We start from the raw sequence: 54,648 nt of genomic DNA on the forward strand, positions 1-54,648 counted from the left end.
CGGCCAACCTCGATCCGGCGGTCATCAACCAGGTGCTCAACACCTGGGGCGCGATCACCCAGGCCGGCCGGATCCTCGCCGTGCTGGACGTGTCGGGCTCGATGAAGACGGCGGTACCCACGGCCGGCGGCAAGACCCGGGAGCAGGTGACGGTGCAAGCGGCGGACGGCGGCCTGAGCCTGTTCGGCGACGACTGGGACGCCGGGCTGTGGACGTTCTCCACCAAGCTCGACGGCGACAAGCCCTATCGCCAGCTGGTGCCCATCGGTCCGGTGTCCAGCCAGCGGTCCAAGCTGGACACCGCGCTCAACAAGGTCACCCCCACCAGCGGCGACACCGGCCTGTACGACACGATCCTGGCCGCGTACAAGGCGGTGCAGACCAACTGGGATCCCAAGAAGGTCAACTCGATTGTCCTGATGACCGACGGTCAGAACGACAATCCGGGTGGCCTCACGCTGAACCAGCTGCTCACCCAGCTCAGGAGCATCGTCGACCCGCAGCGCAAGGTCGAGGTGATAGCGATCGGCATCGGCGAGGCGAGCCAGTCCGAGTTGTCGCAGATCACCGCGGTGACCTCGGGGCAGGTGTTCATCGCGTCCGACCCGTCGAAGATCAACGAGATCTTCCTGCAGGCGATCGCCCTGCGCCCGGGCTCAGGTAGCTGAACCGGCCGGCCCGGCCAACCCCCGCCGCGGTCCGGCCGCGCCGCTCGCGGTTTTTGGGCCGGCCGATGGCGGCGGGGTGCCGATGGCGGCGCGGTCAGGGCAGCCGGATCGACTGGGTAGGCGCCTCCGCCATCACCGAGCCGGTCTGGGCGCCGGCCACCGGGCCCGCGGCCCGGTCGGCGCGGCCGAGCTCGACGCCCTCGTACAGCTCGACCGTGTCCCACTCGGTCAGCGGGGCGACCTCGCCCCGGTTGAGCTGCGCCCGGCGGGGCTGATCGGCCGGGCCGGTACGCAGCAGGAGCGTGCTGCCGTTGGTGCTGGTGTCGACGACCTGAAGGGAGTGCCCGCGCAGCTCGAAGCGCAGGTGGCTGCGGCTGACCCAGCGCAGCCCGCGGTCGTCCAGGGCCAGCCCCAGCCCGACCCCGTTGGCCTCCTCGGGGGCCCGGCCGACCGGTACCGGCTCGGCCTCGGTGACCTGGAAGCGGTGCCACACCATGCCGTCCACCCGGGCCGCGAGGGTCACCGCGCGCGGGCGGGGACCGAGGTCCTTCAGCGGCGTACCGTGCCGGGGGCAGTGCGGCCTTCCGTTCATGAGCTGGGGCGGCGGCGGGCCCTCCGGTTCGGTGGTCTCCGGCGGCGGACCGAACGGGTCGGCGTTGCGCGTCCCGGGCGGGCCGAAGCTGGCGCAGCCCGGCTCCGGGCAGCGCCACTGCCGGCCCAGCGCGGGTGCCGGAGCGGCCGGGCCGGGCCCGATCATCTGCGGAATCAGGGCGGCGCCGTTCGGCGTCGGAGCCGGCGCGTAGGACAGGCCCGGGTACCCGGTGGAGTTGCGGGTCAGCAGGGGCAGCCCGGTCAGCGCGGCCACCTCGCGGGCGCGCAGCGCGGCGGTCGGCCCCCCGGCGCGGACCACCTCGACCTTCCCGTCGTCGGACCAGCGCCGGATCACCATGCGCTCGTTGGCGGTGAGGTCGGTGTCGGACAGCAGGGTGCGGTCGGCCACGGCGTACACGGCGACGCGCGGGTCCGACAGGTGCCGGCTGAGGGCGTCGATGACCAGACCGAGGCGCAGCAGGTGTGCGGGCCGCCCGCCGTCCAGGTCGGTACGGCGCACCACCTCGCCGAGATCGGTCACGCCTCCGGCAGCGAGCGGATCCGTACTGACTCGTCGCTCGATCGAGTCGAGCACGTGACTGATGCCAAAACGCACGATTCGTCCCCCTGCAGAGTTGATCCTCCGCCCTATCATGCCGCCCGTCGGATCGATGTCCAGGGGCCGGGTCGGATCGGGACGGTACCCGCAGCGATCCACTGTGGACTATCGATGGCGGCCGGGCAGGTGCCGGCCGAGCCTGAGAGCCGCTCGTGCGGACGGCGCCCGCCGGCCCATACCCGCCTCGCCGCCCCATACCCGGCCACGCCGCCCCGCGCCGGCCACGCCGCCTCGCGGCACCGTGTCCCCGGGCTGCCGTGCCCCTGGCCCGCCGTGCGGCGGCGCGGCGTGCCCGCCACGTGCGTCACCCCCTGGGTCGTCGAGGGGCGCCGCGGCCCCGGCGCCGGTAGGGTCGACGGATGCCGACAGTGCGTGATCAGGCCGAAGAGGTGCTCCGGGCGCTGGCCGGTGACCACGCGCGGCTGCGGGACGACCAGTGGACCGCCATCGAGGCGCTGGTGGTGGACCGCCGCCGGGTGCTCTGCGTGCAGCGCACCGGTTGGGGCAAGTCCGCCGTGTACTTCATCGCGACCGCGCTGCTGCGACGCCAGCAGGCCGGCCCGACGGTCATCATCTCCCCGCTGCTCGCGTTGATGCGCAACCAGGTCGAGGCGGCCTCCCGGGCGGGAATCAGGGCGTACACCATCAACTCGGCAAACCTGCAGGAATGGGAAGACATCACCGCGGCGGTGCACGCCGGCGCCGTGGACGTGCTGCTGATCAGCCCGGAACGGCTCAACAATCCCGACTTCCGCGATTCCGTGCTGCCCAAGCTGGCCGGTACCACCGGACTGCTCGTGGTCGACGAGGCACACTGCGTATCCGACTGGGGTCACGACTTCCGGCCGGACTACCGGCGGCTGCGCACCTTCCTCGCCGAGCTGGCGCCGGACACGCCGGTCCTGGCGACCACCGCCACCGCCAACGCCCGCGTCATCACCGACGTCGCCGAGCAGCTGAACACCACCGCGACCGCCCCCGCCGAAGGCGCGCGGGAGGAGGGCCCGGCAAGCGAGGGCCCGGGAAGTGACGGCCCGGCAAGCGAGGGCGGGGCGGCCGGGCGGCGCGCCGCCGACCCGCTGGTCCTGCGCGGACCGCTGGATCGCGAGTCGCTGCGGCTGGCCGTGCTCGACCTGCCCAGCCCCGCGCACCGGCTGGGCTGGCTCGCCGACCACCTGGCGGAGCTGCCCGGCTCCGGCATCGTGTACACGCTCACCGTCGCGGCGGCCCGGGAGACCGCCGAGTTCCTGCGCGCCCGGGGCTTTGCGGTCGCCGAGTACACCGGGCAGAGCGAGGACGCCGACCGCCGGGCGGCCGAGGCGGACCTGCTGGACAACCGGGTCAAGGCGCTGATCGCCACGTCCGCGCTGGGCATGGGCTTCGACAAGCCCGATCTGGGCTTCGTCGTGCACCAGGGCGCGCCGCCCTCACCGATCGCGTACTACCAGCAGGTCGGCCGGGCCGGTCGCGCGGTGCGGCACGCCGAGGTGCTGCTGCTGCCGGGCGCGGAGGATGCCGCGATCTGGCGCTACTTCGCCTCGCTCGCGTTTCCGCCCGAGGATCAGGTGCGCGCCACGCTCGCCGCGCTGCAGCCCGACCGGGCGCAGTCCACCGCTGTGCTGGAGACCCGGGTCGAGCTGCGCCGGGCCCGGCTGGAGCTGATGCTCAAGGTACTGGACGTGGACGGTGCGGTACGCCGGGTCAAGGGCGGCTGGGTGACCACCGGCGAGCCGTGGCGCTACGACTCCGCCCGGCTGGCCCGGGTCGCCGCCGCCCGGGACGACGAGCAGCGGGCCATGATCGAGTACGCGGCGACCGGCGACTGCCGGATGGACTACCTGCGCCGGTGCCTGGACGATCCCGAGTCCGTCCCCTGTGGACGGTGTGACAACTGCGCGGGCGCGCCGTTCTCCGCGTCGGTGTCGGCGGACGCGCTGGCCGCCGCCACGGCGTTCCTCGGCCGGGCCGGCATCGAGATCCCGCCGCGCAAGCTGTGGCCGACCGGGCTGGCGGCGGTCGGGGTACCGCTGTCCGGGAAGATCGCCCCCGGTGAGCAGGCCGAGCCGGGACGGGCGGTGGGGCGCCTGTCCGACCTGGGTTGGGGTGCCCGGTTGCGGGCCGCGCTGGACGGCGGCGGCGAGCCGTCGGATCAGCTCGTGGACGCCGTGGTGGCGGTGCTCAAACAGTGGTCCGGTTCCTGGGCCGCTCGGCCGGTGGCGGTGGTCGGCATCGATTCGGCGACCAGGCCGGAGCTGGTCCGCGGTCTGGCCGAGCGGATCTCCACGATCGGCCGGCTGCCCCTGTTGGGCGCGCTCTCGTCCGCCCCCGGCGGCTACGCGGCGGTGAACAGCGCCGCGCGGGTGCGGGACGTGCACGCCCGCCTCGCCGTGCCCGCGCCGCTGGCGGCCCGGCTGCCGGATCTCGGCGGGCCGGTGCTGCTGGTCGATGATCTGGTCGACTCCGGCTGGACGATGGCGCTGGCGGCGCGGCTGCTGCGACTGGCCGGCGCGCCCGCGGTGCTGCCACTGGCGCTGGCGACCACCACCTGACCGGAGAATCGCCTGATCCGCGCCGACCTGTGGTTGTATCGGGGCATGACGGAGTTCGCCGAGTTGATCGCGGTACGGCACGGCGAGAGCACCTCCAACGCCGAGTTCGCCGCCGCCGAGGAAGCCGCACGCCTGCCGGTCGGCATCCGGGGGCCCGACGCGGACATCCCGCTCAGCGAGCTGGGTCACCGGCAGGCGGCCGCACTCGGGCGCCGGCTGGCCGCCCTGCCGCCGGAGCGTGTGCCGGAGCTGGTGCTGTGCTCGCCGTACCTGCGCGCCCGGCAGACCTATGAGGTGGCCGCCGCCGCTGCCGGCCCGAACGCCCAGGCGTGGACGTTGCGCCTGGACCGGCGGCTGGGCGATCGCGTGATGGGCGAGCTCCAGTTGATGACCAAGCAACAGATAGCCGAGCGCTATCCGGAAGAGGCGGCGCGCCGGTCGGCCGACGGCGAGTTCGTCTACCGGCCGCCCGGCGGGGAATCGTTCGGCGACATCGCGGACCGGTTGGCGGACCTGCTCGACGAGGTGCGCGGCGCGCACGGTGGGCGGCGGGCGATGGTGGTCGCCCACGACGCGGTGGTGTTGATGCTGCGCCGCATCGTCGAGGGGCTGTCCTGGAACGAGATCGAGGACATCGCCCGCGATGGCCTGGCGGCCAACGCCTCCGTCACCCGATGGGTCAATGTGGACGGACGGCTCGTGCTGGCCGAGTACAACTCGACCGCCCACCTGCGCGACCTACCGCCGGTCGCGCCCTCGGCCGATCCCTGGGTTACACCACGCGAGCCGCGATCGCCGCAGCCGCCTCGATGACGGCCCGGCCGACCTCGTCGGGCGACTCCGGCCGGGTCAGCATCACCACGCCCGTGCAGTAGTTCGAGTACAGGGGATGGGGCAGCGGCGCCGCGATCCCGATCGCGCCCTGGGAATCCTCGCTGTACGCCCAGCCACGCGTCCGGGCCAGCGCGACGCCCGGTTGCTCGACCTCATCGACCGGCCGGGCGCAGAGGATCGCGATGCCGGAGGCGTAGCGCCACAACGGATTCCTCGTGCCCACGCGGTAGGCCACGTGGAACGGCGCGGTGGTTGGCTCGACCACGATCAGGCCCACCGCCTCATCGCCGTCGGCCATCGTGAGGTGTGCCGTCGCGCTGATGCGCTCGGCGAGTACCCGCAGGATGGGCAGCGCCGCCGCGCGTACCTGCGGCTGCACGAAGCGGGCGAGTTCGAGCAGCCGGCCACCGAGGCGGTACTGGCCGAACTGGTCGCGTATCACGTAGTCGCGCCGGGCCAGCGTCTTGAGCAGCCGGGTCACGATGGTCCGATGCGTGCCGGTGGCCGCCGCGAGTTCGGTGACGCTGATGCCTTCCGGGCTCTGGCCGATCAGCTCCATCAGCATGAGCCCCCGGTCCAGGCTCTGCGATGTCGACCGGTCGGCACCCGTGCCGCGCAATCCCTCCGTCGCGCCCTGCGGCTCATCTTCCTCACCAGCAACGGATCGGGTTGCCACTGGCGTACTCCTGACTGTGGGGGCCGGCTTAGCCGTGCGGGCCGACCGTCGTCACGGGCTGGGTGTTGCTCGCTGACACGCCCTGTCATGGCTGGATCAGATCACTCCATGCAGCGATACAAGATACCCCCGACTCGCCGCGCCCGGGGGTTGCGCGCCACCGCTTCCGGGCCGGCCGGCCGGCCCGCCGGCGGGGTGCGGAAACCGCTTGTGGTCAGCGATGAACCGCGATGCCTGACGGGGGTCCCAGGCCGGGATTATCGGCAGGTAAAAGACTTGCCGGCGCGGTAGCTGCCGCCGCAGACCGATTAACGGGTACCAGCGCCGCCATGCCGTACCATCGATCGGCGAACCGCTGGCCCAACCTCGGCGCGCACCATCGACCGGGGGTACGAAGGAGCGCGCATGAGCAGCTGGATACCCGGCGCCGACGGATCGGCGTTCCCGTTGGAGAACCTGCCGTACGGGGTGTTCCGGGTGGCCGGTGGGCCCGACGAGCGCCCGCGCGTGGGCACCGCCATCGGTGACTTCGTCGTGGACCTGGGCGCGTTGGCCGCGGCCGGGGGGCATCGGCACGCCCCGCTGCTGACCGGCATGACGCTCGACGGGTTGCTCGCCGCCGGCCCCGCCGCCTGGCGGGAGGTGCGCGGCTGGCTGACCGACCTGCTCGGCGACCGGCGGTGGGAGTCCGGGGTGCGCCCGCACCTGGTGGCGCGGGACTCCGTGGAGCTGCTGCTGCCGTTCACCGTCGCCGACTACGTGGACTTCTACTCCTCCGAGCACCACGCCAGCAACGTCGGCCGGCTGTTCCGCCCGAACGCCGCCGCCTTGCCGGCGAACTGGAAGCACCTGCCGATCGGGTACCACGGCCGGGCGGGCACCGTGGCGGTGTCCGGTAGCCCGGTGGTCCGGCCCAACGGGCAGCGCAGGGACCCGGCGTCGGCCGGTCCCTCCTTCGGCCCGTCCGAGCGTCTGGACCTGGAGGTGGAGGTCGGGTTCGTGGTCGGCGTGCCGTCGCCGGGCCCGGTCCGGGTCGCCGACTTCGCCGACCACGTCTTCGGCGTGTGCCTGCTCAACGACTGGTCGGCCCGCGACGTGCAGTCCTGGGAGACGGTGCCGCTGGGCCCGTTCCTCGGCAAATCGTTCCTGACCTCCGTGTCCCCGTGGATAGTGCCGCTGGACGCGCTGCGGCACGCCCGGGTCGCCCCGCCGCCGCGCGACCCCGAACCGCTGCCGTACCTGCGGGACGTGCCCGGGGATCCGTGGGGCCTCGACATCTCGCTGGAGCTGGAGATCAACGGTACGGTGCTGTCCCGGCCGCCGTTCCGCTCCATGTACTGGACCCCGGCCCAGCAGTTGGCGCACCTGACCTGCAACGGCGCGACGCTGCGCACCGGGGACCTGTTCGCCTCCGGGACGGTGAGCGGACCAGAGCCCGACCAGCGCGGCTGCCTGCTGGAGCTGTCCTGGGGCGGGGCCGAGCCGTTCCGGCTGGCCGACGGTTCGCAGCGGACCTTCCTGGAGGACGGCGACGAGGCGGTCATCCGGGCGTGGGCGCCCGGCCCCGGCGGAGTGCGCCTCGGCCTGGGCGAGGTGCGCGGCCGGGTGGCCCCGGCTTCCTGAGCCGACCTTCCGAGCCGACCCCAGGGGCTCACCAGGGGGATCCCTGGGAAGCCCGACCGCGGGCATGCGAGGCTGGGCACATGGATGACAAGCAGATCTTTCACCAGATCAACGCGCTGGTCGACGAGGAGCACCAGCTGCGTACCCGGGTACAGCAGGGCAAGCTCGACACCGCGGACGAGCACTCCCGGCTGCGCGAGGTCGAAGAGGCCCTGGACCAGTGCTGGGACCTGCTGCGGCAGCGCCGGGCGGCGCGCGAGACCGGCGGCGACCCCGAGCAGTCGCACGCCCGGCCGACCGGTGAGGTGGAGGGCTACCTTCAGTAGCCCAGCAGCCCGGCCAGCGCCGGCGTGATCTGCCAGGCGCCGGTCAGGCTCGCGTATTCGGCGCGCTGTTCCTCGGTGGGTGGCGCGCCGGTGCGCGTGGCCCGCAGCAGCACGTTGCGTGGCGTGTGCCGGGACTCCACGAACTCGACCACGTCGACCCGGTAGCCGGAGAGCCTCAGCAGGGCGGCCCGCAGCGCGTCGGTGAGGACGTCCGCGAAACGCTCCCGCAGGATCGCCTGCCGGGTGATCATCTGGTACCCGTCGGCCGCCGGCCCCCGGCGCAGCTGCGCGGCGATGTCGTGGTGGCAGCACGGCGCGGCGAGTACGAACCGGGCATCCCAGCGCACCGCGCGGGCCAGGGCGTCGTCCGTTGCCGTGTCGCAGGCGTGCAGCGCCAGCACCACGTCCGCCCCGCCCACCGGGGCGTCGGCGATCGAACCGGCGATGAACCGCACCCGGTCCGCGCAGCCCAGCTGCTCGGCGAGCGCGGTGTTGCGGGCCCGTTGGTCCTCGCGCACGTCCACGCCGATGACCTCAACGTCCTCGCCGCGTCCCGCGAAGTACCGGTACGCGGCGAAGGTGAGGTACGCGTTCCCGCAGCCCAGGTCGACCACGCGCCGCACCGGTTCGTCCACAGTGGACGCCAGCGCGCGCAGGAAGGCGTCCACCTGGCGGCGCTTGGCCGCGTTGCCACCGATGGCGGCGTACAGCGGGTCACCGGGGTCGAGCAGGTATTCCTTCTCGCGGTCGTGCCCGGTCGGCTGGGCGGGCGCCACCACCGCGGACCGGTGCAACTGCGCGTCGCCCTTCTTCGTGACCCGCAACTGCAGGGTGCCGCTCGCGGTCTCCACGTGCCAGTTGCCGAACGGCTGGGCCAGCAGCCCGTCCACCGCGGCCTCGGCATCCTCGCCCCAGGCGAGGTTGCGGGTGGCCGGCCGATTGCCGTCCGAGGTGACCAGCTGGAGTTCGTCGCCGCGCTTGAGTGCCACCGGCCGCAGTTCCGCCCTTACCCACTGGGGGCTGGTACCGCGCCGCCGCCCGGCGGCCACAGCGCGCCGGAGCCCGTCCCGATCCAGCAGTGCGCCCCTGATCTCGGCCAGCGCCTCGTCCAATGGTTGCCGCATGCCTGAGCCATTTCTGTCCACGAGGGACGCAGGGCCCGCCGCCTGAGGACCATCGGCCCGGGTCGGCGGGCGAAGTCGCTACTCCGCGCTCGTCGCGGTCTCTCCGGCGCTGGCGGTCGCCGCCTCGCCGGTCGACGACTCACCGGTGCCGGCAGCACGCGAGCTGGACCCGTGCCGGCGGCGACGGCGGCGTGGCTTGGGGGCACCGGACGCCTCGGCGGCCGGGGCCGCGGAATCGGCCGGGCCGGCACCGTCGGTGGTGGCACCCTCGTCCGAGCCGGATCCGGCGTCGGCGGTGGTCGCCGAGGCGCTGAGCCGCCGGCGACGCCGCTGCCGCGGCGCGCGGGTCGGCTCCTCGCCCGGGTCCGTGGCCACCGGCTCCGCGGCGGCCGGGCCGGAGCGGCCGCGGGTCGTCCGGGTAGCCCGGCCCCGCTTGGGCCGGCCGCGACCAGCGCCACCCAGGTCCTCCTCGACCTCGGCGGACAACCCGGCCCTGGTCCGGTCGGCGGACGGCAGAGTGCTGCTCACGTCGGTCGGGATGTCCAGGTCGGTGAAGAGCCACGGTGAGGTGTGGTAGGTCTCCGGGGGCTCCGGCAAATCCATGCCCATCGACTTGTCGATGAGCCGCCAGCGCGGCATGTCTTCCCAGTCGACGAAGGTGACCGCGACGCCGCTCGCCCCGGCCCGGCCGGTCCGGCCGATCCGGTGGGTGTAGGTGTCCGGGTCCTCCGGGCAGTCGTAGTTGATGACATGCGTCACGCCCGACACGTCCAGCCCTCGGGCCGCGACGTCGGTGGCGACCAGCACGTCGATCTTCCCGGCCCGGAACGCCCGCAGCGCCCGCTCCCGGGCGGCCTGCCCGAGGTCGCCGTGTACGGCGGCCACCGCGAACCCGCGGAAGTCCAGGTCCTCGGCGACCCGGTCGGCGTTGCGCTTGGTACGGGTGAAGATCATGGTGAGGCCGCGGCCGTTGGCCTGCAGGATCCGCGCCACGATCTCCAACTTGTTGAGCGAGTGGGTGCGGTAGACGACCTGCTGGGTCTGCGGCGACGGGCCGGCCTGGGCGCTGTTGCCGGCGTGGATGGTCATCGGCTGGTGCAGGAAGCGCCGGGCCAGGGTGACGATCGGATCGGGCATGGTGGCCGAGAAGAGCATGGTCTGCCGGTCGGCGGGCAGCATCGACAGGATCTTCTCAACGTCGTCCAGGAAGCCGAGGTCGAGCATCCGGTCCGCCTCGTCCAGGACGAGGGTGCGCACCGAGCCGAGCTTGAGCTGCTTGCTCTTGGCCAGGTCGAGCAGGCGGCCGGGGGTGCCGACGACGATCTCGACGCCCTTGTTGAGCGCGTCGGTCTGCGGTTCGTAGGCCACCCCGCCGTAGATGGGCAGCACCCGGATGCCCCGGGTACGGCCGGCGGCCGCGATGTCCCGCGCCACCTGGCTACCGAGCTCCCGGGTCGGTACCACAACCAGGGCCTGTACGGCGCCGCTGGCACCCTCGTCGGGACCCGTTACCTTTTCCAGCAGCGGAATGCCGAAACCGAGGGTCTTGCCCGTACCGGTCGGCGCCTGGCCGATGATGTCGGTGCCGCGCATCGCGATCGGGATGGCGTGCTCCTGGATCGCGAAGGCCTTGGTGATGCCGACCGCCTCGAGCGCGGCCACGGTCTCGGGACGGGCGCCCAGCTCAGCGAATGTCGGGCTGTCGGCGCGAACTGGTGCACTGGCAGCTAGCTGTGCGCTGGCTGCGTTGGGTTCAATCGTCATGGGATTGTGGGGGTCCTTCTGCTTTCGCCGGTGCGCCCCATCGCTCTTTCCCAAGGGCGCCTATGGATGTGGCGCGGGCCACACGCAGGTGGGAAAACTGCGGGCCGCACGCGTGACGCGGGCGCTGACGCCCACGGCAATACCACTATGGTACTCGTCTCGTAGGCCGGCCGGGAAATCGCCGTGTATCAGGGCGTAATCGGCCAATTCGTCACCACCTGGGGTGTCTGGGTGATCACGCACCGTCTGGCCAGTCCGGCCCGAGCGCTCCCAGCTGGATCGGATAACCTGCGCTCGTGTCGCACCCCGAAGCGGTCGTCGATCTGCTCGCCCTGCTTGCCTACGCCGAGCTGCAAGCCTTCGACCAGATGGCCAACGACGCCCGGCTCGCACCCGACCTGCACCGCCGGGCGATGCTCAGCGAGATGGCCGCCGCCGAGATCGTGAACTTCCGGCGGCTGGAGAGCCGGCTCGCCGCGCTCGGCGCCGAGCCACAGGCCGCCATGCGGCCGTTCGTCGACGTATTGGCGGACTACCACCGCAAGACGGAGCCCAAGGACTGGTACGAGGCGCTGATCAAGGCCTACGTCGGGGACGGCTTCGCGGACGACTTCTACCGCGAGGTCGCCTCGTTCCTCGACTCCCCGGACCGGCAGCTGGTGCTGGAGGTGCTGCACGACTCCCGGTACGCCACCTTCGCCGGCGAGGAGATCGGTTCGGCGATCACGGCCGACCCGAAGCTGGCCAACCGCATGTCGATGTGGGCCCGCCGGCTGGTGGGCGAGGGCCTGTCGCAGGCCCAGCGGGTGGCGGCCGACAACCCGGCGCTGGCGATGCTGATCCTGACCGGGGTCGGCGAGCAGTCCGACCTGCAGGGGCTGTTCAAGCGCCTCACCGCGGGGCACACGGCGCGGATGGCCACGGTCGGCCTGAACAACTGAGCCGCTCCGGCTCGCGGTAGAGCCCCGAACGCGGTCGCAGCCGACCGAGCCCCGGACGCCGTCGGGTCCGGACGCCGTCGGGTCCGGACGCCGTCGAGCCCGGGTCATTGAGGATCCCGGGCCCGTGGTCCAGCCCGTTTACGGTCCGGACCGGGCCGGAATCTCGGCGCTAACGGCCGGGCCCGGCGTGGCATCGCCGGGCCGCCGCTAACGGCCCTGTCCGTCGTGGACGGACCACTCCGGATCGCGGCCGATCATGCCGGCCGGTCGGGTCAGCCCGCGCTGAAGCCCACCTGGCGGGTGGAAACCTCGGCGATCTCGACGTAGGCGAGCTTCTCGATCGGGACGATCACCCGACGGCCCTTCTCGTCGACCAGGCTCAGCACACCCCCAGCCGCGAGCGCTTCGGTCACGGTCGCCTCGACCTGCGCCGGCGTCTGGGTGCTCTCCAGTGACAGCTCGCGAGGCGCGAACTGAACGCCGATCTTGACCTCCACGTGGCCCTCCTCATGCGGTATCCGATGAGAAGATTATCCGATGGTGGCGGCGCCGTCGTCCGGTGGCTCGCTGCCGTGAGGTTCGCCCTGCATGGGGAAGCTGGCGATACCCCGCCAGGCGAGCGCCGCGAGGATCGCCATGGCGTCGTCCTTGTCGACCTTGCGGCCGCCCGCCAGCCAGAACTGCGCGGCGGTCACGGAGATCCCGACCAGTCCGGCGGCCAGCAGTTCGGCCCGGTCCCGGGCCACCCCGGTGTCGCCCATGATCGTCTCGGCGATCGCCTCGATGCACAGCCGCTCGACCCGGTCGACGCGCTCGCGCACCGCCGGCTCGTTGCGCAGGTCCGACTCGAAGACCAGCCGGAACGCCTCGCTCTCATGGTCGACAAACTCGAAATAGGCGCGCATCGATCCCGCGACCCGCTCCTTGTTGTCGCTGGTCGCCGCCATCGCGCCGCGTACCTTGCCGACCAGCGCGTCGCCGTGCGTGTCCAGCAGCGCGAGGTAGAGCTCAAGCTTGCCGGGGAAGTGCTGGTAGAGCACCGGCTTCGAAACCCCGGCGCGGTCGGCGATGTCGTCCATCGCGGCGGCGTGGTAGCCCTGCGCGACGAAGACCTCCTGCGCGGCGGCGAGCAGCTGCTTCCGGCGGGCCGAACGCGGAAGCCGGACCGGGCGGCCCGCCGTGTTCGTGCCGCTCGTCGCGGCCATTCGCACCTCCGAAAATCTCAAGCTTCGAACTCGTCGTGTTTACCAGTTAACTCGCCTATCTCAAACACGGTAGCCTCACACGAGGCGACCGAGGAGCGCACGGTGGACGAAACAGGGCAGTCCGGTAGCGAAGCGGTAGGTGCGAACGGCAACGGTGCCCACGAAAATGGCATGGCGAGAGGCCGGGCCAACGGCTGGCAGCAGGAGCCGACCGGCGCTCACGGTGATGCCGTCCGGGCCGAGGCTATCCGTTCCAGCGCCACCCGCCCGGTTCTGCGCAGCGTGGACGGCGGCCGGGTGAACGGACTGCCGGCCACGGGGGCCGACGCCGCGCCGGCCTGGCACCGCTCGGTGGCCACCGACGTGCGCGAGTGGCCCGACAACCCGTCCCGTCCCGCCGATCTGACCGCCTCGCGCTTCTCGACCAACGGGCACGCGGTGGCCGGCCATCGCGGAGATCCGGAGCAGCCGGCGCAGGGCCCGTGGGCCCCGAGGCAGGCCACCGAGCCGCGACCGCCGCAGCCGACCGAGCCGGAGGGGCCGACCGGGCACGGCGATCCGTTGACCGGGCCGGAGTCCTACGACCCCTATCAGTCGCCCAGGCTCGCCCCGCCCTCTCCGCTCGACGATCTGCCCGCCCTGGCCCGGGCGACCACCGCCACCCAGGCGATGGGCGCGAGCCAGTGGTCGGCCCACGCCACGCACGCGGTAGCCGAGCCGGAGGGTGCCGTTCGCGAGGCCGACGCCGCCGTCGCCGCGGGCCAGCCCGCCCACCCCGTCGTGTCCGGTGCCGGACCCGCCATGGAGCGAGTGCCGACCGGACAGGTGAATTCCTTCCGGCGCCCCGTCGGCGCGCCGGCCGAGGCGCTGCGCCGGGCCGAGGCGCTGCGCCCCGCCGAACTGGTCCGCCAGGCCGAGCGCCGGCCCGCCGAGCATCGCTCGCCCGAACCGGCACCCGACGCCGAACCCGGGACCACCGAGATCCGGCCGGTCGAGGCCCGCCCCCCGGCCGAGGCGAGATCCACCGAGACCAGGCCCTCCGAGAGCAGGCCCACCGAGGTTGGGCCCGCCGAGGTCAGGTCCGCTGAGGTCAGGTCCGCCGAGGCCAGGCCGGCCGAGGCCCTTTCCAGCACAGGGACGCGCACCGCTGAGCCGCGACCGATCCAGGAGCGCCCGGCCGAGTACCGGCCGGTGAATGGCTACGGGCCGCCCATGGCGCCGCGCGATCCGGGCCGCCGGCTTGAGGCGGTACCGCCCGCCGGCCGGATCGAGCCGGTCAGCCCCGCGGTGGATCCGTCGCGCCCGCACGGGCCGTCCCTGGGGGCGATGTCACCGGATCTGCCGGACCCCGCCGAGGTCGCCATGCGCGCGATGCCGCTGCGCGAATCGATGGCGGCCCTGCGCGCCGGCACCGCGGCGGCCGCGGCCGAGGCGGAGGCCGAGGACCACGCGGCGGTTCAGGCGGCGTACGCGGCGGCGGTCGAGTCCGGGTGGTCCGATGCCGATCCGGCCGACGAGCCCGGCTCGCGCGCACCGGAGTCCTTCGCCGCGGAGGCGTTCCCGCCCGGCCAGCCATACGATCCCGGCCAGCCCTACGCTCCCGACCAGGCGTACGGCGCGGACCAGGCCTACGGCGCGGATCAGCCCTACGGCGCGGATCAGCCCTACGGCGCGGATCAGCCCTACGGCACGGAGTCGTTCGGGTCCGGCCCGTTCGTACCGGAGCCGCCCACCCCGCTCGGGCAGCCCAGCCTGGCCGACTACACCGACGGTCCGGGTGTGGGCCGGCAGCCCGGCCCGCCCTCCGACCTGGGGTCGTCCCGCGGCACCTCGACGCGGTCCGGCACGGCTCAGGCCCCCATGCCGGTGCCCGAGATCCTGCCCCAGCGCGTTCCGGCCGCCCCGGACGTCCCCAACGTGCCCGAGGACGAGGAGATCGAGGGCGACTTCATCGAGGAGGACCGCCCGACCGCCCTCGACCAGCCCGAGTTGGCCCGCATCGCGACCCGCCTGCGCGACGACGAGGACCCCGAGGAGACGCCGGCGCGGCCCGACGGCTTCGACACCGATGCCGTGCTCGCCGCCGTGCGCAATGTGCCGGGGGTGCGGGACGCGCAGCTCAAGCCGAACCCGGGCGGCGTGCACACCCTGCGCCTCGACCTGGCCGACGGGGCCGACGGCGCCTCGGTTTCCCGGCAGGTGGCGCGGCTGCTCAAGCACAGGATGGGCCTGGCCGCGGAGCCGCGCCGCCAGGCCGAGCAGCGGCGGCAGCAGCCCGGGGGCGTCGGTTTAGCGCCGAACCTCGGCCAGCCCCATCGGGAGCCCGGCACCGCTTCCGCGTCCCGGACCGCCGTCGCGGGTGCCACCACCGAATCGCCGGCCGTGCCGGCGCCCACCGCCGGACCGATCCTGAGCGACGAGCGACCGCGCCGTGCCCAGGTTCCCGCCGGCCGCGCCCGGGGCGTCTCCCAGCCGACTCCCGAGCCGCAGCGGGTGGTCCGGTCGGTTACCGGGCCCCGCGTCATCATCGACCAGGTGCAGGTGAGCACGCTCGGCCTGGACGCGACCGTCGAGGTGAGGCTCACCAGCGGCGGGCGGCCCGCGCTCGGGGTGGCCAGCGGCCCGGCGGTCGACGGGTACGTGCTCAGGCTGGCCGCGGTCGCCGCCGCGTCGGCCCTGGATCAGCTGCTGTCCGAGGTGCGGGGCGTGGAGCAGCCGGGCCGGTGCTTCGTCGAGCACGCCACGGTCGTGCCGTTCGGCAGCAGCGATGTGGCCGTGGTCGTCGTGCTGCTGGTACTCGGTGGGACGGCCGAACAGCTCAGCGGCTCGGCGCTGGTCGCCGGGGACCCACGGCAGGCGGTCGTCCGGGCCACCCTGGCCGCGGTCAACCGCCGGCTCGACGCGCTGCTCGGTTAGGCCCTGTCCGGTATCGGATCAAGCGCCGCTTCGACCGGGCGCGACCGCGAACCGCGCGGCACACTGAAGTAATGAAGCCTGCCGTCGTCGCACCGTCGGGCGCTGTTTCCGGCAGCGATCTCCTGCTCCCACTGTGGCCCGGACGGCGGATCCGGGTTGACGGCTCGATGACGTACGTCAGGGACACCCCGGCCACCGAGGACGGCGCCGAGCCGGCCGTATTCGTCCACGGCCTCGGTGGCTCCTCGGCCAACTGGACCGACCTGGCCGGCCTGCTCGCGCACCGGCTCGACGGGCAGGCGCTCGACCTGCCCGGGTTCGGTCGCAGCGACCCCGCGCGCAGCTACTCGGTGGCCGCGTTCGCCGACCGGGTGGCGCAGGTGATCGAGCACGAGGGGCGGGGACCGGTACACCTGTTCGGGAACTCGCTCGGCGGGGCGGTCGTGGTGCGGGTCGCGGCCCTGCGTCCGGACCTGGTACGCACCCTCACGCTGATCTCACCGGCCATGCCGTTCCTGGACGCCCGCCGTTCCGCGCATGGCAGGATGCTGCCGCTCCTGCTGATCCCGCGGGCCGATCGGCTGGCCGCCAAGCGGCTGGCGACGATACCGCCGGATCGGCTGGCCCGGCAGATCCTCGAGGTGTGCTTCGCCGACCCAGGCCGGATCGCCGAGCAGCGGATGGCCGAGGCGATCGACGAGGCCCGGCTGCGCTACGACGTGCCGTGGTACCTCGATGCCTACGTGCGTACCCTCCGCTCGCTGGTCGCCACCTTCCTGCGCGCGTACCTGCCCGGCGGCCACTCGCTGTGGCGGCTGGCCGCCCGGATCACCGCGCCGACCCTGGTCATCGGCGGGGACTCGGACCGACTGGTGGACGTCCGGGTCGCCGAGCAGGCCGCCCGTACGATCCCGGACTCGCGCCTGCTGATGCTGGCCGGAGTCGGACACGTGGCGCAAATGGAGGTACCCGACCTGGTGGCGCGGTCGGTCATCGCCCTACTTGACGAGGTGCGTACCAGCCGGGCGGCGGATGTGGCACGCTAGGCGACGATGCCTCCGCATAGCCGCCGCACCGGATCGGCGAACGACCCGGGCCCGCAGGAAGCCGGGCCGGCGAGGGTTCGTCGGCGGCGTACGGCGCTCCTCGCGGCGGCGGTCTTGACCTCCCTGGGTGTCCTGGGCGTGATCGCCGCCGGTGTCGGGTCGCCGGCCTCCAGCGGTACATCCCCCAAAGCGGGGTTTGTGCTGCACGCCGGCCCGCCGTCCTCGGTCCCGCCCGGAGCCACCCCGGCGAGCTTCCCGAAGTCGGGCCCGGGTACCTGGCGCTACTCCGGCGGTCGAGGGAGCGTGCTGGGCGGTGCCGGGCCGGTCGAGCGGTACCAGGTGGCGGTCGAGTCGAACATCGCCGTCGATCCGGGTAGGTTCGCCGCGAAGGTGGACCGGACGCTGGGCGATCCGCGCAGTTGGATAGCGGGCCGGCAGTTCCGGCTCCAGCGGGTACCGGTCGGTTCGCCGTCCGACTTCACCATCTACCTGGCCACCGAGCGGACCAGCGCCCAAATGTGCGCGGCCGGCGGCAACGAGACCGACGGGTACACCTCGTGCCAGACCTCCGGTCACGTAATCATCAACCTTGACCGGTGGAACCTGTCGGTACCCGACTACGTGCACGCACACGTGCCGTTGGACGCCTACCGCACCTATGTCATCAACCACGAGACCGGCCACCAGTTCGGCAACGGTCACGAGTTGTGCCCGGCCGCCGGCCGCCCGGCACCGGTGATGGAGCAGCAGACGCTCGGACTGCACGGTTGCACGGCGAACCCGTGGCCATACCTCCACGGCCAGCGGTACGCCGGGCCGTCGGGCCAGTACTAGGCCGGGGACTCTGAATGTCCGACAGCGACTACTCGCGTGCGTCCGAGCCCTGGGCCGGGCAGGCATGGAACGACCAGACGAGTGGGCTGTCGGCACCCGACTGGTCGCCGCGCCAGGACGAGGTCCCGGTACCCGAGCCGGATCACGGCCGGCCGGCCGCACCGGAACCGGATTACGGCTGGTCGACGCTCACCGACGAGGGAGCGGCGGAGCCGGACTACGGCTGGTCGACGCCCGAACCCGTACCGAAGCCGGGTCGCCGCTGGCCGTCGCCGGAGCCGGCGGCGGGGCAGGGTCGCCACTGGTCATCGCCCTCGTCGTCGCCACCCTCGCCGCCCTCGTCGCCCTCGTCGCCGTCCCCGGCATCACCATGGTCGTCGCCGGCACCCCCCGCATCCTCGGCATCGCCGGTATCACCGTCGTCGGCGGCGTTGCCGGCATCGCCCGAGCCGGGGCTCAGCCCGGCGGTCGAGCCGGAGCACCGGCGATCGGCGGCGCCGGAGGCGAACTCGCTGCCGGGCCGGGGGCTGCCGGGCCGGGGGCTGCCGGGCCGGGGGCTGCCGGAGCAGGGGCTGCCGGAGCAGCGGCTGTCGGGGCAGGGGCGCCGTGGGCCCTCGGCGCCGGCAGCAGACCCTGAGCTGGGTCGCCACTGGTCGTCGTCGGGGCAGGCGGCCGAGCGGGGCCGGCACTGGTCGGGCCCGACGGGCCTGGAGCAGACCTTGCCACCGGGTCTTGGGCAGCGCCTTCCGGCCGAACCGTCCGCCGACCACCGGCCGGGGCACGCGAATGAGTCGCCGAACCCGCACCAGTCGCCGTCGCTGCACCAGTCGCTGCCCAACGGTTCCGGGTTCTCCGGCGCCGGGGGCAGTGACGCATCCTCACGCGCCGGTGCGGCGGCGAACGGCGACAACGTCGCGGCGTCGCGGCGCGCGGACGCGGCCTTCCCGCGCAAGGACGGTGGCGGGCAGGGTGCGCCCGAGGCCGGTGCGGCACCCCGGCTGAACGCCGACGCCGCCTTTCCGCGACGTGGCTCGGTCTTCCCGCCGGCACCGGCCGGTTCCGGCTTTCCGCCGCCGCAGGCCGCCCGGGAGTTCCCGCCGCCGGCCGGCCCGGAGTTCTCGCCCCCGCAGGCCGGTCCCGGGTTCCCGCCGTCGCCCGCCGGTCTCATGCCCCAGCCGCCACGAGTCGGCTCGGAGTTCCCGCTAGCGGCCTCGCAGTCCTCCTCGTCCGCGACCCAGGCGCTGCCCGTGGTGCAGGCATCCCTGCCCGCCCAGCGATCACCCGTCACCGAGGAGCCATCCCTCACCCAGAAGGCGCCCGCGCCGCCCTCACCGTCGTTCTCGCCGTTCGCGAAGGATCCGTCGCCCTCGGCGTCGCCGTTCGCAAAGGACACCGCAGGTCCGGCGTCGCCGTTCGCGAAGAATCCGTCGCCCTCGACGTCGCCGTTCGCGAAGGACGCCGCGGAGCCGGTGTCGGCGTTCGGGAAGGAAGCACCGCCCTCGACGTCGCCGTTCGCGAAGGACGCGCCGCTGCCGGCGCGGCGTTCGTCCCTGGCGACCGAGGCGCCGTCCGCCGCCGATGCGCCCACCGCCCTGGTACCCATCGTTACGTCGCCGGCCGCCCCGGGCCCGGCGCCCGCCGCCGAGCCGCCGTCCGTGCCGCCGCTGGCATCCGCCCCGGATCCGATGTCCATGACCGGGCCGATCCGCGCCATCCAGGAGGCGCTCGCCCCCGACGAGCAGGTGCCCCGTTCCCGGCAGCGGGCGCTGGCCCGGGCTCGGACCCGCCAGCGCAACCGCCGGCTGATGGTGCTGGGCATCCTGCTGGCCGCGGTGGCACTGATCGGTCTCGACGTGATGAACGGCGGGCACCTGCCCGGCTCCTCGCCCGCCCCGCAGGCCGCGGTGCCCACCCGTACCACCGCGCAGCCGACGGCGCCTGCCTCGTCGGTCGCCGTACCGGAGAGCGGGCCGGGCACCTTCGCGTACGTCTCCGGTACCGGGCCGGTGATCGGCAGCGCCGGCACCATCCGCAAGTACCGGGTAGCGGTGGAGAACGGCTCCGGCCAGGACGCCAGCGCCTTCGCGGCCATCGCCCAGCACACCCTGTCGGACCCGCGCGGCTGGATCAAGGGCGGTGACGTGCGCTTCCAGCAGGTCGCGCAGCACGCCACCGCGGAGTTCACCATCTATCTGGCGACCCCCGCCACCTCCGAGAAGATGTGCTCGCAGGGCGGCATCCACACCGACGAGCTCATCTCCTGCCGGGTTCCGGGGCAGGTGATTATCAACCTGGCGCGTTGGCTCAACGCGATCCCGGGCTACGGTGCGTCGGTCGTGACCTACCAACAGTTCACGCTGAACCATGAGGTCGGCCGCGAATTGGGCCACAGCGACGAGGCGTGCCCGGCGCCGGGGGCGCTCGCGTCGGTGATGCAGGAGCAGACGCTGGGGCTCAAGGGGTGCAAGGCCAACGCCTGGCCGTACGTCAACGGCGTGCGGTACTCCGGTCCGGCCGTACCGTCGTAGATTCGGCGTATTCCCTCAAACCGGACAGGGTGTGCGAGGTCACGGCGGAAGGGCGGAAGGCGGAGCGCCAATCGCGAGGTTAGATTTGTCGTAGCCTTAGCCCCGAACCCGAAGAGGCCAACCGTGTCGCTGCCACCGCTCGTGGAGCCAGCACCCGATCTGACGATCGATGAGGTGCGCCGGTACAGCCGGCATCTGATCATTCCGGACGTCGCTATGGACGGCCAGAAACGGCTCAAGAACGCGAAGGTGCTCTGCGTCGGAGCCGGCGGTCTGGGCTCGCCCACGCTGATGTACCTGGCCGCGGCCGGGGTCGGCACCCTGGGCATCGTGGAGTTCGACACGGTCGACGAGTCGAACCTGCAGCGCCAGATCATCCACGGCCAGTCCGACATCGGCCGGCTCAAGTCCGAGTCCGCCCGGGACTCCGTCCGTGAGATCAACCCGTACGTCAACGTCGTCATTCACAACGAGGCGCTGTCCAACGACAACGTCTTCCAGATTTTCGAGCAGTACGACCTGATCGTCGACGGTACCGACAACTTCGCCACCCGGTACCTGGTCAACGATGCCGCGGTGCTGCTCGGCAAGCCCTACGTCTGGGGCTCGATCTACCGCTTCGACGGGCAGGCCAGCGTCTTCTGGGCGGAGAACGGCCCGTGCTACCGCTGCCTGTACCCGGAGCCGCCGCCGCCCGGCATGGTGCCGTCGTGCGCCGAGGGCGGCGTCCTCGGGGTGCTGTGCGCGAGCATCGGCTCGATCCAGGTCACCGAGGCGATCAAGCTGCTCACCGGTGTCGGTGAGCCGCTGGTCGGCCGGTTGATGGTGTACGACGCCCTGGAGATGACGTACCGGACCATCAAGGTGCGCAAGGACCCGAGCTGCCCGCTGTGCGGTGAGAACCCGACCATCACCGGTCTGATCGACTACGACGACTTCTGCGGCACGGTCTCCGAGGAGGCGTCCGCCGCCACGCTCGGCTCGACGATCACCGCCAACGAGCTGAAGGAGTGGATCGACGCCGGTAAGACCATCGAACTGGTCGACGTCCGCGAACCGGCCGAGTGGGAGATCGTGCGGATCCCGGGCGCCCGGCTGGTGCCGAAGGGCGAGATCCTCTCCGGTGCGGCCCTGGCCAGCCTGCCGCAGGACCGGCAGGTGGTGTTGTACTGCAAGTCCGGTGTCCGGTCGGCCGAGGCGCTGGCCGCGGTCAAGGCCGCCGGTTTCAAGGACGCGGTGCACGTCCAGGGTGGGGTGGTCTCCTGGGTCAACCAGGTCGACCCCTCGCTCCCGATCTACTAGGCAATCAAAGACCGGCGGGATCGGCGGGGCAGAGTCGGCCTATCGGCCAATCCGCCCCGCTGACCTGCGCCGGTAGCCTACTTAGGTGATCGATCTGGAGGGCGCCGCCGGTTACGTGGTCGCCCACGGCGACCAGGTGGACCGGGCCCGCCTATCGTGGATGCGCTCCGGGATCCCGCCGCAGCCCGACGTCCTGGACAGCGCCGAGTTGGGCGAGGCGCCCGGCGGCGGCTGGCCGGCCTTCCGGGGCGGCGAGGTGGCCTCGGTCGACGCCACCTGTTTCCGGCTGGCGGAGTTGGACGATCTCGGCGCGCTCGACCGCCCGCCGGCCCAGCGGGCGCTGGATTGGCTGGCCGAGCGGCAGCGGCCGGACGGCACCTGGGAAGAGGACGAGTCGCTGGCCGACTCGGCGCCCCCGTGGGCGCGGCCGGGCGACCCCGAGGCGAGGCTCTACCTGACCGCGAACGCCGGCTTCTGGCTGGCCGTCGCCGGAGCGTCGGTGCCCGACAAACGCGCCGAGGTGGTGGCCAGGGCGACGCAGGCGTTCCGGGCCGCGATCCGCGAGGACGGCAGCTGGCCGTCCTTTCTCATCACCGGGTGGCTCGGCGGTGCCCTGCTGTTCCACTCCGGCTGGTTCTACGAGTCGGCGCGGATCCAGGTGCTGCTCGCCGGGCGGGTACCGGAGATGTCCCCGACCGACGTCGCGTGGCTGGCCGCCACGTTCGAGCGGGTCGGCATGTCCGGCGACGACTGGCTGATGGCGGCCGCCCGCAAGCGGCTGACCGAGACCCAGGCCAGCGACGGCGGCTGGCACAGCGACGACGGGCCGGCGTTCGACGTACACACCACGCTGGCCGCGATCCGGGCGCTGCGCTGAGGGCCGGTACCGGCTACAGCAGCACCAGGTCGTCGCGGTGCACGACCTCCTTCTCGTACCCCGGGCCCAACTCCATCGTGCTGTGCCCGAGCAGCGCCGGAAGCTCGGTCGCGTCGTAGTTCACCAGCCCACGGGCCACCGGGTTGCCGTCCGAGTCCACCAGGTCCACCGGGTCCCCGGCGGCGAACCTGCCGTCCACGGCGGTGATGCCGGCCGCCAGCAGTGAGGCCTTCCGGGCGACGACCGCGCGTACCGCGCCCGGGTCGAGGTGCAGCCGGCCCCTCGGCGACGTCGCGTGGGCGAGCCAGAACAGTCGCGCGGCCGGCCGCTCCCGCACCCGGTGGAACAGCGTGCCGACCGACTCGCCGGACAGCGCGGCGGCGGCCAGCGGCGCGGCGGTGAGCACCACCGGGATACCCGCGCCGGTCGCGATCCGGGCCGCCTCCACCTTGGTCACCATGCCGCCGGTGCCCAGGCCGGCCCGCCCGGTCCGGCCGATGCTCACCCCGTCGAGGTCGGCCTCGGTGCGGACCTCGTCGATGCGCCGGGATTCCGGCTTGGCCGGATCGCCGGTGTAGAGAGCGTCCACATCGGACAGCAGCACCAGCAGGTCGGCCTGCACCAGCGAGGCGACCAGGGCCGCCAACCGGTCGTTGTCGCCGAACCGGATCTCCTCGGTGGCGACGGTGTCGTTCTCGTTGACGATCGGTACCGTGCCCAGATCCAGCAGCCGCTGCAGGGTCCGGTACGCGTTGCGGTAATGCGCGCGGCGGGTCACGTCGTCGACGGTGAGCAGTACCTGCCCGACGATCCGGTCCCGGCGGGCGAACGCGTCGGTGTACGCCTGCATGAGTAGTCCCTGGCCGACACTGGCCGCCGCCTGCTGGTTGGCCAGGTCGCGGGGCCGTCTCGTCATGCCCAGCGGGGCCAGCCCGGCCGCGATGGCGCCGGACGAGACGAGCACGACCTGGGCGTCGAGGGAGGCGAGCGCGTCAACCAGCCGGTCCACCCGGGCCCGGTCCAGGCCGCCGGCCGCAGTGGTCAGCGAGGACGAGCCGATCTTGACTACTACCCGCCGGGCGGCCCGTACTGCCTCACGCACCTGCCCATTCTCCGCCGGAGGGCGCGGACGACCAGATCGAGATCCCATACTGTGGCGCACATGACCGCTGACTTCGTCGAGGACGTGCTCGCGGTGGTCGAGAGCATCCCGCCCGGCCGGGTGATGTCGTACGGGGCGATCGCCGACTACCTCGGTCGGGGCGGCCCGCGCCAGGTGGGCGCCGTGATGGCTCGGTACGGCGCCGCGGTGCCGTGGTACCGGGTGGTCAACGCGAGCGGGCGCACGCCGCCGGGGCACGAACAGGCCGCGCTGAGCCAGTTGCGGGCCGAGGGCACCGCGCTGCGTGGCGATCACGTCAACATGCGCGCCGCCGCCTGGTACCCGGAATCACCCCCGATGACCGAAATTCCGCCGGCCGACGGCGATCGGGCGGACGGCGACGATCACGCGGACGGTGATGATCGGGTAGACGGCGATCCGGCCGAGGTGAGTCGGGTCACAGCAGCAGGCCGACGCCGCCGCGACGCGGGTCGCCGGCGGCGCCCGCCCGTCCCACCGCGCTGACCGCCCCGAAGAAGTGGCTCACCTGGTCGAACTGGTTGATCTCGTACCCGGCTCCGGCCAGCGCGTCCACCTCCGGGTACCCGGCCTCCACGTGTGCCACGTCCCCGATCACATGGAACCGGGGCCGGGCGATGGCCTCGTTCACGCCCACTCCGTCGACCAGCACGTTGATCAGGGTGTGCACCAGCGCGGTGCGGATCCGGGACGCCCCGGCCGAGCCCGCGGCCAGCGCCAACTCGCCGTCACCGTCGAGCACCACCAGCGGGCACATCATCGAGGACATCCGCTGACCGGGAGCGAGTGCGCCGGTCAACAACTCGCCCTCGCCCAGCATCGAGTTGAGGTGCAGGCCGAGCCCGGGCAGCCACACCCCGGAGCCGATGCCCAGCGACAGGGTGACCACGCAGGCGTTCCCGTCGCCGTCCACCACCGAGACGTTCGTGGTATCGCCGATCCGCTGGTGCCCGTACTCCCGCAGCGCCCCGGCCAGCGCGCGGACCCGCTCACCGCGGGGCAGTCCGGCGAGCCCGGCCGGCAGCGCCGCGACCGTCGGGATGAGGTTGTTGAGGTCGTGCCGGCCGAAGATCTGGTATCCGTGCAGGGGAGCCCGCCGCGCCTCGAGATCGCGCACCCGGTACCCGGCCAGGTCGGCCGGCCCCAGAGCGCCGCCGCCGGCCCGGACCACCTCGACGGTCAGCTTGGCGATCTCGCCCGTGTAGAACGCGTCCGGCCCCTGCTCGGCCAGCATCGTCAGGGCCTGGTCCAGCCCCGGGTGGTAGAGCAGGTCGCCGCCGGCCAGCAGCCGGCCACCCGGTCGGTAGATCTCGGCCCCGGCCCCGGGCACCAGCGCGGGGAACACGGACATCAGGGTCAGCGCCTGGGCGGCCGGCAGCACCACGCCGCACCGGGCCAGGTTGATCGCCGGTTCCACCACCCGCGCCCAGGGCAGCCGGCCCCACCGGCCGTGCACCGCCGCGGCACCGGCGGGCACGCCGGGAACCGCGACGCTGGCCTCGCCGATCGAGTAGTTCATCGGCAGGCCGCCGAGGAGCACCTCGATCGGCCGCATCGGGCCGGGCACGCGGTCGCCGTCCAGCCCCGGCACGGAGCAGAAGAAGTCCAGGCAGTGCACCGTGCGCTGGGTCGCGTCGTAGTAGGTGGCGAAGCCGCCGCCGCCCAGCCCGGTCAGCACGCTCTCGCTCACGCAGCAGGCCAGCGTCGCGGCGACGGCGGCGTCCGCGGCCGAACCGCCCGCGGCGAGGATGCGCAGGCCCACCTCGGCGGTTGCCGGATGGCCGGCGGCGACTCCGGCGGGCACGGGTACCTCCTGCGGCCGCGAACTCTGTCGTTCCCGCGTCAGGCGGCCGCGCGGAAGTTCCCGACCGATCTGGCTCGGCGCGTCTGACGCCGCGCAACGACCCAGAGCGGTCGCCGCCGCGCTGTCGCAGCACGCCGCGCCGTCGGGAGTGGGCCGGTTCGGCTGGTCCGCCAGAACGCCGTTGGTCACGCTGCGCAGAGTAGAGGCATCGGCCGAGCGGCGGGGCCCGAATCGGCCGAACGTCGTACGGACATCGATGATTCGCGCGGCGGGTGCGCCAACCGGCAGGTTCGCCGTGCTCCGCCCGCCGGCCCGGTCGGTACCCTGGGGCCATGGCGGAACGGCCGAGCATCCTGGGAGAGCCGATCCGGTTCGTGCTGAACTGGGGCCGGCGCTACTCGCTGTGGGTCTTCAACTTCGGGCTGGCGTGCTGCGCCATCGAGTTCATCGCGACCTCGATGGGCCGGCACGACTTCATCCGGCTCGGCGTGATCCCGTTCGCGCACGGGCCGCGCCAGGCCGACCTCATGGTGGTCTCGGGCACCGTCACCGACAAGATGGCCCCGGCCATCAAGCGCCTCTACGACCAGATGCCCGAGCCCAAGTACGTCATCTCCTTCGGCGCCTGCGCCAACTGCGGCGGCCCGTACTGGGACTCCTACTCGGTCACCAAGGGTGTCGACCAGCTGATCCCGGTCGACGTCTACGTCCCCGGCTGCCCGCCGCGCCCGGAGGCGCTGTTGCACGGCATTCTCCGGCTTCAGGAGCGGATCGCGGCCGAGGGCTCCGGGCCGGGCGGGGTGTCCCGGCCGGACGCGGCGATGGCCGCCCGCGAGGCCGAGGCGGCGGCCCGCGCCGCCGAGCTCGCCGCGCTCACCGCCCCGCCGGTCCGGCCGCCGCACGACCCGGTGATACCCGAGGGAGTGGTGTGGCACCGGGAGCGGCCGTCCCGGCCGCCATCGTTGGGCCCCGGCGGCCGGCTGCCGGTCACCGAGCTGTCCGCCGATCGAGCCGGCGCTGGCTCGCCCTTCGGTGACGATGAGACGTTGCCGCTGCCGCCCGACCGGATTGCTTACCAGCCCCCGTCCAGCGAGGGATGACGAGCGCGGCGTTGCGCCAGCGGAACCACGCGCCGGCCGCGCCGTCGATCAGGCCCGGCAACTCGGACAGCGAGGTGATCTCCGGCCCGACCCAGTCGTCGTCCGTGTTGAAGCGCAGATGTCCGACCAGGTCCGGGGCGGCCAGCCGGATCGCGGTCATGCCGACGGCCTCGGCGCCGGACAACTCGCGGCTGCCGCCGTCGCCCACGTAGAGGCACTGCCGCGGCCGGACGCCCAACCGCTCGCAGGCCGCCAGGTACATCAGCGGGTCGGGCTTGGCCGCCGCCAACTCCACCGAGTACACGCAGGTGGACAGCAGCGGGGCCACCGGCAGCGAGGGCAGGAACACCGGCAGCTCGTGGCAGCAGTCGCTGACCACGCCGGTCAGCAGGCCGCGCTGGCGCAGGTCGGTGAGGACCGGCACGGCCTCGGGCCGCAGCCGGGTGTCCGCCCGCACCGCGGCCACCCGGGCGACCACGCACGCCGCGAGCTGCTCCTCGCTCGGAGAGCCCCCGGCGTCGAGGGCGACCCGGCGCAGCGCCTCGATTGGCGGCCCGTAACCGCCCCGGGCCCGGACCGGGAAGGACCGGTTGAGTTCGGTGTTGAAGGCGGCGGGCGAGCAGCCGAGCCGCCGAGCGATGTATGTGTGAGCCTCTCCGCGTTCGACCGCGGTGGTGAGCGTGCCGAAGAAATCGAACAAAACGGCTTGGAAGCCCGACATGGCGCGAGGCCCTCCGAGGGGTAGAGAGGGACATTCAGTCGGGAACGGCACGACACTATCCGACTTCCGGCCGGTCGCGCATCGTCGGTTCCCCCTATGTTGCCCGTATGCGATCGGCCCCGACCCCGGGCCCCGTTCGGCCCTCCCGATAACGTGATCGTCTCCCACGTTTGACCGGTTCGGGGCCCCCGCCACGGTGCGATCGGTACAGCGCCCTGCCCTCATCCCGCGCTACCGACCAGCCGATCCGGCCCGCGTGCGATCATCGGAGACCGTGCCACGTCGCCCCTCCGCCATGCTCCCCACGGTCGCCGCGCTTACCGTGGCGGTGCTGGCGATCTCGTCGTCGGCACCGTTGATCGCGTACGCCGCCGCGCCGGCTCTGGCCATCGCCTTCTGGCGCAACGCCTTCGCCGCGACGGTCCTGGCCCCGGCGGTCGGCGCGACACGGCGACCGGAGCTGACCAAGCTGGGTTGGCGCGGCGTGCTGGCCTGCGCCCTGGCCGGGGCGGCGCTGGCCGGACATTTCGGCACCTGGGTGCCGAGCGCGAAGTACACCAGCATCGCCGCCGCCACCGCGCTGGTGGCCACCCAGCCGGTGTGGCAGGGGCTCATCGCCCTGGCGCAGGGCCGGCGGCTGCCCGGGGTGGTCTGGACGGGCATCGCCGTGGCGATAGCCGGAGCGGTGGTGGCGACCGGGTCCGACTTCGCCACCTCCGGCCGGGCCTTCACCGGCGACCTCCTGGCCCTGGCCGGCGGGCTGATGGGCGCCGTGTACACCGCGTTCGGCGAGCGGGTCAGGGCCACCACCAGCACCCTCACCTACACGTCGATCTGCTACGGCGCCTGCGCGGTGCTGCTGCTGATCGTGTGCGTGGCCGGCGGTGTGCGCCTGCACTCGTACCCGGCCACGACCTGGCTGGCGATCCTGGCCATGACGGCCGGCCCGCAGCTGCTCGGGCATTCGATGTTCAACTACGCGCTGCAACGAGTGGCGGCGACGACCGTCTCCGTGCTGTTCCTGCTCGAGGTACCGGGCGCCGCGCTGCTGGGCTGGCTGTGGCTGGGACAGACACCGCGCGGCGGCCAGCTGCCGGGGCTGGGCCTGCTGGTCGTCGGGGTGGCGATAGTGGTGCTCGGCGCCCGGCGCCTGATGCGGCTCTCGCCCACGCCGCCCGAGGGGGCGTGACCGCCGCCCCGGCCCGACCTGTCCCGGCCCGACCTGTCCCGGCCCGACCCGTCCCGGCCCGACCATCCCGGCACGATCATCCCGGCCCGATTGGTCGGTTACGGGCCGGTCGGTCACGGGCCGGTTGGGGCGCGGCCGGCTCAGCGAGCCGGGGTGCCGTCCGGGCTGGTGATCGCCTCCTCGCCGGCCAGCCCGACCATCACCTCGCTGACCTCCCACAGCTTCGCCGCCAGGGCGCCGTCGGCGGCGTGCCGCCTCGGCGGCCGCGCCGACCGGTTCACGTAGTAGGCACCGTTGTCCACCTGGGAGCGTGGCGCCCCGGCCAGCCAGACCATGGTGTCCGCCCCCTGCTCCGGGGTGCGCAGCAGCGGCGCCACCCGGTAGAAGGTCTCGAACAGCCCGTTGCCCCGGCCGAACCGCGAGCGCACCACCCCGGGGTGGTACGAGAACGAGAGGATCTCCGACCAGCGGCGCGCCGCCTCGGCCGCGAACAGGATGTTGGCCTGCTTGCTCGCGCCGTACACGGCCATCGCCCGGTACCGCCCCGAGCAGTCCAGGTCGTCGGCGTCCAGCTGTCCGTACCGGTGAGCCGTGGAGGCGGTGTTGACCACCCGGCCACCGCGCAACTGATCGCGCAGCAGGTTGGTGAGCAGGAACGGGGACAGGTGGTTGGCCTGGATGGTCACCTCGTGATGGTCCACAGTCAACTGTCTACTGTGCTGCACGCCGCCGGCGTTGTTGCACAGCACGGCGATCGACGGGTACGCGGAGGCTAGCGCCGTGGCCAGCCGCCGGACGTCCTCGAGCACGCAGAAGTCGCACTGGAACGCCTCCGGTGCCGCGTCCGGCCGGGCCTCCGCCCGCACCGCGGCGAGAGCGGCGTCGAGCCGGCCGACATCGCGGCCCACCAGCCCGACCCGGGCTCCACGCCGGGCGAATTCCCGCGCCGCGGCCAGGCCGATGCCCGAGTTCGCTCCGGTTACCACGACTACTTTGCCGGTGAAATCTCCCACAGCTTCGTTTTCGTCGGCCACGGAGCGAGGCTACCGTACGCGCAAGTAACCAAACAGCTCTCGAGGAGTCCCTGCGATGGGTGCTGCAGGCCACGCCCGCCGGTCATGCCTGGCCGTGCCGGGTTCCAACCCGAAGATGCTCGGCAAGGCTCAGGGCCTGCCCGCCGATCAGGTCTTCCTCGACCTGGAGGACGCGGTCGCGCCGCTGGCCAAGCCGGGGGCGCGCAAGAACATCGTGGCCGCGCTGCGCGACGGCGACTGGGCCGGCAAGGCCCGGGTGGTGCGGGTCAACGACCTGACCACGCAGTGGACCTACCGCGACGTGCTGGAGATCGTCGAGGGCGCCGGCGAATTCCTCGACGCCATCATGCTGCCGAAGGTGCAGGAGCCGGCGCACGTGCAGTGGCTCGACCTGACGCTGACCCAGTTGGAGAAGGCGCTCGGCCTGCCGGTCGGCGGCATCGGCATCGAGGCCCAGATCGAAAACGCCAAGGGGCTGGTCAACGTCGACGCGATCGCCGCCGCGTCGCCACGCGTCGAGACCATCATCTTCGGGCCGGCCGACTTCATGGCGAGCATCAACATGCGCTCGCTCGCAGTCGGGGCGCTGCACCCGGGCTACCCCGGCGACCCGTACCACTACATCCTGATGCGCATCCTGATGGCGGCCCGCACCTACGACCTGCAGGCGATTGACGGACCGTACCTGCAGATCCGGGACATCGACGGGTTCCGCGAGGTGGCGAAGCGGTCGGCCGCGCTGGGCTTCGACGGCAAGTGGGTGCTGCACCCCGACCAGATCGAGGCGGCGAACCAGGTCTACTCGCCGGACCAGGGGGACTACGACCACGCCGAGCTGATCCTCGACGCCTACGAGTACTGGACCTCGGAGGCGGGCGGCAAGCGCGGCGCGGTGATGCTCGGCGACGAGATGATCGATGAGGCGTCCCGCAAGATGGCCCTGGTGATCGCGGCGAAGGGCCGGGCCGCCGGGCTCAGCCGGACCACGACGTTCACCCCGCCGACGGCCTGAGCCCGGTGCCGGGGCTGGCCGGGCCCGCGACGCCGGGGCTAGCGACGCCGGGGCTAGCGGCGCCGGGGCTAGCGACGCCGGACTAGCGGCGCCGGACTAGCGGCGCCGGACTAGCGGCGCCGGGTTTAGCGGGCCCGGGCGGGGCAGCCCGCCCGGGGCACGGGTACGCCTGGGACGGCGGCCGGGCGCACCACCTACGCGACCGCGACCGCGGCCGCGCCGGTTCCCGACTGGTCTGGCTCGGCGTCTGACGCCGTGCGACGACCCAGACCAGTCGCCCGCCCCCGGTGGGCCGGCCGCGGGCCGGTCAGTTGAGGTCCTGCGTGGACGCCCACCGGAAGAGCCAGATCCAGCCGATCAGCACGAGCACGCCGAGCGCCACCGAGACCCAGCCGATGATGATGCCGGCGAGCGCCATCCCGCGACCCGCCTCACCGCGCTGCTTGATCTGGCTCTTGGCGACGTGGCCGAGGATCGCGCCGACGATGCCCAACAGGCCACCGCCGCCGTAGCAGACGAGGAACACGAGGCCGCCCAGCGAGACGCAGAGCGACGCGATGGCGAGCCCGTTGTTCCGCGCGCCCGCGCCGGGCATCGGGTAGCCGGGGTAGGCCGGGTACGTCGGGTAAGCCTGGTAGCCGGGCTGCGGGTACTGCGGCTGGGCGGCCGGGTACCCGGGGGCGGGCTGCTGCGGGTCGGTCGGGTACGGCGGCTGGGTGGGCTGCGGCGCGCCGGTCGGGTAGCCCGGGTAGGTCGGGTACGCGGGTTGGGTGGGCTGCTGCGCCGGTGCGGCGGCCGGGGATGCCTGGGCCGGGTCGGACGACACCGTGGCGGGTTGCCCGCTGATCGGGTCGATATAGGTGGGCTGCTCGCCCGCCGGGTCCTGCCAGCCTCCGGGAGGCGGAGGATAGGTCATCGAAGGTCTCCGTAATCTGAGAGAGGTGTTGATCAGGGTAACCGGCTCTTACGACAAGTGACGCCCGGCGCTGTTCGTTGCCCGGGTTGCGCGGACCGGGCAGGATCTGCGTAATGGACGAGTGGAGCGAGGTGGGCATGGGCTCGGTCAACGGTGTGGCCCTATCGACGGCGGTTGAGCCGGATCAACTCTCCGACCGGCTGGACGGCCGGGTAGCGTTGATCACCGGTGCGGGCAGTCCCGACGGCATCGGGTACGCGACCGCCCGGCGGTTGGCCGCGCTCGGCGCCGAGGTGGCGATCGTCTCCACGACCCGGCGCATCCACGAGCGGGCGGGCGAGCTGAAGGTCACCGGATTCGTCGCCGACCTGACGGATGAGGCGGAGGTCGGCGCGCTCGCCGACGCGATCGCCGAGCAGCTCGGGCCGGTGGACGTGCTGGTCAACAACGCGGGCCTGGCGAGCAAGGCCAGCCCGGAGGTGCTGCGCCCGGTCGCCCAGCTGTCGCTGGACGAGTGGCGGGCCGAGATCGACCGGAACCTCACGACGGCGTTCCTGGTCAGCCGCGCGTTCGTCACCGGCATGGCGGAGCGGGGCTGGGGACGGGTGGTCAACCTGGCGGCCACTGCCGGCCCGGTCAACGCCCTGCCGACCGAGGGGGCGTACGCGGCGGCCAAGGCCGGAGTGGTGGGGCTGACCAGGGCACTGGCGATGGAGCTGGTCGCCGACGGGGTGACCGTCAACGCGGTGGCACCGGGCATCATCCACACGGCGTCATCGACGTTCGTGGAGCTCAAGCAGGGCCTGGGCAGCCCGGCCGGCCGGCCCGGTACGCCCGACGAGGTGGCCGCCACCATCGCGTTCCTGTGCTCCCCGGGCGCCTCGTACATCACCGGCCAGATGCTGGTGGTCGACGGTGGGAACAGCGTGCGTGAGGCGGCCTTCCGCTAGCCGGGCCGGGCGGTCACCGGTTGCCGGGGCTGCGGCTGATCGAGATCAGCAGGGAGAGCAGGCCGCAGCAGGCGAGCAGCCCGATGGCGGTGAACACGTAGCCGAGCACCAGGCCGGCCATCGCCAGGTTGGCGCCGCGCTCCCCGGTGAGCCTGATCTGCCGCCTGGCGAAGTGACCGAGCACGATCCCGGCGGGAGCGAACACGAACGCGAAGATCAGTGCGAGGATCGCCATCAGGTTGGTGGTACCCGGTGGCTGCCCGTACGGCTGGCCCTGGCCGGCCTGGCCGTAGCCGGCCTGCCCGTACGGCTGGCCGTACGACGGTTGACCTGGGTTCTGGTCGCCCTCCCTCGGTGGCCAGCTCATTCGGCTCCTCCTCACCTTGATCGAGCGTAGCCGGGATCGGTGAGGGTTTTCACAGGCTTCGAACGATGCCGACCGCTTGGTTCGGCCGCCCGGGCGCGCCCATACTGCAGCAAGGCTCATTGATTACTGGCCAGTAATGAATGGAGGCCCCGATGGCCCGCCTCGCCCAGACCCCCGGCCTGACCGATGTCCAGCAGGAGATCCTGTCCACCGTGCGGGCCTTCGTGTCGAAGGAGATCATCCCGCACGCCCGGCGCCTCGAGCACGACGACGAGTACCCCACCGCGATCGTGGACGGAATGCGGGAGCTGGGCCTGTTCGGCCTGACCATCGACGAGGAGTACGGCGGCCTGGGCGAGTCGCTGCTGACCTACGCGCTGGTGGTGGAGGAGCTCTCGCGCGGCTGGATGTCCATCTCCGGCATCGTGAACACCCACTTCATAGTCGCCTACCTGATCTCCCGGCACGGCACGCCCGAGCAGCGGCGGCGGCTGCTGCCCCAGTTGGCCAGCGGCGAGATGCGGGGCGCGTTCTCGATGTCCGAGCCGGGCTGCGGCTCGGATGTCGCCGCGATCCGGTCCCGGGCGGTGCCGGTGGACGGCGGGTACGTCCTCAACGGCCAGAAGATGTGGCTGACCAACGGCGCGTACTCGTCGGTGGTGGCCACCCTGGTCAAGACCGACCTCGGCGCACCGAGCGTGTACGGCGACATGACGGCGTTCCTGCTGGAGAAGCGGCCGGGCTTCGGCGAGACGGCGCCGGGGCTCACCATCCCCGGCAAGATCGAGAAGATGGGCTACAAGGGCGTCGAGACGACCGAGATGATCCTCGACGACCACCGGGTAAGCGCGGACGCCATCCTCGGCGGCGAGCCCGGCCAGGGTTTCTACCAGATGATGGACGGCATCGAGGTGGGCCGGGTCAACGTGGCGGCGCGCGCGTGCGGCATCTCGATCCGCGCCTTCGAACTGGCCGTCGGGTACGCCCAGCAGCGCCAGACGTTCGGCAAGCCGCTGTACGAGCACCAGGCGATCGCGTTCAAGCTGGCCGAGATGGGCACCAAGATCGAAGCGGGACACGCCCTGATGGTCAACGCGGCGCGGCTCAAGGACGCCGGCCAGCGCAACGACGTCGAGGCCGGAATGGCCAAGCTGCTGGCCTCGGAGTACTGCGCCGAGGTGGTGCAGGAGGCGTTCCGCATCCACGGCGGGTACGGCTACTCCAAGGAGTACGAGATCGAACGCCTGATGCGCGAGGCGCCGTTCCTGCTGATCGGCGAGGGTACCAGCGAGATCCAGAAGACGATCATCTCGCGCGGCCTGCTCAAGGAGTACCGGCAGTAGCGGCGCCCCCGGTCAGCCGGTGCGCTTGGTCAGCTCCCGGATCGCCCGCTCGACCGCTATGCAGTGATCCTCTACGTAGTCCATGCCGGCGGCCTCGGCGGTCGCGCGGGACTCCTCGTTGGCGATGCCCTGCTGCAGCCACAGCGCCGTGGCGCCGATCGCCACCGCCTCGCGGGCCACGGTCGGGGTGTCGGCGGACGGCCGGAACACGTTGACCAGGTCGACCGCCTCCGGGATCGCGGCCAGGGTCGGGTAGCACCGCTGGCCCCAGATCTCCTCGGCGTGCGGGTTGACCGGGATGACCCGCCAGCCGTGCCGCAGCAGTTGCAGCGGCACCGTGTGGGCGCTCTTCTCGGGGTACCGGGACGCTCCCACCACCGCGACGGTGGTGGAGTCCCGCAGGATCTGCTCCGGGGTCCTCACCCGTCGAGCCTACGTCGCCGGGCGGGCCGTTCCCGCCGCGTCCGGACTCTCAGAGCAGGGTCAGCTGCACGGGAGGCTCGGGCCGCGGCGGTGGCGGTGGCAGTGGCGCCAGCCGGCCCGCCGCGCGATCCCGTGGCCCGATGCCGTGCCGCCCGGCCATTGCCCGGACCCGGTCGGTGACCTGCCGCTGATAGTCCGACGGCGAGTAGGAGCCGCCGCGGAACAGCTCCCGGTAGTGGCGGACCAGGTCCGGCCGGGTGCGCCCCAGCCAGCTCAGATACCACTCCCGGGCGCCTCGGCGCAGGTGCAGCGGCAGCGGGGTCACGCTGACCGCGCCGGCGTCCGCGATCGCCGCGACCGTGGCCTCCATCGAGGCATCGTCGTCGGTGATCCCAGGCAGGATCGGCGCCATCAGGACCCCGACGCCGAAGCCCGCGTCGGTCAGCGTCCGGACCGCGTCCAGGCGCCGGCGCGGGGACGGGGTGCCCGGCTCCACCGAGCGCCACAGCGCCTCGTCGACGAAGCCGATCGACATGCTCAGCCCGACCTGGGTGACCGAGGCGGCCTCGCGCAGCAGGTCGAGGTCCCGGGTGATGAGCGTGCCCTTGGTGAGGATGGAGAACGGGTTGGCGAAGTCGCGCAGCGCGGCCAGGATCTCCCGCATGAGCCGGTAGCGGCCCTCGGCGCGCTGGTAGCAGTCGACGTTGGTGCCCATCGCGATCGGCTCGCCCCGCCAGCGCTTCGAGGCCAGCTCACGGCGCAGCAGCGCGCCGGCGTTGACCTTGACGATCACCTTGCTGTCGAAGTCGTGCCCGGCGTCGAGGTCGAGGTAGGTATGCGTGTTGCGGGCGAAACAGTTGTGGCTGATCACGCCGGCCGCGACGAAGTCGCTGGTCCCGGTGGTGATGTCGAACAGCGGCAGGTCCAGCCCGAGCGGCTCGATTGCGGTTACCGTCAGTGACCGTGGTGATCCGACCGGGCGGCCGAGGATGCCGCGCCGGGACCGGCACGCCGGATCGACCAGTTGGCCGAAGCGCACCGAGGCGGGCAGCCCGCCGCGAAGGCGCACGGCGCCGTCCGGCTCGGTGGTGAACTCGAAGCCGAGGTACTTGAGCGCGAGCTGGATGGCGTCGGTGTCGCGCCGCCCGACCACGGTGCCCCGCTCGTCGAGCCCGCCCTCGCGGTCGAACACGGCGGCCAGGAACCCCCGGCGCCATTCGTCGGTCGGCGATTCCGGCCACGCCGTGAGCTCGCCGATCGGGGTCGAGGTGCGCAGCGTCATGGTCGCCGCCCGGCCCGCGCCGCCATGCTCGTACCGGTAGCCGTCCGGATCCGCGCCGAACTCGCCGAGGTACCGCCGGATCCGGGCCACCACCTCGCCCTCGGTGCAGACCGCCCGCTGACCGGAAATCGCGCCGCACAGGTAGCCGCGCCGGTAGTCGGCGGACTCGTTGCCGTCGGTGCGGGCCTGCGGACCCAGCCCACCCACGCCGGCCAGCCGGTCGCCGACCCGTAGCCGCGGCCGGCCGGGAGCCCCGGCGACGTAGCGCCAGCCGCGGGAGGTCAGGAACCGGTGGTCCCCGCTGGAGACCAGCCTGGTGCCGTCGGCCAGCCGCACCCGGTAGCCCGGCTTCACTGTCGACCAGTGGTCGAGCACCTCGGTGATGGTGTAGACCCGCCGGCCGTCGCGCTCCACCGTGCCGTAGATCAGGTCACCGGGGCGCAGCCGCTCGAGCGGCCTGGTCCGGCCGTCGGCCATCAGGATGGGGGTGTCGCCGGACAGGCAGTAGGTGCACGCGTGGCCGCAGCCGCGGTAGGGGTTGATGGTCCACTCGAACGGCACGCGGGAGGCCCCGGGCACCTTGTTGATGATGGACTTCGCCTGCACCTCGTAGAACGTCATCCCGGCGAAGCCGGGCGTGTCGAACGTGCGGGCGACCGCGCCGGGCAGCGCGAGCGGCAAGGGTGGCGCCGCCCGCGCCTCGTCGACCTCGGTCCTGAGCCCGTCCCAGCGCACCTGCGTACTTTAGCACACGTGTACGAGAGGCATGTCGAGAGGCGGGACCTGGTCGGGGGCGGGACCCGGGGGCGAGGCCCGATCGCGACACGAAACGGCGCCCCAGATGACCAGCATCTGGGGCGCCGCCGGGCGATCGGAGTCCGCGAGGGGCTGCCTACTGGCCAGCGCCCTGGGCCGAGACCTGCTTGCGGACCTCGTCCATGTCGAGATCGCGGACCTGCTCGATGAGGGACTCGAGCATCGCCTCGGGCATCGCGCCGGGCTGCTCGTAGACGATCACGCCGTCCCGCACGACCATGACGGTCGGGATGGACTGGATGCCGAACTGCTGGGCGAGGTACTGCTCGGCCTCGGTGTCCACCTTGCCGAAGACAATGTCCGAGTGCTTCTCAGACGCCTTTTCGTAGACCGGGCCGAACGCGCGGCACGGCGGGCACCAGGTCGCCCAGAAGTCCACGAGCACTATGCCGTTGTTCTCGGTGACCTCACCGAAGTTCTCCGCGGTCAGCGTCTTGGTAGCCATCACATCTCCGATTCGGTTCGTGGTCTTACGGCTGCGATAACCACCGCTGCCTCGTCAACATTCCCGTCGGATATTTGGTTACCCAGCGTCATGTGGTTGACACCGCCCGGCGGCCGGGGCCGCCACGGTCCTCGATGGCATCGACGGTGGGTAATCATTTACATACGCATGGTTAATATAGTTCACGGTTCGGTAACTGTGACCCGCGTCTCTTTGCATAGCTTCGTGGTTTAGTCACAATTAGTGACATCAGAGCGTGGGCGGCGGGCGCCGGGGAGGGCCCCGCCGTTCATTGCGTCCGGGGTCGGTCGGCTCGGGCCACCGTACGGCATAGTAACTTCCATGCGGTTCGGCCGGTATTACGAAGAGTTCGAGATCGGTGCCGTGTACCGGCACTGGCCGGGCAAGACGGTGACCGAGTCCGATGATCACCTGTTCTGCCTGATCACGATGAACCACCACCCGCTGCACCTGGACGCACACTACGCGCGGACCTCGACCGATTTCGGCCGGAACGTGGTGGTGGGCAATCTGATCTACTCGCTGCTGCTGGGCATGTCGGTCGCCGACGTCAGCGGCAAGGCCATCGCCAACCTCGAGGTCGAGTCGCTGCGCCACGTCGCGCCGACCTTCCACGGCGACACGATCTACGGCGAGACCACGGTGCTGGCGAAGAAGGAGTCGGGGTCGAAGCCCGACCGCGGGGTGGTCACCGTGGAGACCCGGGGCTACAAGCAGGACGGCACGATGGTCTGCGTGTTCCGGCGGCGGGTGATGGTGCCCAAGCGCGAGCACGCGGGGCCGGAGCTGCCCAGCTTCCCGGAGCACCTGCCGCCGGAGCGGGACTGACCCGCGGCGCGGTCCGGCCGGTTTACCGCCACCCGGCCCGTCGGGCGTGCCACGCTGACCTGGGAGAGGTCAGCTTTCACGTCTGTGCTGACCTGGGAGGTCAGTGATGTCCAACCGCACGCGAGCCGGGCTGCCGTTCCCGAGCGACGAGTGGGATCTCCTGGTGCGGCTGCCCGGCCGCGTGGCGGTCGCGGCCACCTCGGCCGAGCCCGACACCTCTCGGCGCACCCTCGTCGAGGGTGCCGCCGGCGCCGAGGCGATCGCCGCCGCCCGGGGCTCGGACAGCCGGCTGGTCCGCGGCGTGGCCGAGACGATCGACGAGGGGGCCGACAACGACCCGCCGGCCGCCGAGGAGTTCAGCGACCGCGAGGCCGCCATCGCCGGCGTACTGGACGCCTGTCGGCTCGCCGCCGCGTCGCTGGCCGCGCACGCCGAGCCGGCGGACTCCGGCGCGTACCGGGCCTGGATCGAATCGATCGCCGAAAGCGTGTGCCAGGCGTCGCGCAGCGGCGGGGTGCTCGGCCTCGGCGGGGTCACGATCAGCCCGGCCGAGCGCCGGTTCCTCGACGACCTCGCGGCCGCCTTCGAGTGCTGAGCCCCGAGCCCCGGGCACGATCGGTGGGTCGGGCAGGTGGGTCGGGTCGCCGGGCCGGTGGGTCGGGCCGGGTCGGTGGGTCCGCGCCGGGTCGGTGGGTCCGCGCCGGGACCGGTCGCGGCCGGCGTTAGCCTCTGCACGCGATGGATGAGGATGTTGGTGTCGGGCCGTGGACCGGGCCCTGGCCGGCGGAGCCCAGGTACGACCCGGCGCTGCTGACCGAGGGCGACCGGCGCAACGTGCTGGACCGGTACCGGTACTGGCGGCACGAGGCGATCGTCGAGGAGCTCGACGGCCGGCGGCACGAGTTCCACGTGGCCATCGAGAACTGGCAGCACGACTTCAACATCGGCACAGTGGTCCGGAACGCGAATGCCTTTCTCGCGGCCGAGGTGCATGTGGTCGGCCGGCGGCGCTGGAACCGGCGCGGCGCCATGGTGACCGACCGGTACCAGCACGTGCGTCACCACGAGACCATCACGCAGTTCGTCGGCTGGGCACGCGCGGCCGAGCTGCCGGTGATCGGCATCGACAACCTGCCCGGCGCCGTGCTGCTGGAGTCCAGCCCGTTGCCACGCCGGTGCGTGCTGCTGTTCGGCCAGGAGGGGCCGGGGCTGTCGCAGGAGGCCCGGGCGGCCTGCGACCGGGTGCTGTTCATCGCCCAGTACGGCTCCACCCGCTCGATCAACGCGGGCGTGGCCAGCGGCATCGCGATGTACTCGTGGATCCGCCAGCATGCCGAACCGCCGCCGGAAGCTTGACTCACGGATCGTCCTGCGTGAGTGTGGAGTGATGGGCATGGCGGTGAGTTGCCCGAGGTGCGGTGGCCCGATGCGGTCGCCGGGCCTGATGAGTTCCGACTGGCGCTGCGACGCCTGCGGGCCGATGCCGCCGCTGCACGTGGCCGAGCACATCGGCCCGCAGGTCGTCGAGGCCGCGGCCGCGCATGCCGGCGGGGTGCCGATCTGGTGCCCGTGGCCGCTGCCGTTGGGCTGGACGGTCACCGGCGTGGGCTGGGCCGGCGACGATCGCGGTGGCGCCGCCGCCACCGCCCTGGCCTGCACCGGACCGGGCCCGCTGGGCGGCCCGGCCGACGTGGTGCTGGTCGCCGAGGAGCCCGGCGTGGGCATGGGCAACCGGTTCGCCGGGCTGGCCGGACCCGACCCCGGGCCATACCTGGCCGACGCCCTGGATGACAACACCGCCGCGCACGCGAAGGTGAAGGCGGACGGCCGGCCGACTCCACTGTGGGCAGTCGGCGAGGCGGCGGACCGCAGCGCGTACGTGGGGGAGGCGCGTGGTCTCTGGCTGTACGCGGTCGCCTGGCCCGCCGACGCGGGCTATCTGTTCACCGACGATGTCGTCTTGCACGACCTGACCGAGTGGCTGCCGCCGGAGCTTGTTTACGGCGCGCCGTCGCCGTACTTGCGGGGGGCCGCGTGACCAGCGCGTGAGCGTGCGACTGCAGATTGGCGCGACTCGTCAATCGGATGTGCGACGCAATAGATTCACCGCAAGAAGTGCAACTGATACCCTGAGTGCCAGCCCGGACATGGTGTACGGGTGCCGTGGGGAGGGATGGCCAACATGGTCAAGAAGGTCCTCACCTGGGGGCTGGTGGCGTTCTTAATTTTCTTCGTCGCCTACCGGCCGGAAAGCGCTGCGGCCGTGTTCCAGTCCCTGGGCAGCACGCTCGTTGACATCGCTACTGGCTTCGGTAACTTCTTCTCTTCGCTCATAGCCTGAGTCCATGTCACCCGACGACCCCGAACCACCCGACGACGAGTCACGTCGCCGCCGGCGTCCGGGCGACCAGGAACCCGAGTCGATCCAGCCATCCCGGCCGGAGACCGCGGGTGACTACGACGACGGCCCGGACACCGCCGAGTTCCTTCCGCCGGAGATTCCGGAGTCGGAGCTGGCGGGGCTGCGGATCCCGTCGCGCGGTGCCCCGGTGGGCCCGCGGACAGTGGTTCCGCTCGAGGAGGAGCCCAGCTCGCTGGTCTCCCGCTACCTGTTCCCCACGGAGAAGTTCCGTGGGGAATGGCGCAAGCACTGGATTCACCTGGTCAAGGAGTTCCTGATCGGGGCGATCGCCACCTTCGTCATCGGCTGGGCCACCGGGTTCACGGCCAAGCACGACCAGAAGGTGATCGTCTCGTTCCTGCTCATCGTCTGGGTGGCAGTCATGGTCTACGTGTCATGGCGGATCGCGGACTGGTACTTCGACAGGTTCATCCTGACCAACAAGCGAATCATGGTGGTCAACGGCATGGTCACCCGCACGGTGGGCATGATGCCGCTGACCCGCGTGACGGACATGAAATACCAGCAGTCCGCGCTCGGACGGATGCTCAACTACGGCACGTTCGTGGTCGAGTCGGCGGGCCAGGACCAGGCGTTGCGCAGGGTGCCCACCCTGCCCAACCCCAACGAGCTCTACCTGCGCATCGTCGAGGAGATGTACGAGCCCGAGGCCGTGGAGGCGCGGCTCGCGCAGGTGCCCGACGATCCGGGTCCAGACGCCTGACAACGTTCGCGCCCCCATGGCGCGTCTTTAGAGACGTGACCTCGATCGCCTTGAACCCGGCCGCGAGGCCAGGCGCGCTGCGCTCTGCCCGTCGAGCCGTGACCGTTCCACCGGCGGGCACGCCGGCCGGCGAAGACGCGGCGCAGGCTCCCGCTTCCGGCGGACACACCGGCTCGGTGACCCGGATCGACACCGAGTTCCGGGCCTTCGTGACCGAACGCTCGGCCGCGTTGCTGCGCACCGCTTACCTGCTCGCGGGGGACTGGGCGACGGCCGAGGACCTGCTGCAGATCACGCTGACCAAGACGTACCTGGCCTGGCGCAGGCTGGGCGAGATCGAGGCGGTCGAGTCGTACACCAGGCGCGTGTTGGTCAACACCGCCACCAGCTGGTGGCGGCGGCGCTGGCACGGTGAGCGACCGACCGAGGTACTGCCGGACCGGCCGGCGCCCGACCGGATCGACGAGCGGATCGAGCGCGACCGGCTCTGGCGGCACGTGACCACGTTGCCGGCCCGCCAGCGCGCCGTGCTCGTGCTGCGCTTCTACGAGGACATGTCGGAGGCGGACACCGCCCGGTTGCTGAACATTTCGATAGGCACCGTTAAGAGCCAGTGCGCCCGGGCGCTGGCCTCGCTGCGCAAGCGGCTGGCCGAGGACGGCATCGAGCCGGCCGCGGTACCGGTGGGAGAAGGACCGTGACCAACCTCGAAGAGGAGCTACGCGCGCTGTTCGCGGAGCGGGTCGGCTCGCTGCCGCCCGCCGGCGGCCCCGCGGAGCGCGTCATCGGCGCCGCCCGGCGACTGCGCCGGCGGCGGGAGCTGGCCGGGCTGGTCGGCGTCTTCGTCCTGGTGCTGGCCGGGGTCTCCTTCCAGGTGGTACGCGGCCACGGCGCGCGGGTCACCACGATCGTCGTTCCGGCCGCGTCCGCGTACGTCGCCGCGACCCAGCCGGCGATCAAGCTCGACCTGCGCGTGGGCAACCAGCTGTGGACCTCCGACGGCAGGCGCCTGGCACTGACCGGGGTTGGGGCCGTGACCTGGGCGTACCGGGTGCCGGCCGGCTGGGTGTACGGCGGCGCGACGGGCACGCTCCGGCTGCTCACGCCGGACGGTCGACCGGTCGGCACACCGCTGCCGGCGGCCGCCGCGACCGTCTCGCCGGACGGCCAGGAGGTCGCCTCGGTCAGCGACGCGAACGGATCGCGGACCCTGATCGTCGGGCGGCTGGGGCTCGGCGGCGCCGACCCGGTGGCCAAGGCACAGCTCACCGACCACGCGGTACCGGTCGCCTTCGTCGGGGCCAGCGTCGTGCTGGGCCGGGCCGACGGCACGGGCCGGATCAGCGCGTACGGCTTCTGGGACCCGTCCGGGCCGGTCAGCCTCCGCTGGAACACCGGCATCGCCGATGTGTACGGCGGCTCCGGCAGCCGCCTGGTGGGCCTGGTCAAGGGCGCACCGAACAACCCCGACGGCTGCCTGAGCTACTTCGACCTCGACGGCACCGTCGGGCTGCGCCCGGCCGCGATCGGCGGCTGCGACCTCGGGCTGACCGTGGGGGCCGCCCAGGCGGCGGCCCGGTCACCGAGCGGGAAGTGGCTGGCCGACCAGACCGACTCCGGCCTGGCCTTCATCGACCTGGCCTCGGGGAACCCGGACCGGACCAGCGCCTACTGCCGCGTGCGCGGGCGGGGCGCCCCGGTCTGGGAGGACGACAGCGAGGTGCTGGTCCCGACCGACACCGGCCTGGTCCAGTGCGAGGCCGACGGGGTGGGTGAGCCGGTCATGATCAGCGGGCTACCCGCCGGTGACTGGAACCTCGTACCGGCGCTGGGCCGATGACCCGGATCGACCTGCACGCGCACTCGACCGCGAGCGATGGGACGCTCACGCCGGCCGCGCTCGTCCGGGCCGCGGCCGACGCCGGGTTGGACGTGATCGCGCTCACCGACCATGACACGACGGGCGGCTGGGCCGAGGCCGTGGCCGCGCTGCCGGCCGGGCTGACCCTGGTCCGCGGCGCGGAGCTGTCCTGCCGCTGGAACGGCGTGCGGCCCGGGATCGCGCTGCATCTGCTGGCGTACCTGTTCGACCCGGAGGAGCCGGTTCTCGTCGCCGAGCTGGCCCAGGTGCGGGAGGGCCGGCGGGACCGCGCCCGGCGGATGGTCGACCTGATCCGGGCCGACGGCATCGAGCTGGACTGGGACGGGGTGCTCGCCGACGCGGCGGGCGGCACCATCGGCCGGCCGCACCTGGCCCGCGCGCTGGTCCGGCTCGGCCTGGTCGGCAGCGTGTCCGAGGCGTTCGGGCCGCGCTGGCTGGGCGAGCGGTACCGGCTGCCCAAGCCGGACCTGGACGTCTTCCGGGCGGTGTCGCTGGTGCGGGCGGCCGGCGGGGTACCCGTGCTGGCTCATCCGCAGGCGTCCGCGCGCGGCCGGATCGTGCCGGAATCGTTGATCGCCGAGCTGGCCGGGGCGGGCCTGTTCGGGCTGGAGGCCGAGCACGAGGACCACACGCCGGCACAGCGGGCGCGGGTCCGCGAGCTGGCCGACGAACTGGGGCTGGTCGCCACCGGCTCATCGGACTTCCACGGCGGCAACAAGACGGTGCTGCTGGGCGCCAACCTGACCGATCCGGAGGCGTACCAGAAGATCGTCACAGCCGCATGGGGGCGGCCGGCCATCATCGGTTAGGCCCGGCGTGTTAGGCAGGATCGTGAACACCAAACTGTTTGTCGAGGCGTTCGTGACCCTGCTGGTGATCGTCGACCCGCCGGGCATGGTACCGATCTTCCTGGGCCTCACCGGCGCGATGGCGCCGAGGGAGCGGAACCGGGCGGGCTGGCAGGCGGTCGCCCTGGCCGGCGGGGTGATCGTGGTGTTCGCCGTGGGGGGCCAGCAGATCCTCCGCTACCTCGGCATCGACCTGCCGGCCCTGCAGGGCGCGGGTGGGTTGCTGCTCGTGCTGGTCGCCCTGGAGCTGCTGACCGGAAAGCAGGGTGACCCGGATCCGGAGGCCACCACCAACGTCGCGCTGGTGCCCCTGGGTACCCCGTTGCTGGCCGGGCCAGGCGCGATCGTGGCGACCATGCTGTTCGTCCGCCGGGCGCACGGTGTCGCCGACTACCTCGCGATCGCCGTGGCGATCCTGCTGGCACTCATGATCGTCTGGGTGGTCCTGCGGTTCTCCGGGCTGGTCGTGAAGATCCTTCGGCCGTCCGGCATCGAGGTGTTGACCCGCATCGCGGGTCTGCTGCTGGCCGCGATCGCGGTCCAGCTCATCGCGGAATCGGTGGAAGCGTTCGTCACCGGGTTCCTGCACTCACCGCACTAGATCCGAGTGCCGTGAGCGGGCGGGCCCGAGCGATCAGTCGGTGCAGCGATCAGTCGGTGCTCTGTGCCTTGGCGCGCAGCCGGCGGCGCCGGCGGCGTGAGCTCGGGCTCAGCCTGCTCCACCAGGTCTCCTGCCGGGGCTTGAAGACCGTGCGGGTGATGGTCCGGCGGGTGGTCACCACGGCGGCGCCGTCCTCCTCGGCACCGTCCTTCGACCGCACCACCGCGACCCCGCGATCGAGGTCGATCCCGGCGCCGGCGGCCACATCGACCCGCTTGCGCTTGGACTCCTCGACGTGCTCGGTCTGCTTGTGCTTGGAAGGTCGGAAGAGCCCGTCGATCTCGGCGAGGCCCGCGGATACCGCCGACGTCGCGGCAGAATTCTCGTCACCGCCGCGCAGCCAGCGCATAAAACCCATCGATATCTCCCAGACCTTCGCTTTTGGCGCGCGAGATCGCGCCGCACCAACCAGTGTCGCACCCGGATGGCAGGATCGGCCATGTGCCTGACTCAACCATCAACCGGACACCAGGCCCACGACGCCCCGAACCGGAGCAGCTCGGCTTCGACGGGATGCCGGAGCGGCTGTTCGTGTGCACCCCCAGCAAGCTGGCCGCGTACGAGGACTGCCCTCGGCGTTACCGCTACTCCTACATCGACCGGCCGGCGCCGGCCAAGGGGCCGGCGTGGGCGCACAATTCGCTGGGCGCCAGCGTGCACACCGCGCTGCGCAGCTGGTATGCGCTGCCGCCCGGCAAGCGCCGCCCCGAGGGGCTGGCCTCGCTGCTGCGCGCCACCTGGGTCAGCGAGGGGTACCGCGACACCGATCAGGAGCGCGCCGCGTTCGCCCGGGCGCTGGCCTGGCTGGAGCGCTACGTCGACGGGCTCGACCCGCTCGACGAACCGGTCGGGGTGGAGCGCGTGGTGGCGACGAAGACCGCGACTCTGGCGCTGTCCGGACGGGTGGACCGGATCGATCGGCGCGGCGACGAGCTGGTGATCGTGGACTACAAGACCGGCCGGGCCGGGCTGTCCGAGGACGACGCGCGGGGTTCCCGGGCCCTGGCGCTGTACGCCTACGCCGCCGAGCGGGTGTTCCGCCGTCGCTGCCGCCGGGTCGAGCTGCACCACCTGCCGACCGAGACGGTCAGCGGCCACGATCACACCGAGGAGTCGCTGGCCAGGCATCTGCGCCGGGCGGAGGAGGCGGCCCGCGACATTCTGGCCGCCGAGCGCGCCGTGGCTGACGGCGGCGATCCGGACCAGGCGTTCCCGACCCAGCCCGGGTCGCTGTGCTCCTGGTGCGATTACCGGCGCACCTGCCCGGCCGGCGAACAGGCGCCTACCCGGGAGCCGTGGGCGGGGGTGGCCCGGGACGAGTAGGTCGGCTCGGGGGATTGCGGTACGGCGGCCCGGAGCGAGAAGATCCTCAAAACCCGAAAGTGACTCGCGTCACGTCGGACCCGAGGAGTCGCCGTGCCGATCGAGCAACGAGACCGCCGGGCCCGGCTCGGCGCGGCCGGCGCCTACTTCGTTCAGGGGCTCTGCTTCGCCGGCCTGGTCACCCGGGTGCCGGCCCTGCAGGATCACTTTCACTTCACCGACGGGCAGCTGACCCTGATCCTGCTGATCGTGCCCGTGGTGGCCGGGGTGGGCAGCGTACTGGCGGGCGTGCTGGCGCCCCGGATCGGTAGCTCGCCGGTGCTGCGGGTGGCCGGCCCGCTCGTGTGCGTCGCGATGACCGGCGCCGGCTTCGCGCCGGACCGGGCAGTGCTGTACCTGTCGGTCAGCGTGTTCGGGCTGGCTCTCGGCGCCGTCGACGCGACCGTGAACATGCAGGGCGTGGCGGTCCAGGAGCGGTACGGGCGCAGCATCCTGGTCTCCTTCCACGGCGTGTGGAGCATCGGCGGGATCCTCGGCTCGCTGGCCAACGCCGGTGCCGGGCGGCTGCACGTGCACCTCGGCCCGAACCTCGGCGTCATCGCGCTGGTCGGGCTGGTGTTCGCGATCCTCGCCGGCCCGCTGCAGTACCGGCGTGGCGAGGCGGCCGCGCTGGCCGTCGACCGGCCCGAGGACGCGCCGCCGCCCCGGATCCCGTGGACGCCGATAGTGCTGATCGGGCTCGCGGTCATGATGATGTACATCGCCGACTCGGCGACCTCGAACTGGAGCGCCAAGTACCTGCAGGACGCGCTGCGCGCCAGCAGCAGCGTGGCGCCGCTGGGCCTGGCCGGGTACCTGCTCTGCCAGATGCTGGGCCGGCTGGTCGCGGACTGGCCGGTGCGCAGGTTCGGGCCGGTGCTCCCGGTCGCCGCCGGCGCGCTGGTCGGCGCGGCCGGCATGGGGCTGGTGGCCGTGGCCCCGGCGCCGTGGCTCGCGATCGCCGGCTTCGCGATCGTCGGGCTCGGGCTGTGCGTGGTGGTGCCGCAGTCGTTCTCGGCGGCCGGCGCCCTGGACCCGACCGGCAGCGGGGTGGCGATCGCCCGGGTCAACCTGTTCAACTACGCCGGGTTCGTGGTGGGCGCCGGGCTGATCGGCGTGGTGAACCAGGCGGCCGGGCTGCGCTGGGCGTTCGCCGTACCGGCCCTGCTGTGCCTGGCGGTCATCGGGCTGGCGCCGTCGTTCCGGGTGGCCGCCCCGGGCACGGACGCCGTGCGCCCTCCCGAGGAGGCACCGGTCAGCTGAGCGCCCCGACCGCCGCCGCCCGGGCCAGCGCCGCGTCGCGGTGCGGGCCGCTGCGGTAGTGCTCTGGGATCAGGGCCAGCGCGCGGCGCAGCAGCCGTGCCCACAGGGCCGCGGACAGGTCCGTGGTGGGCAGGCCGGGCAGCCCGTAGAGGCGGCGCGCCCAGGCCGGCAGCAGCGAGACCGACAGCGCCGCGACCCCGCCCAAGGCCAGCCGGACCGGGGTGAGCCCGAGCCGGTGCGGCAGCGGCGGCGCGGCCATGAACAGCGCGGCGTCGGCGGAGTCCCGGGTCAGCCTGAGCTCCGGGCGCATCTGTTCGTAGTACCGGTCGACCTCGGCGGCCGTGCCGGGCACGGTCAGTGGATCGAGCCCGACCAGCCGGGCGGCCTCGCGCTGCTCGGTGTAGTACCGGTCGATCTCCTCCCGGCTCAGCGCCATCCCGGCCCGGGTGGCGGTGGTCAGGAACGACTCGACCTCGGTGACGTGCACCCAGCGCAGCAGGCGCGGTTCGTCGATCCGGAAGAAGTCGCCGGTTTCCGGGTCGATGCCGCGCAGCCGCTGGTGGATCGCCCGTACCCGGCGGCCGGCGGCCTCCGCCTGCTCGGTGGTGCCGAAGATCACCGTCGTGACGTACTCGCTGGTCCGGCCGAGCCGGGCCCACGGGTCTTCGCGGAAATTGGAGTTCTGGATCACACCGGCCATCGCCAGCGGGTGTAGCGCCTGCAGGTAGAGCGCGCGGAAGCCGCCCAGGAGCAGGATCGGCTCGGCGTGCAGCCGCCAGCTCACCGAATCGGGGCCGAAGAGTCCCAGGTCGCCGGTCATCGCCGGTACCGGCCGCGCGCGTCTGTGATCTGCACGCCCTCTAGTCTGCACGCCGCAGCCGCTGGCACCGGGGGCACAGTCCCCAGAAGGTCACCTCGGCCTCGTCCAGTTCGAAGCCGTGCGCGTTGGAGGGGTCGAGGCAGGGCGCCTCGCCGACCGCGCAGTCGACGTCGGCGATCTTGCCGCAGCCCCGGCAGACGATGTGGTGGTGATTGTCACCGGCCCGGGCCTCGTAGCGCGCCGGGGAGCCGGCCGGTTCGATCCGCCGGGCCAGCCCGGCCCGCGCCAGGGCGCCAAGAACGTCGTACACGGTCTGGACGGAGACGCCCGGAAGATGGGAACGTACCCGAGTGGTGATCTCATCAACCTCGGGGTGGCCACCATCGTTGAGAACTTCGAGCACTGCCAGCCGGGGTCGCGTGACCCGTAGGCCCCTGGTCCGCAGCTGATCCTCGCCGTTCATGTTTCCATTGCACCACGGCAAGCTGGAACGACTCAAGAAAAGCCTGATCGCTTGAACCGAACGAGATGATCCGGACGTGTCTATGGGTGTGTTTGAGACCTTCTTCGGCTTACCGCTGCATCCCTTGGTGATACACGCGGCAGTGGTCTTCATTCCGCTGCTGATCGTGGCGGCTCTGGTCTATGTGCTGGTGCCCCAGCTACGGTCGCGGATCGCCTGGGCGGTGGTGATACTCGCGGTGATCGCACCGTTGAGCGCGCTGCTGTCCAAGTTGTCCGGCGACGCCTTCCGTGCCCGGCTGGCCCGGCGGCACCTCGCCTCGCCGGCGATCCTCAACAACATCGACGTGCACCGCCACTACGGCACGATCACGCTGTACGTGACGATCGCGCTCGGTGTGGTGGCGCTGGCCGCGGTGCTGGTACCGGAGATCCGCGAGCGCAACGTGTACCTGATCCCGCTGTGGGTGGTCACGATCGGGCTGGCCATCACGACCGGCTACTACGTCTTCCGCACCGGGGACACCGCCGCGCACATCGTCTGGCAGGGCTACTGACGCCGACGCTCTCCAACCACCGGCGCCGGCCCGAAGTGGCGCCGGTGGTTCTTGGGCGCGTCCCTGAGGGCGGCGCGGGTAGAGCCCGCTAGAACAGCGCCCGGCCGCACAGGATGAACAACACGATCAGCAGCACGGCGCCGGCGACCATGCCGACGCCGTACGTGACTGTGCGGGCCTCTTTCTCGCGGGCGTCCAGCTGGTCGGCGTCCTGCGTGGGCAGCCGGCGGGGCGGCGGCGTCTGGATCAGCGTGCGCGGGCGCCACTCCGGTGGAGGGGGAGTCGTACGTGGTGGCCCGGCGTAGGTCGGCCGCGCCTCGCCGTCCGGGGTCCGGTCGCCGCCCGGCCCGCCCGCGCCGGCGGGGCCGGCGTCCGAGCCGGTGGGCCGGCGCCACTGCAGATCGTCGTTCACGGGTGAACCCGCGGGCGGATGCCGGTCACGGACTGGACGCTATCAGTGGCTACGCTCAAGCGCATGGAGAAGGAGCGGTACTCCTTTGATGGGGAGCGCGAGGTCGACTTGGAGGACGGCGAGCCGATGCTGCCCGAGCAGACCCGCGACGACACCGACCGTGGCTGGGGCGAGCACCACGAGAGCAACGACGACCGGCTGCTGGAGGACCGCCCGCCGCACTGGGACTAAAGCGTTATCGCGTCGTACCCGAGCCCGGCTCTGGCGCCCGTGATCGAAGGCGGCCACAATACGTCGCGGGCTCAGCTCCGCACCCATCCCTTTGACGGGCAGGCGGGAGGACGGCGATGCCGGTTAGCGGCTCCGGGATCGAGGTCGGTTCGCATCACTCACCCGGCTGGTTCCGCAGAGCCGTCATCGGGCGGCGCTGGCTGGTGGTCTCCGCGGTGGCCAGCGCGGGCGTCCTGGTAGGGGCGGCCGCGTTCATCGGGGCGGGCGGCCAGCCGTCGGCCGCGACGACCGACGACTGCTCCGGCGACCCGGTCACCCTCACGGTGACCACCGCCCCGAACCTGTACCCGGTGCTCGACCGGCTCGCCCGGGACTGGACCGCGACCCGGCCCGCGCTGAACGGCCGGTGTCTGGCCGCCCGGGTCACCTCGAAGCAGCCCGACCAGGTCGCCGCCGCGCTGGGGCCAGACTGGGACGCCACGCGCGACGGGGCCCGCCCCGACGTGTGGATCCCCGACTCCAGCCTGTGGCTGTCGGTGGCGGGCGGGCGCACGGAGGCGTCCGGCATGGTGCCGATGCAGCCGCCGAGCGTCGCCTCGTCCCCGGTGGTCCTCGCCGTGCGCGAGCCGTTGGCGCGGGCGCTGGGTTGGCCGGGGCGCACCCTCGACTGGAACGATGTGATCGGCACGTTCATCGACGGCTGGGGAAAGGCGGGCCACCCGGAGTGGGCCTCGCTGCGGATCGGGATGGCCGACGCGACCACGTCGACCGCCGGGCTCGCCGCCGTCCTGACCATCCTGGACCGGGACGGCACCGGCGCCATCGACGATGATCAGCTGGTCCAGGCGCTGCGCTTCAGCCAGGCGCTCGGGGCGATCGAGCCGGATACCACCGGGTTCTTCGCGGCCCAGGCCGCGACGACGGCGAAGCCCGGCACCGCCGCCGGCCGGGACGCCGCGATCGCGGCCTTTCCGGCCCTGGAGAGCGACGTGGCCGCGTTCGACGAGGCCAACCCGGAGCAGTTTCTGGTACCGGTGTACCCCAGCCAGCCGGTCGTCGCGGACTGCCCGTACGCGGTGCTGTCGGCCTCCTGGGTAGGCGCGGACAAGCGCTCCGCCGCCGACCAGTTCCTGGCTTACCTCAACGGCAGCACCGCCGCCGACGCGCTGGGCGTCAGTGGCCTGCGCGGGCCGGACCACGGCGTGCGGGACTCGGCCGCGCTGCCGGCCGACGACGGATTCCCGACGACGTTCGACAACGTCCGCGTCGCCCCGGATCCGACCACCCTCAAGCAGTTCCTCTCCGACTGGACCTCGATGCAGCGCCAGTCCAACATCCTGGTGGCGCTGGACACCTCCGGCTCGATGGCGGAATCGGTGCCGGGTACCTCGATGAGCCGGCTGGAGCTGATGCGGCAGACCGCGAGCACCGGGTTCGGCCTGCTGAATTCGCGCACCGACATCGGGCTGTGGGCCTTCTCCGGCCAGCGGGCCGGCGCGAACGAGTACCGGGAACTGGTGCCGTTCGGGCCGAGCATGGCCGAGGTCGACGGGACCAGCCGGCAGCAGGCGATGCTCCACGCACTGGGTGGCCTGCGGGCGCAGGCGCACACGCCGCTCTACGACACCATCTACGCGGCGTTCAAGGAGATGCAGACGCACTGGCAGGCCGACAGCGTCAACGCGGTGGTGCTGATCACCGATGGCGGCAACGACCTGCCCAGCGGCATGACGCTCACGCAGCTGCTGGGCAAGCTCAAGAGCGAGCAGCGGGCCGACCGCCCGGTCCAGGTCATCGACATCGCCATCGGGCCGGACGCGGACGCCGACGCGCTGCGGCAGATCTCGGCGGCGACCGGCGGCCGGACCCTGGTGGCGAAGGACCCGGCCAGCGCCGAGCAGACCCTGGTCCTGGCGTTCGCCGGCCGGCTGAGCTGACCCGGGCCCGGGGCGCGTCAGAGGAGCAGGTTGACGTCCCCGAACTCGTGCCAGAGGTACCCGGCCGCGATCGCCTCGGCGTAGCAGCGCCGTAGCAGCGCGGGCGTCGAGACCGCGGCCAGCAGGTCCAGGTGCGAGGCGCGCGGCTCGTGCAGTCCGGTCAGCAGCCCGTCCACCACGCGCACCCCGCGCTCGGGCGTGATCACCAGGTCGGTCCAGCCGCCGGCCGCGGCGACCGTCCCGGCCCCGCTGGCCGCGCTCTCCAGCGCCCGCACCGCCGTGGTGCCCACCGCTATGACCCGCCCGCCGGCGGCCCGTGCCTGGTTGACGGTCCGCGCGGTGGTCGCCGGCACGGTGAACCGCTCCGGGTACGGGCGCTCGTGCGCCTCGGGCGAGGCCACGCCGGTGTGCAGGAGGATCGGCGCGAAACCGACGCCGGCGCTGACCAGCCGGGTCACCAGCCGATCCGAGAACGGCCGGGCCGCGCTGGGCATCTCGGCGCTGCCCGGCACCGTGGCGAAGACCGTCTGGTAGTACGGCAGCGGCCAGGGCCGCGGCACGTACCCGTACCGGATCGGCGCGCCGTAGCGTTGCAGCAGCGGCGGTACCGCGGCGTCCACCCGCCCGTACCACAGCCGGCCCCGGGAGTACTCCTCGTCCAGGGTCAGCGTCGCGCCGCCGGGCAGCGGGTACCGGTGCCCCGGCCCGCCCCCCGCGTGCGGCGCGGTGGCCTTTCCGGCGGCGGCGCGCAGCTCGACCAGCCAGCGGCCGTCGGGCAGCGCGGTCGAGAAGTGCACGGCCAGCGGTTCGCCGACCACCGGTACCGCGGCCGGCAGCGTACCGGAGGTGTTCACCACCAGCACGTCACCGGCGCGCAGCAGGCCGGGCAGGTCGGTGAAACCGTGGTGGCTGACCCGCCCGGTGGCGCGCTCGCCGACCAGCAGCCGCACCCCGTCCCGGGACAGTCCGCGCGCCTCCGGCGGCTCGTGCGCCTCCGACTCGGACGGCAGCGTGAACTCCACGACCGCGCTCACAGCCGCACCCGCCCCGACGGCGGCCGCTCGGCGAGCAGCTTGAGGAACGCCGGCACCACGGTCTCCGGCAGCGGGCGGTCGCTGATGTCCTCGCCCGGGAACGCCTCCTGATGCATCCGGGTGCGCAGGTCGCCCGGGTCCACCGTCCACACCCGTACCGCCGGCTCCTCGACCGCGAGCACGCGACCGAGCTGCTCCACCGCGGCCTTGGCCGAGCCGTACCCGCCCCAGCCCGGGTACGGCTCGACGGCCGCGTCGGAGGTCACGTTGACGATGGTGCCGCCGCGCCCGCGCAGTGCGGGCAGGGCCAGTTGGGCCAGGGCCAGCGGACCGAACACGTTCACCTCGTACACCTCGCGCAGCACCGCGAGCGGGTATTCGGCTAGCGCCGGGAGCGGGGTGGGCCCGAGGATGCCGGCGTTGTTGATCAGGAGATCGGGGCCGCCGGCCCGGGTGGCCGCCTCGACCAGGGCGGCCCGGTGCCCGGGGTCGGTCACGTCGCCGGCGATCACGGCGGGTTGGCCGGGCAGCCCCCACGCCGCCTCGGCGAGCGCCTCGCCGTCGCGGGCGTCGATGACCAGTCGCCAGCCCTCCCGGGCCAGACCGGCGGCGAGCGCGAGGCCGAGCCCGCGCGACGCGCCAGTGATGATCGCGATTCGCTCGTTATCCATGAATTCGACGCTAGGTGCGGCCCCCGCTGCCGGCATCGGGCCGGCGACCCGGCGCGGGGTACGACGATGGTCTTAGGACTTCGGCCGGATGCCGGCGAACGCGCTGCTGGGTACCGTTGCGGCATGGGTGGGTGCGACCGGGACGAGCTGCGCGAGGTGAGCGCGGCGGTGCTCGCGGTGACTTCGCACCTGTCCGTCCGCGAGGTGCTGCAGACCATCCTGACCTCTGCGCGGCGGCTGCTCGACGCGCGGTACGCGGCCCTGGGCGTGCCCGATGGCAACGGCTCCTTCGCCGAGTTCCTCGCCGACGGCGTCAGCGACGAGCAGTGGCGGGCGATCGGCCCGCTGCCGCGCCAGCACGGCCTGCTCGGCGTCATGCTGCGCGACCCGAACCCGGTGCGGCTGGCCAACATCCGGGAGCATCCGCGGTTCGGCTGGTGGCCGGACGCGCATCCGGTGCTGACCGACTTCCTCGGCATGCCGATCGTGGACGGTGAGGAGATCCTGGGCGAGCTGTTCCTGGCCAACAAGCGCACGCCCGGCGGATTCACGGCGCAGGACGAGGAGTTGCTGCGACTGCTCGCCGCGCACGCGGCCATCGCGCTGGTCAACGCCCGGCTCTACGAGCGCAGCCGGGAGCTGTCCATTGTGGAGGAACGTAACCGGATCGCCCGGGAGCTGCACGACGCGGTGAGCCAGAAGCTGTTCAGCCTGCGGCTGACCGCGGCGGCCGCCGCCACGCTGGCCACCCACGACCCGTCCCGGGTCGCCGGCGAACTGGACACGGTGCGCCGGCTGGCCGCCGAGGCGGCCGACGAACTGCGCGCCATAGTGGTCGGGCTGCACCCAGCCGACCTGGCCGGCGACGGGCTGGACGCGGCCCTGCGCAAGCAGGTCGAGCTGCTGGACCGGGTGCATCCGGTGGCGATGAGCTTCGCCTGCGACGAGGTGCCGCGGCTGAGCCCGGCGCGCGAGCGGGCCGCGTACCGGATCGCGCAGGAGGCGCTGCACAACGCGCTGCGGCACGGCCGCCCGTCCCGGGTCCAGGTGCGGCTGTCGGGCCGGGGCGGCTCGGTGCTGCTGGAGATCAGCGACGACGGGCGGGGCTTCGAGCCGACCGGGGTCGGCGCGTCCGGCCGGCTCGGCCTGGCGTCGATGCGGGAGCGGGCCCGGGCGGTCGGGGGCCGGCTCGACGTGCGATCGGCGGCCGGCGCCGGGACGACGGTGCGGCTGTCGATTCCGGCTCCCGACGGGGCGGACGGGACGGCGGGGCAGTGACCGAGCAGATCCGGGTACTGGTGGTGGACGATCACCCGGTCGTCCGCCAGGGACTGCGTACCTTCCTGGACGTGCAGGGCGACCTCACGGTGGTCGGCGAGGCCGCCGACGGCGCGGGCTGCGTGGCCGCCGCCGTCGAGCTGGACCCCGACGTGATCCTGCTCGACCTGCGGATGCCGGACAGCGACGGGGTGGACGCGCTGCGCGGGCTGCGCGAGCGGGGGGTGCGGGCCAGGGTACTGGTGATCACGAGCTTCCCGGAGGCGGCGACGGTACTGCCGGCCGTGCGG

General features: G+C 72.7%; 54 protein-coding genes and 2 pseudogenes (2 of these 56 running past the window's edge). 35 read left to right on the forward strand and 21 right to left on the reverse strand.

What is annotated here, in order from left to right:
• Window positions 1-668 carry the final stretch of a VWA domain-containing protein gene (locus ABEA87_RS26695; RefSeq protein WP_345634120.1) on the forward strand. 1,051 nt of this gene lie to the left of the window's left edge, so 668 of the gene's 1,719 nt are visible here — the last part of the coding sequence; its start codon lies off the left edge, out of view; its stop codon occupies window positions 666-668.
• A 94-nt stretch (window positions 669-762) separates the two neighbouring features.
• Here the strand turns inward: ABEA87_RS26695 and ABEA87_RS26700 are convergent, their stop codons facing one another.
• Entirely contained in the window at window positions 763-1,875 is a 1,113-nt protein-coding gene (locus ABEA87_RS26700) for an FHA domain-containing protein (protein ID WP_345634122.1), read from the reverse strand.
• Between the two features lie 362 nt (window positions 1,876-2,237).
• On the opposite strand from ABEA87_RS26700, the gene ABEA87_RS26705 reads away from it, so the two are divergent.
• On the forward strand, window positions 2,238-4,427 hold the full coding sequence (locus ABEA87_RS26705; RefSeq protein ID WP_345634124.1) for a RecQ family ATP-dependent DNA helicase: 2,190 nt from the start codon (window positions 2,238-2,240) through the stop codon (window positions 4,425-4,427).
• Window positions 4,428-4,472: 45 nt separating this feature from the next.
• Complete coding sequence (locus ABEA87_RS26710; protein ID WP_345634126.1) at window positions 4,473-5,240, forward strand: histidine phosphatase family protein; 768 nt, start codon at window positions 4,473-4,475, stop codon at window positions 5,238-5,240.
• Here the strand turns inward: ABEA87_RS26710 and ABEA87_RS26715 are convergent.
• Entirely contained in the window at window positions 5,200-5,937 is a 738-nt protein-coding gene (locus ABEA87_RS26715; RefSeq protein ID WP_345634127.1) for an IclR family transcriptional regulator, read from the reverse strand. The genes ABEA87_RS26710 and ABEA87_RS26715 overlap by 41 nt on opposite strands.
• A 405-nt stretch (window positions 5,938-6,342) precedes the next feature.
• Here ABEA87_RS26715 and fahA point away from each other — a divergent pair, with 405 nt between their 5' ends.
• Window positions 6,343-7,560, forward strand: coding sequence for a fumarylacetoacetase (gene fahA / locus ABEA87_RS26720; protein WP_345634129.1), 1,218 nt, complete (start codon window positions 6,343-6,345; stop codon window positions 7,558-7,560).
• A gap of 80 nt (window positions 7,561-7,640) precedes the next feature.
• Window positions 7,641-7,886: a DUF2630 family protein gene (locus ABEA87_RS26725; protein ID WP_345634131.1), complete on the forward strand. Its 246-nt coding sequence runs from the start codon at window positions 7,641-7,643 to the stop codon at window positions 7,884-7,886.
• On the opposite strand, the gene ABEA87_RS26730 is transcribed toward ABEA87_RS26725, so the two are convergent.
• Both ABEA87_RS26730 and ABEA87_RS26735 read right to left on the reverse strand, forming a co-directional pair.
• Window positions 7,880-9,010, reverse strand: a complete 1,131-nt coding sequence (locus ABEA87_RS26730; protein ID WP_345634134.1) for a class I SAM-dependent methyltransferase — start codon at window positions 9,008-9,010, stop codon at window positions 7,880-7,882. The genes ABEA87_RS26725 and ABEA87_RS26730 overlap by 7 nt on opposite strands.
• Before the next feature lie 78 nt (window positions 9,011-9,088).
• Window positions 9,089-10,774: a DEAD/DEAH box helicase gene (locus ABEA87_RS26735; RefSeq protein WP_345634136.1), complete on the reverse strand. Its 1,686-nt coding sequence runs from the start codon at window positions 10,772-10,774 to the stop codon at window positions 9,089-9,091.
• A gap of 296 nt (window positions 10,775-11,070) precedes the next feature.
• Between ABEA87_RS26735 and ABEA87_RS26740 the strand changes: the two genes are divergently transcribed.
• On the forward strand, window positions 11,071-11,715 hold the full coding sequence (locus ABEA87_RS26740; RefSeq protein ID WP_345634138.1) for a ferritin-like fold-containing protein: 645 nt from the start codon (window positions 11,071-11,073) through the stop codon (window positions 11,713-11,715).
• A gap of 272 nt (window positions 11,716-11,987) precedes the next feature.
• Here ABEA87_RS26740 and ABEA87_RS26745 read toward each other — a convergent pair whose 3' ends face one another.
• Together ABEA87_RS26745 and ABEA87_RS26750 are read right to left on the reverse strand one after the other, a co-directional pair.
• Window positions 11,988-12,212, reverse strand: coding sequence for a DUF3107 domain-containing protein (locus ABEA87_RS26745; protein WP_345634140.1), 225 nt, complete (start codon window positions 12,210-12,212; stop codon window positions 11,988-11,990).
• Window positions 12,213-12,245: 33 nt separating this feature from the next.
• On the reverse strand, window positions 12,246-12,920 hold the full coding sequence (locus tag ABEA87_RS26750) for a TetR/AcrR family transcriptional regulator (RefSeq protein WP_345634142.1): 675 nt from the start codon (window positions 12,918-12,920) through the stop codon (window positions 12,246-12,248).
• Between the two features lie 171 nt (window positions 12,921-13,091).
• Here ABEA87_RS26750 and ABEA87_RS26755 point away from each other — a divergent pair, with 171 nt between their 5' ends.
• From ABEA87_RS26755 to ABEA87_RS26780, 6 genes are all read left to right on the forward strand, one after another.
• Window positions 13,092-15,836: a hypothetical protein gene (locus tag ABEA87_RS26755; RefSeq protein ID WP_345634143.1), complete on the forward strand. Its 2,745-nt coding sequence runs from the start codon at window positions 13,092-13,094 to the stop codon at window positions 15,834-15,836.
• 71 nt (window positions 15,837-15,907) lie between these two features.
• On the forward strand, window positions 15,908-16,882 hold the full coding sequence (locus ABEA87_RS26760) for an alpha/beta fold hydrolase (RefSeq protein WP_345634145.1): 975 nt from the start codon (window positions 15,908-15,910) through the stop codon (window positions 16,880-16,882).
• Window positions 16,883-16,996: 114 nt separating this feature from the next.
• Window positions 16,997-17,716, forward strand: coding sequence for a DUF3152 domain-containing protein (locus tag ABEA87_RS26765; protein WP_345634148.1), 720 nt, complete (start codon window positions 16,997-16,999; stop codon window positions 17,714-17,716).
• A gap of 14 nt (window positions 17,717-17,730) precedes the next feature.
• Entirely contained in the window at window positions 17,731-20,244 is a 2,514-nt protein-coding gene (locus ABEA87_RS26770) for a DUF3152 domain-containing protein (RefSeq protein WP_345634149.1), read from the forward strand.
• Window positions 20,245-20,367: 123 nt separating this feature from the next.
• Window positions 20,368-21,546, forward strand: a complete 1,179-nt coding sequence (moeZ, locus tag ABEA87_RS26775) for an adenylyltransferase/sulfurtransferase MoeZ (protein ID WP_345634150.1) — start codon at window positions 20,368-20,370, stop codon at window positions 21,544-21,546.
• An 85-nt stretch (window positions 21,547-21,631) separates the two neighbouring features.
• Window positions 21,632-22,423 carry a prenyltransferase/squalene oxidase repeat-containing protein gene (locus tag ABEA87_RS26780; RefSeq protein ID WP_345634152.1) on the forward strand — a complete coding sequence of 264 codons (792 nt, stop codon included), beginning with the start codon at window positions 21,632-21,634 and terminating at the stop codon, window positions 22,421-22,423.
• A 13-nt stretch (window positions 22,424-22,436) separates the two neighbouring features.
• Here the strand turns inward: ABEA87_RS26780 and proB are convergent, their stop codons facing one another.
• Window positions 22,437-23,573, reverse strand: coding sequence for a glutamate 5-kinase (gene proB / locus ABEA87_RS26785; protein ID WP_345634154.1), 1,137 nt, complete (start codon window positions 23,571-23,573; stop codon window positions 22,437-22,439).
• A 12-nt stretch (window positions 23,574-23,585) separates the two neighbouring features.
• Here proB and ABEA87_RS26790 point away from each other — a divergent pair.
• Window positions 23,586-23,873: pseudogene (locus ABEA87_RS26790) on the forward strand (MGMT family protein); the annotation flags it as partial.
• Window positions 23,874-23,982: 109 nt separating this feature from the next.
• Here ABEA87_RS26790 and ABEA87_RS26795 read toward each other — a convergent pair.
• Window positions 23,983-25,557, reverse strand: a complete 1,575-nt coding sequence (locus ABEA87_RS26795) for a gamma-glutamyltransferase (protein WP_345634156.1) — start codon at window positions 25,555-25,557, stop codon at window positions 23,983-23,985.
• 143 nt (window positions 25,558-25,700) lie between these two features.
• Here ABEA87_RS26795 and ABEA87_RS26800 point away from each other — a divergent pair.
• A pseudogene (locus ABEA87_RS26800) lies at window positions 25,701-26,276 on the forward strand (NADH-quinone oxidoreductase subunit B); the annotation flags it as partial.
• 79 nt (window positions 26,277-26,355) lie between these two features.
• On the opposite strand, the gene ABEA87_RS26805 reads toward ABEA87_RS26800, so the two are convergent.
• The gene (locus tag ABEA87_RS26805) at window positions 26,356-27,189 is read right to left on the reverse strand and encodes an HAD family hydrolase (RefSeq protein ID WP_345634158.1); all 834 of its coding nucleotides are present in this window, start codon (window positions 27,187-27,189) and stop codon (window positions 26,356-26,358) included.
• Window positions 27,190-27,484: 295 nt separating this feature from the next.
• Here ABEA87_RS26805 and ABEA87_RS26810 point away from each other — a divergent pair, with 295 nt between their 5' ends.
• A complete protein-coding gene (locus ABEA87_RS26810) occupies window positions 27,485-28,378 on the forward strand; it encodes a DMT family transporter (protein ID WP_345634326.1) in 894 nt (297 codons plus the stop codon).
• Window positions 28,379-28,518: 140 nt separating this feature from the next.
• Here the strand turns inward: ABEA87_RS26810 and ABEA87_RS26815 are convergent, their stop codons facing one another.
• Window positions 28,519-29,391, reverse strand: a complete 873-nt coding sequence (locus ABEA87_RS26815; RefSeq protein WP_345634328.1) for an SDR family NAD(P)-dependent oxidoreductase — start codon at window positions 29,389-29,391, stop codon at window positions 28,519-28,521.
• Between the two features lie 76 nt (window positions 29,392-29,467).
• Here ABEA87_RS26815 and ABEA87_RS26820 point away from each other — a divergent pair, with 76 nt between their 5' ends.
• Window positions 29,468-30,424 (forward strand): HpcH/HpaI aldolase/citrate lyase family protein, encoded by a 957-nt coding sequence (locus ABEA87_RS26820; RefSeq protein WP_345634160.1) that lies wholly within the window; start codon window positions 29,468-29,470, stop codon window positions 30,422-30,424.
• Window positions 30,425-30,731: 307 nt separating this feature from the next.
• Here ABEA87_RS26820 and ABEA87_RS26825 read toward each other — a convergent pair whose 3' ends face one another.
• Window positions 30,732-31,340, reverse strand: coding sequence for a DUF4190 domain-containing protein (locus ABEA87_RS26825; RefSeq protein WP_345634162.1), 609 nt, complete (start codon window positions 31,338-31,340; stop codon window positions 30,732-30,734).
• A 137-nt stretch (window positions 31,341-31,477) separates the two neighbouring features.
• Here ABEA87_RS26825 and ABEA87_RS26830 point away from each other — a divergent pair, with 137 nt between their 5' ends.
• Window positions 31,478-32,290: an SDR family NAD(P)-dependent oxidoreductase gene (locus ABEA87_RS26830; protein WP_345634329.1), complete on the forward strand. Its 813-nt coding sequence runs from the start codon at window positions 31,478-31,480 to the stop codon at window positions 32,288-32,290.
• Window positions 32,291-32,303: 13 nt separating this feature from the next.
• Here ABEA87_RS26830 and ABEA87_RS26835 read toward each other — a convergent pair whose 3' ends face one another.
• A complete protein-coding gene (locus ABEA87_RS26835; RefSeq protein WP_425570960.1) occupies window positions 32,304-32,657 on the reverse strand; it encodes a DUF4190 domain-containing protein in 354 nt (117 codons plus the stop codon).
• A gap of 152 nt (window positions 32,658-32,809) precedes the next feature.
• On the opposite strand from ABEA87_RS26835, the gene ABEA87_RS26840 reads away from it, so the two are divergent.
• Complete coding sequence (locus ABEA87_RS26840; RefSeq protein WP_345634164.1) at window positions 32,810-34,000, forward strand: acyl-CoA dehydrogenase family protein; 1,191 nt, start codon at window positions 32,810-32,812, stop codon at window positions 33,998-34,000.
• Window positions 34,001-34,012: 12 nt separating this feature from the next.
• Here ABEA87_RS26840 and ABEA87_RS26845 read toward each other — a convergent pair whose 3' ends face one another.
• The 3 genes from ABEA87_RS26845 to trxA form a co-directional block, all read right to left on the reverse strand.
• Entirely contained in the window at window positions 34,013-34,423 is a 411-nt protein-coding gene (locus ABEA87_RS26845) for a CoA-binding protein (RefSeq protein WP_345634166.1), read from the reverse strand.
• Window positions 34,424-34,472: 49 nt separating this feature from the next.
• Window positions 34,473-36,440, reverse strand: coding sequence for an intein-containing Rv2578c family radical SAM protein (locus ABEA87_RS26850; protein WP_345634167.1), 1,968 nt, complete (start codon window positions 36,438-36,440; stop codon window positions 34,473-34,475).
• A gap of 157 nt (window positions 36,441-36,597) precedes the next feature.
• Window positions 36,598-36,966, reverse strand: a complete 369-nt coding sequence (gene trxA, locus ABEA87_RS26855; protein ID WP_345634170.1) for a thioredoxin — start codon at window positions 36,964-36,966, stop codon at window positions 36,598-36,600.
• 342 nt (window positions 36,967-37,308) lie between these two features.
• Here trxA and ABEA87_RS26860 point away from each other — a divergent pair, with 342 nt between their 5' ends.
• The 10 genes from ABEA87_RS26860 to ABEA87_RS26905 all read left to right on the forward strand — a co-directional run bounded on the left by ABEA87_RS26860 (window position 37,309) and on the right by ABEA87_RS26905 (window position 44,271).
• Window positions 37,309-37,815 (forward strand): MaoC family dehydratase, encoded by a 507-nt coding sequence (locus ABEA87_RS26860; protein ID WP_345634172.1) that lies wholly within the window; start codon window positions 37,309-37,311, stop codon window positions 37,813-37,815.
• 106 nt (window positions 37,816-37,921) lie between these two features.
• Window positions 37,922-38,410: a hypothetical protein gene (locus ABEA87_RS26865; RefSeq protein ID WP_345634174.1), complete on the forward strand. Its 489-nt coding sequence runs from the start codon at window positions 37,922-37,924 to the stop codon at window positions 38,408-38,410.
• A 143-nt stretch (window positions 38,411-38,553) separates the two neighbouring features.
• Window positions 38,554-39,171 (forward strand): TrmH family RNA methyltransferase, encoded by a 618-nt coding sequence (locus tag ABEA87_RS26870; RefSeq protein ID WP_345634176.1) that lies wholly within the window; start codon window positions 38,554-38,556, stop codon window positions 39,169-39,171.
• Between the two features lie 37 nt (window positions 39,172-39,208).
• The gene (locus ABEA87_RS26875) at window positions 39,209-39,853 is read left to right on the forward strand and encodes a DUF6758 family protein (RefSeq protein WP_345634331.1); all 645 of its coding nucleotides are present in this window, start codon (window positions 39,209-39,211) and stop codon (window positions 39,851-39,853) included.
• A gap of 144 nt (window positions 39,854-39,997) precedes the next feature.
• Window positions 39,998-40,156: a hypothetical protein gene (locus ABEA87_RS26880; RefSeq protein ID WP_345634178.1), complete on the forward strand. Its 159-nt coding sequence runs from the start codon at window positions 39,998-40,000 to the stop codon at window positions 40,154-40,156.
• A 4-nt stretch (window positions 40,157-40,160) separates the two neighbouring features.
• A complete protein-coding gene (locus ABEA87_RS26885) occupies window positions 40,161-40,940 on the forward strand; it encodes a PH domain-containing protein (RefSeq protein ID WP_345634180.1) in 780 nt (259 codons plus the stop codon).
• A gap of 98 nt (window positions 40,941-41,038) precedes the next feature.
• On the forward strand, window positions 41,039-41,641 hold the full coding sequence (locus ABEA87_RS26890) for a SigE family RNA polymerase sigma factor (RefSeq protein WP_345634181.1): 603 nt from the start codon (window positions 41,039-41,041) through the stop codon (window positions 41,639-41,641).
• Window positions 41,638-42,780, forward strand: coding sequence for a TolB-like translocation protein (locus tag ABEA87_RS26895; RefSeq protein WP_345634183.1), 1,143 nt, complete (start codon window positions 41,638-41,640; stop codon window positions 42,778-42,780). Before ABEA87_RS26890 ends, ABEA87_RS26895 begins: the two co-directional genes overlap by 4 nt.
• Entirely contained in the window at window positions 42,777-43,631 is an 855-nt protein-coding gene (locus tag ABEA87_RS26900) for a PHP domain-containing protein (protein ID WP_345634185.1), read from the forward strand. Before ABEA87_RS26895 ends, ABEA87_RS26900 begins: the two co-directional genes overlap by 4 nt.
• A gap of 22 nt (window positions 43,632-43,653) precedes the next feature.
• Window positions 43,654-44,271 carry a MarC family protein gene (locus ABEA87_RS26905; protein ID WP_345634186.1) on the forward strand — a complete coding sequence of 206 codons (618 nt, stop codon included), beginning with the start codon at window positions 43,654-43,656 and terminating at the stop codon, window positions 44,269-44,271.
• A 49-nt stretch (window positions 44,272-44,320) separates the two neighbouring features.
• On the opposite strand, the gene ABEA87_RS26910 is transcribed toward ABEA87_RS26905, so the two are convergent.
• Window positions 44,321-44,689 carry a hypothetical protein gene (locus tag ABEA87_RS26910; protein WP_345634187.1) on the reverse strand — a complete coding sequence of 123 codons (369 nt, stop codon included), beginning with the start codon at window positions 44,687-44,689 and terminating at the stop codon, window positions 44,321-44,323.
• A 155-nt stretch (window positions 44,690-44,844) separates the two neighbouring features.
• Between ABEA87_RS26910 and ABEA87_RS26915 the strand changes: the two genes are divergently transcribed.
• Together ABEA87_RS26915 and ABEA87_RS26920 are read left to right on the forward strand one after the other, a co-directional pair.
• Window positions 44,845-45,654, forward strand: a complete 810-nt coding sequence (locus ABEA87_RS26915) for a RecB family exonuclease (RefSeq protein WP_345634333.1) — start codon at window positions 44,845-44,847, stop codon at window positions 45,652-45,654.
• A 93-nt stretch (window positions 45,655-45,747) separates the two neighbouring features.
• Window positions 45,748-46,956: an MFS transporter gene (locus tag ABEA87_RS26920; RefSeq protein ID WP_345634189.1), complete on the forward strand. Its 1,209-nt coding sequence runs from the start codon at window positions 45,748-45,750 to the stop codon at window positions 46,954-46,956.
• Here ABEA87_RS26920 and ABEA87_RS26925 read toward each other — a convergent pair.
• Window positions 46,949-47,776, reverse strand: a complete 828-nt coding sequence (locus ABEA87_RS26925) for an oxygenase MpaB family protein (protein WP_345634192.1) — start codon at window positions 47,774-47,776, stop codon at window positions 46,949-46,951. The genes ABEA87_RS26920 and ABEA87_RS26925 overlap by 8 nt on opposite strands.
• Before the next feature lie 40 nt (window positions 47,777-47,816).
• On the reverse strand, window positions 47,817-48,239 hold the full coding sequence (locus ABEA87_RS26930) for a Fur family transcriptional regulator (RefSeq protein ID WP_345634195.1): 423 nt from the start codon (window positions 48,237-48,239) through the stop codon (window positions 47,817-47,819).
• Window positions 48,240-48,321: 82 nt separating this feature from the next.
• Between ABEA87_RS26930 and ABEA87_RS26935 the strand changes: the two genes are divergently transcribed.
• The gene (locus ABEA87_RS26935; RefSeq protein ID WP_345634335.1) at window positions 48,322-48,795 is read left to right on the forward strand and encodes a DUF2231 domain-containing protein; all 474 of its coding nucleotides are present in this window, start codon (window positions 48,322-48,324) and stop codon (window positions 48,793-48,795) included.
• Window positions 48,796-48,883: 88 nt separating this feature from the next.
• Here the strand turns inward: ABEA87_RS26935 and ABEA87_RS26940 are convergent, their stop codons facing one another.
• Window positions 48,884-49,207 (reverse strand): translation initiation factor 2, encoded by a 324-nt coding sequence (locus ABEA87_RS26940; RefSeq protein WP_345634197.1) that lies wholly within the window; start codon window positions 49,205-49,207, stop codon window positions 48,884-48,886.
• A 63-nt stretch (window positions 49,208-49,270) separates the two neighbouring features.
• On the opposite strand from ABEA87_RS26940, the gene ABEA87_RS26945 reads away from it, so the two are divergent.
• Window positions 49,271-49,438, forward strand: coding sequence for a hypothetical protein (locus tag ABEA87_RS26945; RefSeq protein ID WP_345634198.1), 168 nt, complete (start codon window positions 49,271-49,273; stop codon window positions 49,436-49,438).
• 116 nt (window positions 49,439-49,554) lie between these two features.
• On the forward strand, window positions 49,555-51,375 hold the full coding sequence (locus tag ABEA87_RS26950) for a substrate-binding domain-containing protein (RefSeq protein WP_345634200.1): 1,821 nt from the start codon (window positions 49,555-49,557) through the stop codon (window positions 51,373-51,375).
• A gap of 17 nt (window positions 51,376-51,392) precedes the next feature.
• On the opposite strand, the gene ABEA87_RS26955 is transcribed toward ABEA87_RS26950, so the two are convergent.
• On the reverse strand, window positions 51,393-52,409 hold the full coding sequence (locus ABEA87_RS26955) for an S-adenosylmethionine:tRNA ribosyltransferase-isomerase (protein ID WP_345634201.1): 1,017 nt from the start codon (window positions 52,407-52,409) through the stop codon (window positions 51,393-51,395).
• Window positions 52,406-53,080 (reverse strand): SDR family oxidoreductase, encoded by a 675-nt coding sequence (locus ABEA87_RS26960; protein ID WP_345634203.1) that lies wholly within the window; start codon window positions 53,078-53,080, stop codon window positions 52,406-52,408. Before ABEA87_RS26960 ends, ABEA87_RS26955 begins: the two co-directional genes overlap by 4 nt.
• Before the next feature lie 123 nt (window positions 53,081-53,203).
• On the opposite strand from ABEA87_RS26960, the gene ABEA87_RS26965 reads away from it, so the two are divergent.
• A complete protein-coding gene (locus ABEA87_RS26965; RefSeq protein WP_345634205.1) occupies window positions 53,204-54,358 on the forward strand; it encodes a GAF domain-containing sensor histidine kinase in 1,155 nt (384 codons plus the stop codon).
• A protein-coding gene (locus ABEA87_RS26970; protein ID WP_345634207.1) for a response regulator transcription factor crosses the window boundary here: on the forward strand, window positions 54,355-54,648 show its 5' portion. The gene runs 342 nt beyond the window's last position; the window shows 294 of its 636 coding nt (coding positions 1-294); the start codon lies at window positions 54,355-54,357; its stop codon lies beyond the right edge, outside the window. The genes ABEA87_RS26965 and ABEA87_RS26970 overlap by 4 nt, the downstream gene beginning before the upstream one ends.

The organism is Rugosimonospora acidiphila (genome assembly GCF_039543385.1).
Classification (GTDB): domain Bacteria; phylum Actinomycetota; class Actinomycetes; order Mycobacteriales; family Micromonosporaceae; genus Rugosimonospora; species Rugosimonospora acidiphila.

Excerpts from the sequence above, each read along its gene's own strand:
- ABEA87_RS26735 (WP_345634136.1), bottom strand. The coding sequence starts at position 10,774 with ATGACGATTGAACCCAACGCAGCCAGCGCACAGCTAGCTGCCAGTGCA.
- ABEA87_RS26770 (WP_345634149.1), top strand. The coding sequence starts at position 17,731 with ATGTCCGACAGCGACTACTCGCGTGCGTCCGAGCCCTGGGCCGGGCAG.
- ABEA87_RS26725 (WP_345634131.1), top strand. The coding sequence starts at position 7,641 with ATGGATGACAAGCAGATCTTTCACCAGATCAACGCGCTGGTCGACGAG.
- ABEA87_RS26930 (WP_345634195.1), bottom strand. The coding sequence starts at position 48,239 with ATGAACGGCGAGGATCAGCTGCGGACCAGGGGCCTACGGGTCACGCGA.
- ABEA87_RS26915 (WP_345634333.1), top strand. The coding sequence starts at position 44,845 with ATGCCGGAGCGGCTGTTCGTGTGCACCCCCAGCAAGCTGGCCGCGTAC.
- ABEA87_RS26760 (WP_345634145.1), top strand. The coding sequence starts at position 15,908 with ATGAAGCCTGCCGTCGTCGCACCGTCGGGCGCTGTTTCCGGCAGCGAT.
- ABEA87_RS26865 (WP_345634174.1), top strand. The coding sequence starts at position 37,922 with ATGTCCAACCGCACGCGAGCCGGGCTGCCGTTCCCGAGCGACGAGTGG.
- ABEA87_RS26730 (WP_345634134.1), bottom strand. The coding sequence starts at position 9,010 with ATGCGGCAACCATTGGACGAGGCGCTGGCCGAGATCAGGGGCGCACTG.
- ABEA87_RS26825 (WP_345634162.1), bottom strand. The coding sequence starts at position 31,340 with ATGACCTATCCTCCGCCTCCCGGAGGCTGGCAGGACCCGGCGGGCGAG.
- ABEA87_RS26835 (WP_425570960.1), bottom strand. The coding sequence starts at position 32,657 with ATGAGCTGGCCACCGAGGGAGGGCGACCAGAACCCAGGTCAACCGTCG.
- trxA (WP_345634170.1), bottom strand. The coding sequence starts at position 36,966 with ATGGCTACCAAGACGCTGACCGCGGAGAACTTCGGTGAGGTCACCGAG.
- ABEA87_RS26860 (WP_345634172.1), top strand. The coding sequence starts at position 37,309 with ATGCGGTTCGGCCGGTATTACGAAGAGTTCGAGATCGGTGCCGTGTAC.
- ABEA87_RS26960 (WP_345634203.1), bottom strand. The coding sequence starts at position 53,080 with ATGGATAACGAGCGAATCGCGATCATCACTGGCGCGTCGCGCGGGCTC.
- ABEA87_RS26900 (WP_345634185.1), top strand. The coding sequence starts at position 42,777 with ATGACCCGGATCGACCTGCACGCGCACTCGACCGCGAGCGATGGGACG.
- ABEA87_RS26965 (WP_345634205.1), top strand. The coding sequence starts at position 53,204 with ATGGGTGGGTGCGACCGGGACGAGCTGCGCGAGGTGAGCGCGGCGGTG.
- ABEA87_RS26840 (WP_345634164.1), top strand. The coding sequence starts at position 32,810 with ATGGCCCGCCTCGCCCAGACCCCCGGCCTGACCGATGTCCAGCAGGAG.
- fahA (WP_345634129.1), top strand. The coding sequence starts at position 6,343 with ATGAGCAGCTGGATACCCGGCGCCGACGGATCGGCGTTCCCGTTGGAG.
- ABEA87_RS26755 (WP_345634143.1), top strand. The coding sequence starts at position 13,092 with ATGGCGAGAGGCCGGGCCAACGGCTGGCAGCAGGAGCCGACCGGCGCT.
- ABEA87_RS26820 (WP_345634160.1), top strand. The coding sequence starts at position 29,468 with ATGGGTGCTGCAGGCCACGCCCGCCGGTCATGCCTGGCCGTGCCGGGT.
- ABEA87_RS26945 (WP_345634198.1), top strand. The coding sequence starts at position 49,271 with ATGGAGAAGGAGCGGTACTCCTTTGATGGGGAGCGCGAGGTCGACTTG.
- ABEA87_RS26885 (WP_345634180.1), top strand. The coding sequence starts at position 40,161 with ATGTCACCCGACGACCCCGAACCACCCGACGACGAGTCACGTCGCCGC.
- ABEA87_RS26875 (WP_345634331.1), top strand. The coding sequence starts at position 39,209 with ATGGCGGTGAGTTGCCCGAGGTGCGGTGGCCCGATGCGGTCGCCGGGC.
- ABEA87_RS26810 (WP_345634326.1), top strand. The coding sequence starts at position 27,485 with ATGCTCCCCACGGTCGCCGCGCTTACCGTGGCGGTGCTGGCGATCTCG.
- ABEA87_RS26830 (WP_345634329.1), top strand. The coding sequence starts at position 31,478 with ATGGGCTCGGTCAACGGTGTGGCCCTATCGACGGCGGTTGAGCCGGAT.
- ABEA87_RS26705 (WP_345634124.1), top strand. The coding sequence starts at position 2,238 with ATGCCGACAGTGCGTGATCAGGCCGAAGAGGTGCTCCGGGCGCTGGCC.
- ABEA87_RS26880 (WP_345634178.1), top strand. The coding sequence starts at position 39,998 with ATGGTCAAGAAGGTCCTCACCTGGGGGCTGGTGGCGTTCTTAATTTTC.
- proB (WP_345634154.1), bottom strand. The coding sequence starts at position 23,573 with ATGGGATCTCGATCTGGTCGTCCGCGCCCTCCGGCGGAGAATGGGCAG.
- ABEA87_RS26870 (WP_345634176.1), top strand. The coding sequence starts at position 38,554 with ATGGATGAGGATGTTGGTGTCGGGCCGTGGACCGGGCCCTGGCCGGCG.
- ABEA87_RS26950 (WP_345634200.1), top strand. The coding sequence starts at position 49,555 with ATGCCGGTTAGCGGCTCCGGGATCGAGGTCGGTTCGCATCACTCACCC.
- ABEA87_RS26910 (WP_345634187.1), bottom strand. The coding sequence starts at position 44,689 with ATGGGTTTTATGCGCTGGCTGCGCGGCGGTGACGAGAATTCTGCCGCG.
- ABEA87_RS26750 (WP_345634142.1), bottom strand. The coding sequence starts at position 12,920 with ATGGCCGCGACGAGCGGCACGAACACGGCGGGCCGCCCGGTCCGGCTT.
- ABEA87_RS26710 (WP_345634126.1), top strand. The coding sequence starts at position 4,473 with ATGACGGAGTTCGCCGAGTTGATCGCGGTACGGCACGGCGAGAGCACC.
- ABEA87_RS26925 (WP_345634192.1), bottom strand. The coding sequence starts at position 47,776 with ATGACCGGCGACCTGGGACTCTTCGGCCCCGATTCGGTGAGCTGGCGG.
- ABEA87_RS26935 (WP_345634335.1), top strand. The coding sequence starts at position 48,322 with ATGGGTGTGTTTGAGACCTTCTTCGGCTTACCGCTGCATCCCTTGGTG.
- ABEA87_RS26805 (WP_345634158.1), bottom strand. The coding sequence starts at position 27,189 with ATGTCGGGCTTCCAAGCCGTTTTGTTCGATTTCTTCGGCACGCTCACC.